Below are 56,821 nucleotides of genomic sequence, written 5' to 3'. Positions count from 1 at the left end.
CCATTCGGCCTGGCTAGGCAGCAACAGGCCGCCCTTGACGCTGCTCAGCGGCAAGGTGGCGGGCGGCAGGAAGTGGCGTTCGGTCAGCAACGACAGGGCCAGCTCTTCGGCGGCGCTGTCGCGCTGGATGATTTCGGTGACTTCGCCCTTCTGGCGCACCACGCGCTGCGACGGGTCGAAAGAAACGCGTTCGCCGTCGTAGTCGAAGGACAGCACGGCGAAGTCGTGCCAGCGTTGCAGCGAGCCGTCGGCCAGCATGGCGGCGTCCAGGGTCAGCACCGGACGCGGCTTGACGTCGTCGCGCACGCGCTGCGGCAGCGGTTGCGGCAGCGGCATCAGCTGTTGCAGGCCGTGGGCCAGCAGCAACTGCGACACGCGCATCTTGTCGTTATTGGTCAGCAGCGGGGCTTGCGCCACCAGCGCCTGCAAATCGGCCAGCGGGATGGCCGCGCCGCCCTGGTTCAGCTGCAGCACGCCGCAGGAAAGATTGTCGATATACCACGGCGGATCGGTCGGCAGCATATAGTCGACCTGGTCGGCGCCGACATGCTTGGCGTTCGGCGGCGCCTGCACCTGCCAGCCGAGGCGCAGGCCCTTGCCTTCTTCGCGCCAGGCCAGGTTGGCTTCGCGCATCACGCCGCCCTTGAGCGGGTAGACCAGGCCGTTGCCGACGTCGGCCCAGGAATTTGCCCAAAGCAACTTATCCTGTTCGGCCAGCATATTCAGCAGGGCCGCGCCGATCTTGCCGCGCGGCTCGGTGGCGGAGCCGGTCTGGGAATTCTGTCCGCTGCGCATGGCAACGAAGAAACGGATCAAGTCCTCGTCGCCGGCCGCGAGGAAGCTCGGCGGCGCCGACAGCAGCGAAAACACTTCGCTCACCGGGCTGGCCGCGGCGACGTCGCCGTTCGAGCGCAGGCGCGCCTTGTACAGGCACAGCGCCACATGGCGGCCGCCGCTGGTGGGCGCCATCACGTAGATCAGCTTGTATTGGGTTTGTTGCTTCGGATCAGTATCGACCGGCGGCGCGTTCAGTTTGGCTTTGGGATGCGCTGCCGCATCCACACGCTGCAGCCAGGTGGCTACGGCGTACGACAATTGATTCGCGGGCGGCGCAGGGCGGGCGGGAGATGCTGGGGCGGCCGGAGCAGCTGGCTTGGCGGGAACATCGTCGGTGGCGTCGTCGCGGGTAAAATCCATAGGTCGCATTGTTGGTCAAAGATGGTTCAAAAACGGCAACAGGCGATATTATCCGCCATACACGCGTTCGTGTTTGCGGATTCTTCATAAAACCCGCATGTAAACGTGTTACTTGCGTGTTCCTTAGGTCGTGCACAGTCCTTTTGGACTGTCAAGACTGGCACATTCGCGCCGATTGCGTATGATTCCGGGCTTGACTGCTTAGGAATCGCCCACATGTTGCCTTCAATCGAACAACGTCTTGCCCTGGAACTGACTTGCAAACCGGTACAGGTTGCCGCCGCCATCGCCCTGTTGGACGAAGGCGCCACGGTGCCCTTCATCGCCCGCTACCGGAAAGAAGCCACCGGCGGCCTGGACGACATTCAACTGCGCCTGCTCGAAGAACGCCTGCGCTACCTGCGCGAGCTGGAAGACCGCCGCGCCGCGATTGTTGCATCGATCACCGAGCAGAATAAGATGACGCCGGAACTGTTAGATGCTGTCATGCACGCAGAAGACAAGACCCGTCTTGAAGACTTATACCTGCCATACAAGCAAAAACGCCGCACCAAGGCGCAAATCGCCATCGAAGCGGGCCTGGCGCCGCTGGCCGACGGCCTGCTGGACAACCCGGAACTGAACCCGGAGATGGAAGCCAACAAGTTCCTGCGCGAAGCCTTCACCACCGCCGAAGGCAACAATCCGGGCGTGGCCGACACCAAGGCCGCGCTGGACGGCGCCCGCCAGATCCTGATGGAACGCTTTGCCGAAGATGCAACATTGCTGCAATCCTTGCGCGAATACGTACTGGATCATGGCATTGTTGAATCCAAGGTTATTGAAGGTAAGCAAGACGAAGGCGAAAAATTCGCCGATTACTTCGACTATTCCGAGACCATCGGCACCGTGCCGTCGCACCGCGCGCTGGCCTTGTTGCGCGGCCGCCGCGAAGGCATTCTCGATGTCGTGCTGCGCCTGGACACGGAAGCCGAAAAACCGAAGTGGGATGCGCCGCACAATCCGTGCGAAGGCCGCATCGCCGCCCGTTTCGGCATCAAGAACCAGGGCCGTCCGGCCGACAAATGGCTGGGCGACACCGCCCGCTGGACCTGGCGCGTGAAGAGCTTCATGCACCTGGAAACCGAACTGATGGGCGCGCTGCGCGAGCGTTCCGAGCTGGACGCGATCAACGTCTTCGCCACCAACCTGAAGGCGCTGCTGCTGGCCGCGCCGGCCGGCCAGCGCGCCACCATGGGCCTGGACCCTGGCCTGCGCACCGGCGTCAAGGTGGCGGTGGTGGACGCCACCGGCAAGGTGGTCGATACCGCCGTGATCTACCCGCACCAACCGAAAAACGACTGGGACGGCTCGCTGCACACCTTGGGCAAGCTGGCCGCCAAGCACAATGTGTCGCTGATTTCGATCGGCAACGGCACCGCCTCGCGTGAAACCGACAAGCTGGCGCAGGACTTGATCAAGCAATTCCCTGAACAGAAAATGACCAAGATCGTCGTCTCGGAAGCGGGCGCGTCGGTGTACTCGGCGTCGGAATTCGCCTCGCGCGAGCTGCCGGACATGGACGTGTCGCTGCGCGGCGCGGTGTCGATCGCCCGCCGCTTGCAGGATCCGCTGGCCGAGCTGGTCAAGATCGATCCGAAATCGATCGGCGTCGGCCAGTACCAGCACGACGTTTCGCAGACCCAGCTGGCCCGCTCGCTGGACGCGGTGGTCGAGGATTGCGTGAACGCGGTCGGCGTCGATGTCAACACCGCCTCGGCGCCGCTGCTGGCGCGCGTGTCGGGCCTGTCGGCCTCGGTGGCGCAGGCCATCGTGTCCTACCGCGACATCAAGGGCGCGTTCACCTCGCGCGCCGGCCTGAAAGCGGTGCCGCGCCTGGGCGACAAGACCTTCGAACAGGCGGCCGGCTTCCTGCGCGTGATGGGCGGCGAGAACCCGCTGGACGCGTCGGCGGTGCACCCGGAATCGTATCCGCTGGTGGAAAAAATCCTCGGCGACATCAAGAAGGACATCAAGGCCGTCATCGGCGAGACCGCGCTGATCAAGACGCTGAATCCGGCCAAGTACGCCGACGACAAGTTCGGCGTGCCGACCATCAGCGACATCCTGAAGGAGCTGGAGAAGCCGGGCCGCGATCCGCGTCCCGAGTTCACCACCGCCACCTTCAAGGACGGCGTGGAAGAAATCCGCGACCTGCGTCCGGACATGATCCTCGAAGGCGTGGTCACCAACGTGGCGGCGTTCGGCGCGTTTGTCGACATCGGCGTGCACCAGGACGGCCTGGTGCACATCTCGGCCTTGTCGAACACCTTCGTCAAGGATCCGCACACGGTGGTCAAGGCCGGCCAGGTGGTCAAGGTCAAGGTGCTGGAAGTGGACGAGAAGCGCAAGCGCATCGCCCTGACCATGCGCCTGAGCGACAGCGCGCCGCAAGCCGGTTCGCAGCCGCAGCAGCGCGGCGACCGCAACGACCGCAAGAGCATGGGCCAGCACCAGAAGCAGGCCGCCAAGTCCGAGCCGGTCGGCGGCAGCATGGCGGCGGCGTTCGCCAAGCTGCGCGGCTGACCCAACGGCCATAAAAATACCGGTGCCGTCGTTTTCTTATAAAATGACGGCATCTATTTACATCTTTTCACTGAGGCAGCTATGAGCGACGTACAAACCTGGATCAAAGAAACCGTGACCGGCACCCCTGTGGTGCTGTTCATGAAGGGCACCGCCCAGTTCCCGCAATGCGGCTTTTCCGGCCGCGCCATCCAGATCCTGAAGGCCTGCGGCGTTGAGAACATTGCAACCGTGAACGTGCTGGAAGATCCTGAAGTCCGCCAGGGCATCAAGGACTACTCGAACTGGCCGACCATTCCCCAGCTCTACGTCAAGGGCGAGTTCATCGGCGGTTCGGACATCATGAACGAGATGTTCGAGTCCGGCGAGCTGAAGGCCCTGCTGGATGCCTGATCGGCGGCAGCGGATCATCATCGCCATCACCGGCGCCACCGGCGCGGTGTATGGCGTGCGTCTGCTGCAACAGTTGCAACATACCGCAGGCATAGAGACGCACCTGATCGTCTCCGATGCCGCGGTCCTCACGCTGCACCAGGAAACCGGCCTGCAGCGGCGCGAAGTCGAAGCGCTGGCCCACGTGGTGCACAAGGTGCGCGACGTCGGCGCCTCGATCGCCAGCGGTTCTTTCCAGTCGGATGGGATGATCGTCGCGCCTTGCTCGATGAAGACGCTGGCGTCCGTGGCACACGGCCTGTCGGACAACCTGATCGCGCGCGCGGCCGACGTGGTGCTCAAGGAGCGCCGCCGGCTGGTGCTGATGGTGAGGGAAACGCCGTTCAACCTGGCGCATTTGCGCAATATGACGGCGGTGACGGAAATGGGCGGGATCATCTTCCCGCCGCTGCCCAGCTTTTATCACAACCCGCAAAGCATTGCAGAGATGGTTGACCACACGGTCGGCCGGGTCATCGATTTGTTCGGCATTGAGCACACGATGGCCCCGCGCTGGAACGGCATGAAGCCGACCAGCGAGTCCAACTAAGACCTGCACTACCCTCCAGCCTAGCGTTTATCGAACTGCGATCCGCTGGCTTTCTTCAGATCCCGTGCTTCCTCGACCATGCGGCGGTGGGCAATGCGCTTGCGCATTACTTCCGCGTGCTGGGCGGCGGTCATCGGGGGGACGGTCATCAAATCTTTTAGCTGCGCGACGTTGCTGTAGTTACTTTTCATAAGACGGCTCAAAAGCTTGGCTCCCGAAGTAAATGCTGCGGCTCAGCGATGGCTGATTACCTATTGTGCCTCAAATCCGTGTCGAAACTATGACAATTCGTAAAGCCCCCGAAAATAAAAAGGGCGCCCCCTGAGGGACGCCCTATCCGAACAAAAACCGGCCAAACTGTGAAACTAGTTTCACACGGAAACACTTTCGGCTTTAGCCACAAACGGTCAAAATAACTCCGTAGTAGTACTTAAAATGACTACTTTTGGTAATTAACCCGCACCAGCATGCGAATAAATTCGCGTGCAATCTGGCGGTGATGTTCGTCCAGGCGTTGCAAATCCGCGATCAGCTTGACGTCGGCCGACTCGAAGCGCGACAGGCCGTTGCCGCCTTCACCGGTGGGCGCGTCCGCTTCGGCGCCGCCAAAGCGCAGCCATTCCGCCGGCACGCCCAGCCACTGGGCGATCATGCGCAGCTTTTCCTGGGTCGGAATCGCCTCGCCTACCAGCCACTTGCGGGCGGCATGGACGGTGATGGGACGGCCATCGAATCGGATATTGAATTCCCGCGCCAATCGAGTTGGGCTGTCGGGGGAGTAGTGGGCGTTTTTGAGAGCCTGTTGCAAGCGCTGGCTAAAGCTTTCGCGTTCATTAGAAGAATTCATAATTGCACTATTTCACGTTGCGTCATGAAAGTCAGTCTCTTGTTTTTAAGATCTGATTGTGACGTGATGGGATTTTATAATTAACACTTTATCCTCTGTAAGTGCAAGTACAGGGAGGAACCTGTACCGAACTTTATTCGGTTCCCCACTGCCAAACGGACCGAAGGCTTGGCGCCGTTTTCAGTGGAAATAGTGAGGTTATTACAATAACACCACTACTAGTTTACGACCACTCTTTCAACGCTACGCGACGCGGAAACGTATGATGCCGTCCGCTCCTGTTTCACGGCGCACGATACCGTCGTGCCACAATTTGTGCAGATGCGCCAGCGCTTCGCCCAGCGCAAAGCCAAGCTGGTGGGCGTCTAGCGGCCGTTTGAACATCATCGGCACGATGTCGGCCGCCGACTGCCAGTCGCGGCAAGCGTCGACCACTTCGGCCAGCCGCTCGACGTGGTGCTGGCGCAACTGGGCGATGCGGGTATGCAGCCCCCGGAACGGTTTGCCGTGCGAGGGCAGCACCAATACATCATTCGGCAAGTCAACAAACTTGCCCAACGAGTCAAGATACAGCGTCAGCGAGTTGGCCTCCGGCTCCACCGCGAAAACCGACACATTGGTGGAGATGCGCGGCAGCACCATATCGCCGGCGATCAGCACGTTCAACGCCTCGCAATACAGCGAAGCATGCTCGGGGGCATGGCCGAAGCCGGTGATCACCCGCCAGCGATGGTCGCCGATAGCGACCAACTGTCCATCCTGGAGGCGGGTGTAGGCGGCCGGCACCGACGGCACCAGGGTCGGATAGTAGTTTTTCCGGCTTGCCATTTTTTCCAGCATTTCCGGGTCGCGCAGGCCGTGGCGCTGGAAATGCGGCAGCGCCGCCGAGCCGTCCACGCCCGGCAGGGCGGCCGACATCATGCGCGCGAAGGCGTATTCGCCGGTGGTGGTCCACAGCGGCGCATCCCAGCGGCGGCACAGCCAGTCGGCCAGGCCGATGTGGTCGGGATGGCAATGGGTGGCGAACACGCGCCGCACCGGCAGGCCGTCCAGGCCATCGACAAAGATGGCCTCCCAGGCGGCGCGGGTGGCGTCGCCGGCCACGCCGCTGTCGACCGCGCTCCAGCCGTCGCCGTCGCGCAGCAGCCACAGGTTGATATGATCCAGCGCAAACGGCAGCGGCATGCGCAGCCAGCGCAGGCCGGGGACGATCTCGTGCACGGCGCCGGTGGCCGGGATGGTGTCGCCCAGCGGGTAGTCCAGTTGCGATTCGAGCAGGTTCATTTTTCTTCTTTCGGGAAGTCAGGCGCGCTACAATGTGCTTGACGTTGACGTAAACGGAAATTGTACGACTTTACCGCAAACCCAGAGATGCCCACCACTTACACCATCACCGAACTGGCCCGTGAATTCGACATCACGGCGCGCGCCATCCGCTTTTACGAAGACCAAGGCTTGCTGAGCCCGTCCCGCGAAGGCGCGGGCGGCCGCAACCGAGTCTACACGCCGCGCGACCGTACCCGCCTCAAGCTGACCCTGCGCGGCAAGCGCCTGGGGCTGTCGCTGTCGGAGATCAAGAGCCTGGTCGACATGTACGAATCGCCGAAGGACACCAGCGCCCAGATGAACCGCTTCCTGGGCGTGCTGGCGCAGCACCGCGAAACGCTGGAACAGCAGCGCGAGGACATCGAAATGTCGCTGGCAGAAATCACCGCCCACGAGGACGAATGCAAGCGCCTGCTGGCCGCCATCGGCGAACCCAGCTCCACCGCTGCCTGATACCGTCATTTCCCCCACTGGGGGAAATGACTTCCCGCGCAGGCGGGAATCCATAGAACGCCGGCTTAGCCGGCTCAGCATGGATTCCCGCCTGCGCGGGAATGACAACTCTGCTTTACGTTTACGTTAACGTCACACCGGCGTATTATTGACGCTTCCAACAAAACACAAGAATGAGGACGACATGCTCCATCTCCCAGGCCTGACCTTTGACCACGGCGAAGACATCGCCGCCCTGCGCGAAGCCGTGCAACAGTTCGCCGCCGCCGAAATCGCGCCGCGCGCCGCTGAAATCGACCGCAGCGACCAGTTCCCGATGGACCTGTGGCGCAAGATGGGCGATCTGGGCGTGCTCGGCATCACCGTCGGCGAAGAATACGGCGGCGCCAACATGGGCTACCTGGCCCACATCGTCGCGATGGAAGAAATCTCGCGCGCGTCGGCCTCGGTCGGCCTGTCGTACGGCGCCCACTCGAATCTGTGCGTCAACCAGATCAAGCGCAACGGCACCGAAGAGCAAAAACAAAAATACCTGCCGAAGCTGATCTCCGGCGAACACGTCGGCGCACTGGCGATGTCCGAGCCGAACGCCGGTTCCGACGTGGTCAGCATGAAGCTGCGCGCCGACTTCAAGGGCGACCGCTGGGTGCTGAACGGCACCAAGATGTGGATCACCAACGGCCCCGACGCCGACGTGCTGGTGGTCTACGCCAAGAGCGACCTGGAAGCCGGCCCGAAAGGCATGACCGCCTTCCTGATCGAGAAAGACTTCAAGGGCTTCTCCGTGGCCCAGAAGCTCGACAAGCTGGGCATGCGCGGCTCGCACACCGGCGAGCTGGTGTTCGACAACTGCGAAGTGCCGGCCGAGAACGTGCTGGGCGGCCTGGGCAAGGGCGTCAACGTGCTGATGTCCGGCCTGGACTTCGAGCGCACCGTGCTGTCCGGCGGTCCGCTGGGCATCATGCAGGCTTGCATGGACGCGGTGGTGCCCTACATCCACGACCGCAAGCAATTCGGCCAGCCGATCGGCGAATTCCAGCTGATGCAGGGTAAGATTGCGGACATGTACTCGACCATGATGGCGTGCAAGGCATATGTGTACGCCGTCGGTCAGGCCTGCGACCGGGCCAAAACCCCGGAAGCGGTCCGCCAGTTGCGCAAGGATGCAGCGGGAGCCATTTTGTATAGCGCAGAAAAAGCGACCTGGATGGCCGGCGAGGCGATCCAGACGCTGGGCGGCAACGGCTACATCAACGAGTATCCGGTCGGCCGCCTGTGGCGCGACGCCAAATTGTATGAAATTGGCGCCGGCACCAGCGAAATCCGCCGCATGCTGATCGGCCGCGAACTGTTCGCGGAAACCAAGTAAGCATCGATGTCAGCGTCGTCGTTCCCGCGCAAGCGGGAACCCATGCTGAGCTGATTTAGCCGGCGTTCTATGGATTCCCGCTTTCGCGGGAACGACGCTCACTAACGGAACTGACATGATCCAGGCTGCTTTCCCCAAACTGCTGCGCTCGCAGATCGCGTTCGACATCGCCCGCACCATCCGCGACGGTTTCGACAAGCACTACCGCTTGTTCCGGCTCACCAGCCAGCAGGCCAAGCAGCATTTCGAGCAGGGCGCCTGGCGCACCGCGCAGCAGGCCGCGCGCGAACGCATCGACTTCTACGACCGCCGCGTGCAGGAATGCGTGCAGATGCTGGAAGACGAGTACGATCCGGCCGAGCTGACCGACGAAGTATGGCGCGAACTCAAGCTGCACTTCATTGGCATGCTGTCCGACCACAAGCAGCCGGAGCTGGCCGAGACCTTCTTCAACTCGGTCTGCTGCAACATCCTGCACCGCCGCTACTTCCACAACGAATTCATCTTCGTGCGCCCGGTGGTCTCCACCGAGTACATCGAAACCGAGGAAATCGCGCCGACCTACCGCGTCTACTACCCCGGCACCGACGGCCTGCACTACACGCTCAAGCGCATCATCACCAACTTCCAGCTGGCCACCAAATTCGCCAACCTGACGCGCGACGTGGCGCAGATCGAAGCCCGGCTGCGCACGCTGTTCGGCGGCATCAAGCTGGAGCCGAACCACCAGATCCATGTGCTGTCGAGCCTGTTCTTCCGCAACAAGGGCGCCTACATCGTCGGCAAGGGCATCAACGGCAACAAGGAATATCCCTTCGTCGTGCCCATCCTGCACAACAAGCACGGCGAGCTGATACTCGACACCGTGCTGTTCGACCAGGAACAGATCACGATCTTGTTCTCGTTCACGCGCGCCTACTTCCTGGTCGACATGGAAGTGCCGTCGGCCTATGTGCAGTTCCTGCGCACGCTGCTGCCGCGCAAGCCGCGCAGCGAGATCTACACCATCCTCGGCCTGCAAAAGCAGGGCAAGACGCTGTTCTACCGCGACTACCTGCAGCACCTGAAGCATTCGTCCGACCTGTTCGACATCGCGCCCGGCATCCGCGGCCTGGTGATGCTGGTGTTCGCGCTGCCGTCGTTCCCGTATGTGTTCAAGGTCATCAAGGATTTCTTCCCGGCGCCCAAGGAAGCCACGCGCGCGCTGATCAAGGAAAAATACCTGCTGGTGAAACACCACGACCGCGTCGGCCGCATGGCCGACACGCTGGAATATTCCAACGTCGCCTTCCCGCGCCACCGCTTCAGCGAAGAGCTGATCGCCGAGCTCAAGCATTTCGTGCCGTCGCTGCTGGAAGAGGAAGGCGACCAGCTCGTCATCCGGCACCTGTACATCGAGCGCCGCATGGTGCCGCTGAACATGTGGCTGACCAACGCCGAGAAGGACAACGACGACCTGCAGATCGAGCACGGCGTGCTGGAGTACGGCAACGCCATCAAGGAACTGGTGGCCGCCAACATCTTCCCCGGCGATATGCTGTACAAGAACTTCGGCGTCACGCGCCACCAGCGCGTGGTGTTTTACGATTACGACGAAATCGAATACATCACCGACTGCAATTTCCGCGTGATCCCGGAAGCCCGCACGGAGGAAGAGGAAATGGCCTCCGAGCCGTGGTACCCGATCGGCAAGTACGACGTCTTCCCCGAGCAGTTCGGCCGCTTCCTGCTGGGGAACGCCAAGATCCGAAAATATTTTATGAAGCACCACAGCGACCTGTTGACGCAAGCCTGGTGGCAGGCGCGCAAGCAGCGCATCCTTGAGGGCCACGTGGAAGACGTGTTCCCGTATCCGCAGCACATCCGATTTTGCAATCAACACACCACCCCACCGGCGGCCATCCAGCCGCCATTTATGGAGACTCTAGAAAATGAATGATCCTATCGTAATCGTCGGTGCAGCCCGCACCCCCATGGGCGCCTTCCAGGGCGACTTCTCCAGCAAGGTCGCGCATGACTTGGGCGCGGTCGCGATCCAGGCCGCCGTCGAACGCTCCGGCATCGACGGCAAGCTGGTCGAGCACGTCTACTTCGGCAACTGCCTGATGGCGGGCCAGGGCCAGGCGCCTGCGCGCCAGGCTTTGTTGAAAGCCGGCCTGCCGACTTCGACCGGCGCGGTCACCTTGTCCAAGATGTGCGGCTCGGCCATGCAGGCCGCGATCTTCGCGCACGACCAGCTGGTGGCAGGCAGCGCCGACGTGGTGATCGCCGGCGGCATGGAATCGATGACCAACGCGCCTTACCTGGTGCCGAAGGCGCGCGGCGGTTACCGCATCGGCCACGGCATGCTGTTCGACCACATGATGTACGACGGCCTGGAAGACGCCTACTCGCGCAACGAGAAAACCGGCGAAGGCCGCTCGATGGGCACCTTCGCCGAAGAGTGCTCGGCCAAGTACGAATTCACCCGCGAAGCGCAGGACAACTTCGCCATCGAATCGGTCAAGCGCGCGCAAGTCGCCACCAATGAAGGCTGGTTCAAGTGGGAAATCGCGCCGGTCACCGTGACCAGCCGCGCCGGCGACACCGTCATCGACAAGGATGAAGGCCCGCTCAAGGCCAAGGTCGAGAAAATCCCGACCCTGCGCGCCGCGTTCAAGAAAGACGGCACCATCACCGCCGCCTCGTCGTCGTCGATCAACGACGGCGCCGCCGCGCTGGTGATGATGCGCGAATCTACCGCCAAGAAACTGGGCCTGACCGTGATCGCCAAGATCCACGGCCATGCCACCTTCGCGCAGGAGCCGAACCTGTTCACCACCGCACCGATCGGCGCGGTTGAAAAACTGTACAAGAAAATCGGCTGGGGCACCAAGGACGTCGACCTGTTCGAGATCAACGAAGCGTTTGCCGCCGTGCCGATGGCCGCCATGCGCGACCTCGACATCCCGCACGACAAGGTCAACATCCACGGCGGCGCCTGCGCGCTGGGCCACCCGATCGGCGCATCCGGCGCGCGCATCATCGTCACCCTGATCGGCGCGTTGAAGCGCACCGGCGGCAAGAAGGGCGTGGCGGCGCTGTGCATCGGCGGCGGCGAAGCGACCGCCATGGCCATCGAACTGGCGTAAGCGGATGGCGACGGCACTGATCATCGGCGCCTCGCGCGGCATCGGCCTGGAACTGGTGCGCCAGTACCTGGCCGACGGCTGGCGCGTGATCGCCACCGCGCGCAAGGCGGAAGACATCGATGCGCTGGCCGACATGGGCGCCGAAGCCCATGGGCTGGACGTGACCAACGTCGAAGCCGTCGCTGGCCTGGGCTGGAAGCTGGACGGCGAGGAGCTCAACGTGGCCATCCTCAACGCCGGCGTGTACGGCCCGCGCCACGACGGCTTCCCGCTGCAATCGGACTTCGACACGGTGATGCACACCAACGTGCTGGCGGCGATGCGGCTGCTGCCCGTCATCGCGCCGATGGTGTGCGCGACGCGCGGCAAGCTGGCGGTGCTGTCGTCGAAGATGGGCTCGCTCAGCGAGCGCGGCAATCCCACCGGCTCGCTGTACCGGGCCAGCAAGGCGGCGCTGAATTCGGTGCTGATCGATACCGCGCTGACGTTCGGCAAGCAGGGCGCCACCTGCGTCGCCCTGCATCCGGGCTGGGTGCGCACCGACATGGGAGGCGGCGATGCCGATCTGCCGGTGGAGGAGAGCGCTGCAGGCATACGCGCAACGATCAGCGGCTTGGCCGCATCCGAAGTCGCCGTCTACCGCAACTACGACGGCGCTGAAATCGGCTGGTAAACCCCGCACAGCCAAGCGGGGTCTGCCCCCATACGGGGTCAGACCCTTGCGACGGTTTGCGGGTTAACAATAAAACGAGACAATATGATACTGAGCGAAGAACACGAAATGATACGCGACGCCCTGCGCACGTTTGCGCGGGAGCGCCTGGCGCCCAACGCCGCCCGCTGGGACAAGGAGCACCACTTCCCGAAAGAGGAGCTGAAGGAACTGGCCGCGCTGGGCGCGTTCGGCGTCGCGGTGCCGGAGGCGCTGGGTGGCGCCGGCATGGACTACGTGTCCCTCGCGCTGGTATTGGAAGAGATCGCGGCCGGCGATGGCGGCACCTCCACCATCATCTCGGTCAACAACTGCCCGGTGTGCAGCATCGCCATGATGTACGCCAACGACAAGCAGAAGCAGCAGTGGCTGCGTCCGCTGGCGCAGGGCGAGATGCTGGGCGCCTTCTGCCTGACCGAGCCGCACACCGGCAGCGACGCCGCCGCGCTGCGCACCACCGCCACGCGCGATGGCGACGAGTACGTGATCAACGGCGTCAAGCAGTTCATCACCAGCGGCAAGTACGCGGACGTGGCGATCGTCATGGCCGTCACCGACAAGGCGGCCGGCAAGAAGGGCATCAGCGCGTTCTGGGTGCCGACCTCGGCTCCGGGCTACATCGTGGCGGGGCTGGAGCAGAAGATGGGCCAGCACTCGTCGGATACGGCGCAGATCTTGTTCGAGAACTGCCGCATCCCGGCGGAGAATCTGATCGGCGAGGAAGGCCAGGGCTACAAGATCGCCTTGTCCGGCCTGGAAGGCGGCCGCATCGGCATCGCCTCGCAGGCGGTGGGCATGGCGCGCGCCGCGTATGAAGCGGCGCTGGCGTATGCAAGGGATCGTGAGAGCTTCGGCAAGCCGATCTTCGAGCACCAGGCGGTGCAGTTCCGTCTGTCGGACATGGCGACGCAGATCGAAGCGGCGCGCCAGCTGATCCGCCACGCGGCCTCGATGAAGGATGCGGGCCTGCCGTGCCTGAAGGAAGCGGCGATGGCCAAGCTGTTCGCGTCCGAGATGGCGGAGAAGGTCTGCTCCGACGCCATCCAGGTGCACGGCGGCTACGGCTACGTGTCCGACTTCCCGGTGGAGCGCATCTACCGCGACGTACGCGTCTGCCAGATCTACGAAGGCACCAGCGACATCCAGAAACTGCTGATCGCCCGCGCGCTGTAACAACCCGGGGTCAGGTCCCCCATTTGAGCATGAGCTCGGCTAGTCAAGCCGAGCTCATGCTCAAATGGGGGACCTGACCCCGGATTAAATCTTCCCTAGTTGTCGATTGATCGCCTTCACTGAGCGCTCGTTGCGTTCGCTGTAGCGGTCGGTCAGGTAATCGGTGCGGCCGCGCAAGAGCAAGGTCATCTTGAACAGCTCCTCCATCACATCGACTACCCGCTCGTAGTAGCCGGAAGGACGCATGCGGCCGGCGTCGTCGAATTCCTTGTAGGCCATCGGCACCGACGACTGGTTGGGGATCGTGAACATGCGCATCCAGCGCCCCAGCAAGCGCAGCGTGTTGACCACGTTGAACGATTGTGATCCGCCGCATACCTGCATCACCGCCAGCGTGCGTCCCTGGCTCGGACGCAACGCGCCTTGCTCCAGCGGTATCCAGTCGATCTGGTTCTTCATCACCGCCGTGATGGCGCCGTGCCGCTCCGGGCTGCACCACACCTGGCCTTCGGACCACAGCGACAAGGCACGCAGCTCCTGCACCTTGGGATGGTCTTCCGATACGCTGCCCGCCATCGGCAACTCGGTCGGATCGAAGATTTTCACCTCGGCGCCGAAGTGCTCAAGGATGCGCGCCGCCTCTTCGGTCAGGAAGCGGCTGAACGAGCGCTCGCGCAGCGAGCCATACAGCATCAGGATGCGCGGCGGATGATCGAGGTCGCCAACCGGCGCCAGCTTGTCCAGCGTCGGCGTTTCCAGCAGTGATGAATTGATGTTGGGCAGGTCCATATTGTCCTCTCAGCTCAAACGTACAGCCAGCGCCGCCAGCGTCACCAGCAGCACAGGCAAGGTCAGGCAGACGCCGGCGCGGAAGTAGTATCCCCACGAAATCCGCACGCCCTTGTTCGCCAGCACGTGCAGCCACAGCAGCGTGGCCAGGCTGCCGATCGGCGTGATCTTCGGTCCCAGGTCGCTGCCGATGACGTTGGCGTAGACCATGGCCTCGCGCACCACGCCCTGCGCGGAGCTGGCATCGATCGACAGCGCACCGATCAGCACCGTCGGCAGGTTGTTCATGATCGACGACAGGATCGCCGTGATGAAACCGGTGCCCAGCGCCGCACCCCACACGCCATGCCGCGCGCAGGCGTTGAGCGCCGCCGTCAGGTAGTCGGTCAATCCGGCGTTGCGCAGGCCGTACACCACCAGGTACATGCCCAGCGAGAACACCACGATCTGCCACGGCGCATTGCCGATCACCTCGCGCGTCGAGATGCGATGACCACGCGCCGCCACCACCAACAGCATGGCCGCGCCGACGGCGGAGGTGGCGCTGATCGGCACGCCCAAATCCTCCAGCCAGAAGAAGCCGATCAGCAGCAAACCCAGCACCCACCAGCCGGTCACGAAGGTCGCGCGGTCATGGATCGCGTCTTCAGGCAGCTTGACCTGCGCCATATCGTAGTCCGCCGGAATATCGCGGCGGAAGAACCACAGCAGCACCGCCAGCGTGGCCGCCACGGCGACAAAGTTCACCGGCACCATCACCGCCGCATAGCGCGCGAAGCTGACGTTGAAATAATCCGCCGAAACGATGTTGACCAGGTTGGACACCACCAGCGGCAAGCTGGCCGTGTCGGCGACGAAGCCGGCCGCCATCACAAACGCCAGCGTGGCCTTGCCCGAAAATTTCAACTCGCGCAGCATGGCGATGACGATGGGAGTGAGGATCAGCGCCGCGCCATCATTGGCGAACAACGCCGACACCGCAGCGCCAAGCAGCACGAACATCGCGAACAGCAGCTTGCCGCTGCCGCGTCCCCAGCGCGCCACGTGCAACGCGGCCCACTCGAAGAAGCCGGCCTTGTCCAGCAACAGGCTGATGATGATGATCGCCACGAAGGTGCCGGTGGCGTTCCACACGATGTGCCACACCACAGGGATATCGCCGACATGAATCACGCCGGCCAGCAGCGCCACGCAGGCGCCGGCCACCGCGCTCCAGCCTATGCCCAAGCCGCGCGGCTGCCAGATGACGAGGGTCAGCGTCGCCAGGAAGATCAGGAAAGCGGTCAGCATCAGGCCACGCTCAGGCCGCCGATGCGGTCCAGCTCCAGCTTGAATGCCGCCCTGTCGGCCGCCAGCTGTGCAAGCGGCAAGGCCAGGAAGGCCTCGATGCGCGCGCGGATGATGCGGTAAGCCAGTTCGAACGCCGTCTCGATTTCTTCTTCTGTGCCGACCACATGGCTGGGATCGTCCACGCCCCAATGCGCGCGCAGCACCTGGCCCAGATAGGCAGGGCAAGTCTCGCCGGCCGCGCTGCCGCAGACGGTGATGACGATGTCCGGTGTTGCCGGTAAATCGTTCCACGACTTGCTGTAGTAACCCTCGGTGGAAATCCCCTTGCGGGTGAGCAGCGCCACCGCGCGCGGATGCAGTGCGCCCGCCGGCTGGCTGCCCGCGCTCAGCGCGCGCCAGCCCTGCGGCGCCAGATGGTTGAAGACACCTTCGCTCAACACCGAGCGGCAGGAATTACCGGTACAGAGAAACAGAACATTCATGGGGAGCATTCAGAGACGCCGCAGGGCAGGCCGCCGCAGCAGTTTTCGGTAAGGAATCCGATCAGGCCATTCATGGCGCCCACATCGGCCGTGTAGATGACGAAGCGGCCATCCTGGCGCGAGCCGACCATGCCAGCATGGCTCAACTCCTTCAAATGGAAAGACAGCGACGACGGCGAAATATCGAGCCGTTCGGCGATTTTGCTGGCCGCCATGCCATCCGGCCCCACCTGCACCAGCAGGCGGAACACGGCCAGCCGGCTATCCTGGGCCAGCGACGACAGAGCCGCCAGAGCTTGTTTAGTATCCATGCACCCATGCTAGCGCAAACGATTCGATATTTCAAATAATATTGAAATGAATCGGCAATAAAAAAAAGCCCGCATCTCAGCGGGCTTCGTTCCAATGTATTACCAATGCTTTAATCGTATGCCGGTGTCCAGTGCTATCTGCAAAGTGACTCCAGAGTCTCGGGCGCCCATGCTATCTGCGTGGTGCCCCCAACGTGTAAATCGACCATCGTATCCGGAATTACAACTCCAGGGTTCGCGTCAACTGCGGTTCGGTCTTACACATATCGAACTGCGGCGCTCCTCTTGGACGTGGGACTGTTTTCCGGGATTCCTCCCGTACAACCTCAACCACGGACGTAGTGTAACACAGATATTTGTGCGACGCACAAATTATTTTACTTCTGTAGCTTGGGTGGTCATCGGCGTCGGTTCGCGCAACGCGCCATGGCGGCCGACCCGCTCGAACTCGGAAATGACCTGGGCGCCGAACAGCAGCAAGGTGGCGCCGATTTCCAGGCTGAACATGACGATGATGGCGGTGGTCATCGAGCCGTACACCACGTTCACCTGCGACAGGGTTGAAAAATACCAAACCAGAATGCGGCGCGCCAGTTCCCACAGCAGCGCCGCCGTCACCCCGCCGATCAGCGCGTGCGACAACGACAGCCGGCCCACCGGCATCACGAGGTAGATCGAGGTCAGCACCAGCACCTCGCCGCCCAGGCCCAACAGGTACAGCAAGATGCCGGAAACGCCGTGCAGCGACCAGCTGTAGCCGAGGAATTGCACGCTTTCCTCGCCCAGCACCTGCAAGCTGCCCGCCACCAGCGTCACCAGCAGCATGCCGACGCCCAGCGACAGGATGTAGCAGTAGGGCATGATCGCCGAGATCATGAAATGCCGGCGCCGTATCTCGACCCGGTGCTTGAAGATGACGCACATGGCGTTTTCCAGCACCGTGAACGCCAACGAGCTGAAGAAAATCATGCTGACCACCAGCACGCCGCCGATCAGGTCGCGGTGTTCGAGGAAATGGCCGACCTCGGTCACGAGGGGTTGAGCCTGTCCCGGCACCAGCCAGTTCAGGTAGCGGCCCAAGGTCGCCAGCAATTCGTCCTGCGCGATGAAATGCGACAGCGCGACCACCACCAGCATCACCAGCGGCACGATCGACAGCAGCGAGTAATAGGCGACCGCGCCCGCCAGCAGCAAGCCTTGGTTGGCGCGGAAGCCCTTCAGGCATTGCACCAGGAAATTCATTGGATGCGCGCTGACATGCAGCAGCGCCGTGCGGGTAAATAGTTTCATCCGTCCATTGTACGCATTGCTCAGCGCGGGGTATGTGCGTCTACGTCCAGATAGCGCCAGTTGGTCAGTTCCACCGGATGGCGCTGGTAATGCTTCAGCCACGGCTGTTGCAGGTCGGCGGAAATCGGATGGGTCAGCAGCACCCACGGCGTGTAGGCGTGGATCAGCTGCGCCATTTCATCGTACAGCGCGGTGCGCTGCGGCGAGTCACCCATGCTGCGGCTCTGCTCGTAGCGCTGGTTGTAGGCGGGCAGGTTGAAGCGGGCATAGTTGGCGCGGCCGCTGTTGGGGCCATACAGCAGCTGGTAGAAGTTCTCGCCGTCGGGGAAGTCGGCCACCCAGTTGGTTTCAAACATCATCACCGAGCCCAGGCGCGAAGCTTTGATGATCTCGGTTTTTTTGTCGCTCTTGAAAGTCACTTTCAAGCCGATGGCGTTCAGGTTCTTGCGCCACAGCTCGTCGCGCAGGCGGCCGACGGTGGACGATTCGCTGTGCATCACCAAGGTCAGCGGCTTGCCGTCGGGCTGGGTGCGGAAACCGTCGGCGGCCTTGCGGTAGCCGTAGCGTTCCAGCAGCGCGTTGGCCAGCGCGGGATCGTAGGCGACCGGGCTGCGGTAGGCCGGATCGTAGCCCAGCACGTTAGGCGGCAGCGGCGTGGCGGCCGGCAGCGCCAGGCCCTTCTTCATCAAGGCCACATCCTCGCCGCTGTTGTAGCCCAGCGCGATGGCGCGCCGCAAGGCCAGCTTCTCCTTGCTGTAGCCGCCGATCAGCGGGTCGTCCATGTTCATCCACATGTAGTAGGTCTGCAGCACGGGGAAGGGCGACAGCACCATGCCTTGCCTGGCCAGCGCCGGTTTCAGGGTCGGCTTGGCGTCGGCGGTCAGCACCATGTCCTTCATCGATTCAGGCAGTTGCTCGAGGAAATCGAATTCGCCGTTCAGGAAACCGAGTACGCGCGATTGGTATTCCTCGACGACCTTGATGTCGACCTGGTCCAGCAGCGGCAGGCGCCGGCCCTGGAACATCGTCGGCCGGAAGTCGCGGTTGGCCAGCAGCGTGATCTGGTCGCTGTGCTTCCAGCGGCCCATCATGAAGGGACCGGTGCCGATCGGGTGATTGCCGGCTTGCGCGCCGTAAGCCTCCATCACCTCGCGCGCGACCACGCCGGTTGAGGGCGTCGCCAGGTAGAACAGGAAGTTGGGGTCGGCGGTGTTGAGCTTGATGCGCAGGGTGAACTTGTCCAGCGCTTGCAGGCCGGCGATGTTGCTGTCGTAGCTGAATTTGGTCTTCAGCGCCTCGTCGCCGGCGATCTTGCCCTCCAACAGAAACAACCACGGCGATTTCAGCGTCGGATCGTACAGGCGCTTCAGGCTGTAGACGTAGTCTTGGGCTGTCACCTGGCGATGCGCGCCCTTGAAGGCTGGATCGGGCGTGAAGTAGATGTCCTGGCGCAGCTGGAAGGTGTAGCTCAGGCCGTTGTCTTCCACGGTCGGCATGGCGCTCAGCGTATTGGCTTGCAGTTTGACGGGGCGGGCCAGGTAATCGTAGCGCAGCAGCGGATCGAACAGGTTTTCCAGCAGGCTGAGGCTGGCGATGTCGGATGCCACGGCCGGATCGAGGCCGGTCTCGCCGGTGCTGAGGAAGGCGTGCAGGACTTTGGGCGCGGCGGCGGCGGCCGGGACGGCGCTGAGCACCAGCGCCAACAGGACTGCGGCATAACTTTTGGGCATCAGGTCCATTCCACATCGCATACGTAAAGCGGCAGCTTATAACTTTTTTCACAGGCTTACCCGCTATACTTCGAAAATCGCCCACTGCTTTCAGGAAAATTTCTAGATATGTCGCTCAATTACATCTGGTCCGGCTTCTTCCTGGTTGGCTTTGCGGCGGCGCTGGCCCAGTTCCTCCTGACGGGCGACACCGAAATCTTCAAGCGCATCATCGACGGCACCTTCGACTCCGCCAAGGCCGCCGTGATGGACATAGCGCTACCGCTGGCCGGCGTGATGACGCTGTGGCTGGGCATCATGAACATCGGCGAGAAAGCCGGCGCCATCGACCTGCTGGCGCGGCTGATCCAGCCGTTCTTCTCGCGCATCTTCCCCGGCGTGCCGAAGAACCACCCGGCCACCGGCCACATGGTGATGAACTTCTCGGCCAACCTGCTGGGCCTGGACAACGCCGCCACGCCGTTCGGCCTGAAGGCCATGGAAAGCCTGCAAACGCTGAACCCCAGCAAGGACGAGCCGACCGACGCCCAGATCATGTTCCTGGTGCTGCACACCTCCGGCCTGACCTTGATCCCGCTGGCCATCATGGCGCAGCGCTCGATCCTGGGCGCGGCCGATGCGTCCGACATCTTCATTCCCTGCATGATCGCGACCTACGTGGCGACCGTGACCGGCATCATCGCCGTCGCCATCCGCCAGCGCATCAACCTGTTCAACGGCGTGGTGCTGAGCTGGCTGGGGGGCATGACGGCCGCCATCGCCGGCATGGTCTTCTACTTCACCCACTACCTGACCAAGCTCGAGATCGAACTGTTCTCCAAGGTCTTCAGCAACCTGGTGCTGATGGTGGTGATCGCCGGCTTCATCATCGGTGCGCTGCGGCGCAAGGTCAACGTCTACGAGGCGTTTATCGAAGGTGCCAAGGGCGGCATCCAGACCTCGATCACCGTGATTCCCTACCTGGTCGGCATGCTGGTGGCGATCAGCGTGATCCGCAACGCCGGCGTGTTCGGCTATGTGATGGAGTGCTTCAGCTGGCTGTTCGCCCACCTCGGCGTCAACACCGATTTCGTGCCGTCGCTGCCGACCGCGCTGATGAAGCCGCTCAGCGGCAGCGCCGCCAAGGCCATGATGATCGACACCATGCGCACCTACGGCGTGGATTCGTTCGTCGGCCGCCTGGCCTGCGTGTTCAACGGCTCGGCCGACACCACCTTCTACATCGTCGCGCTGTACTTCGGCTCGGTGGGGATACGCAAGACGCGCTACGCGATTTCCTGCGGCCTGATCGCCGACCTGGCCGGCGTCATCGCCGCCATCTTCGTCTCCTACATCTTCTTCCATTGAACAAGGTCGCCATGTTCCGTCGCCTCATCCTCGCCGCGCTGATTTCCACCGGCACCGCCCACGCCGCCGACCTGCCGGAGCCGATCAGCGCCCTGCTGCAGGCGGCGCATATTCCGCTGGAAGGAGCCGGCATCGTCGTGCTGCGCGGCGACACCACACTGGTCTCGCACAACGCGCAGCAGAGCATGCAGCCGGCGTCCACCATGAAGCTGTTCACCACCATGACGGCGCTGGAGCAGCTGGGCCCGGCCTTCCGCGGCCGCACCGAATTCCGCAGCAGCGCCGATGTCGTCAACGGCGTGCTGCAAGGCGACCTGATCCTGCGCGGCGGCGGCGATGTCGACCTCAACGAGGACGTGCTGCTGCATATGCTGCAAGCGCTGCGCAACCAGGGCATCCGCAAGATCAAGGGCGATGTGATCCTGGACCGTCAACTGTTCCAGCCGGCGCGGCCGGATGTGGGCCAGCCGCCGTTCGACGAATTCCCGTGGGCCTACTACAACGTAATCCCCGATGCGCTGTTGACCAACACCAATCTGCTGAAAGTGGAAATGCGCTCGACCGGCAACAAGGTCGGCCTGGTGATGATGCCGGAGATGGACAAGGTCAGCATCCGCTCGGACATGAAGCTCAGCGATGCGCCGTGCGCGTCATGGGAGCAAGGCTGGCGTTCGCCGGATATCTCGCGCAGCGGCGACAAGATCGAAGTGGTGCTGCATGGCAGCTACCCCAAGAACTGCATCAAATCGACCAGCGTCGATGTGCTGGACCACCACGACTATCTGGAACGCTTGCTGCGCGCCACCTGGCGCAAGCTGGGCGGCAGCATAGTCGGCGACGTGCGCGAGGCCGGCGTGCCAGCGGCCACGGCCACGCCAACCGCCACCGTGACCACCTCGGCCACCGCGAGCGATGCCGCTACGGCTCCTGAGTCCGCCCCCGCCGACGCGCAGACACCGACGCCAACACCGGCCCCAGCCACCCGCCTGCTGGCCGAACACGTCTCCCGCCCGCTGCCGGAAATGCTCCGCGACATCAACAAATTCTCGGACAACACCCTGGCCCGCACCGTCTTCCTGATGCTGGGCAGCCTGCAAGCCGACCCAGTGCTGGGCAGCCGCCCGATCGCGCCCGACGGCAGCCAGGCCAGCACGCCAATGCGCGCCGAAACCGCGATCCGCAGCTGGCTGCAAAACCAGCGCATCGACGCCAACGGCCTGGTCTTCGACAACGGCTCCGGCCTGTCCCGCACCGAACGCGCCACGCCGGCGCAACTGGCGGGCGTGCTGCAAGCCGGCCTGAAAAGCCTGTGGATGCCCGAGTTCCTGTCCAGCCTGCCGATCGCCGCCACAGACGGCACCATGCGCAAGCGCCTCAAGGACAGCCCGGCCGCGCTGCGCGCCCGCATCAAGACCGGCAGCCTGAAAAGCGTGATCGCCATCGCCGGCTACGTCACCGACGCCAACAACCAACCCTGCATCGTGGTCGCCATCCTGAACGACGAACACGTCGCCAACGGCGCCGGCCGCACCGTGCTGGACGGCGTAATCGACTGGGTAGCCCGCTCCAAGTAAGCTGTAATTTTCCAAACTGAAATTCGCGTAGAATGATTTGAACATAACGCAGCGGGGAACATTGCAAGATGTCCTTAACCGTCACCGAAATATTGGGCCGTTCTCAAGAAGGACAAAGTCGCCCTTACATCTGTCGGTGCGATGACGGCGACGTCTACTTCGTCAAGGGACGATCGACAACCCGATATCAACTTATCGCCGAGTGGATATGTGCCGAGTTATGCACCGCTTTGGAATTGCCCATTGCCCACTATGCGTTGGCGACAGTCCCCGTCGAAATAATCGAAGCTGACTTAACTAACGCTTATCAGGATTTGGGATCGGGAGCGGTGTTCGCTTCCCGGCGCGTGAACGCAAAGAACCTGATGCACAGCCATATCAAACGGGTTCCGCAAAGTATGCGGCGCGACATTATCTTGTTTGACTGGTGGGTGCATGTCGGGCACAACTTCGCGAACAAGGAGTATCAGGAAAAGCTACTGGAACGCGATGTCAGCGGGTGGCTGCGCGACGCTGGGCTCCAAAACAAGTTCCATGCGGCACGCATAGGCAACGAGGAATATCACGCGCATTTTCCTTTCGTGGCAGGTCCGGAAGAACATCCCGAAAAAATCATCAAGCCACTCAACCTCAACTACACTGACGCCGCGAAAATCATCGACCATGGCGGTCAATGGCTCTACCGCATCGATTCGCTTAAGAAGCGCGGCCTACTGCCTCCTCAAGTCCTGTTCGCCGTCAAAGGGCCGGAGTCAAATGAGCCTACCCCCCGTGGTCGCGCCCAAAGCGAGATTGTCGCTGAGTTGAAAGCGAAAAACGTGATCGTAGTGAACCACGACAGCGTTGCGCCGATTCTGGAATTTGCACGCGCCGGCGTCCCGTAGTCACGCCCCCGGCAACCCTTCCTCCACCAGATAGTCAATGAACGCCCGTACCTTCAGCGCCAGGTGCGGGCCGGGCATGTAGACCGCGTGCACGGTGCCGGCATACGGTTCGTCGAAAATCCACTCCGGCAGCACCTGCCGCACCCGCTGCTGCGCCAGCGCGGGGCGGGCCGTGAAATCCGGCACCAGCCCAATGCCGCCGCCCGCCTCCACCACCGCCATCAAGGCCGCGCTGTTGTTGATCGTCAGCCGCGACGGCACGTTGATGCTGGCCGTCTCGCTGCCGCGCCGCAAGCTCCACGCGTCGCCGAAGCGCGCGTAGCCCAGGTAGCTGCACTGGTGCGCCGGCAGTTCGTGAGGCGACTGCGGCTCGCCATGCGCGTCCAGATACTGCTGCGACGCCACCAGCACATAGCTCACCGGTCCCAGCGTGCGCGCTGCCAGCCCAGGCGCCAGCTCGGTCGCGATGCGGATCGCCAGGTCCATGCCTTCCTCGATCAGATCGATCTTGCGGTCCATCAGCTGCAGCTCGACATTGACCTCCGGATAGCGCGCCAGGAAGCCGGGCAGCTTGGGCGCCAGCCACACCTGCCCCAGCACGATGGGCGCGCTGACGCGGATGGTGCCGTTCGGCCGCGCGCTGTAGCTGCCGGCCAGCGCATGCACCTCGCGCGCCGTGCTCACCATGCGCGAACAAGCCGCATGCACTTGCTGCCCCAGCTCGGTCAGCGACAGCGAACGCGTGGTCCGGTGCAGCAGCCGTCCGCCCATGTGCGCCTCCAGCCGCGACACGTGGCGGCTGACCGCCGACGTGGTCAACTCCAGCTGCCGCGCAGCCGCCGAGAAACCACCGCTATCGACCACCTGTGCAAAGATGGCCATTTCCTTCAACATTTCCATCGCATCGCCCCACCGTTGCAGCTGCATCAACAATGCTTTGCATTGTAAGCGGATTGTGTATTTTTTGTGCAGCGCTGATACTAAAAGCACCACAACACGCAGGGAGTCACCATGAAACAACGCACTTTAGGCAGCCAGGGTCTGACGGTATCGGCGCAAGGTTTGGGCTGCATGGGCATGAGCAACACCTACGGACCGGCCGACCAGACCGAGGCGGTCGCCACGCTGCACCGCGCGCTGGAACTGGGCGTCAACTTCTTCGACACGGCCGAGCAATACGGCCCCTACGACAATGAAGCGCTGTTGGGACGCGCCTTCACCGGCCGCCGCAGCGAGGTCATCCTCGCCACCAAGTTCGGCTTCGACATCCGCGACGGCAAGACGGTCGGCGTGACCAGCGACCCGGCCCACATCCGCGAAAGAGTCGAGGGCTCGCTGCGCCGCCTGAACACCGACTACATCGATCTGCTGTACCAGCACCGCATCGATCCGCTGGTGCCGATCGAGGAGGTGGTGGGCGTGATGGCCGACCTGGTCCGCGAAGGCAAGGTGCGCTACCTCGGCCTGTCCGAAGCGGGCGTGGCCAATATCCGCCGCGCCCATGGGGTGCACCCGATCAGCGTGCTGCAAAGCGAGTACTCGCTGTGGGAGCGCAACCTGGAAGCCGACGTGCTGCCGGCGCTGCGCGAACTGGGCATCGGCCTGGTGGCGTTCAGCCCGCTGGGACGGGGCTTCCTGGCCGGCACCGCCAAGCGCGCGGAAGAGTATCCGCCGAACGATTTCCGTCATCTGGATCCGCGTCTGCAGGGCGAGAACTTCGACCGCAACATGGAAGCGGCCGCCATCGTGCGCGAGCTGGCCGATCATCGCCTGGTCACGCCGGGGCAGATCGCGCTGGCCTGGGCCATGCACAGGGGCGACGATATCGTGACCATCCCCGGCACGCGCCGTCGCACTTTCCTGGAGCAGAACGTGGCGGCGGCGGAGATCACGCTGGATGCAACCGAGATGGCGGTGCTGGATAACGCGCTGACGCAGGTGTCCGGCCTGCGCTACAGCAAAGAGCGCATGGCGATGGTGGACCGTTAAAGTTTACCCCGCACGCCTATGTGAGACGCACGCCGCGCCGCTTAGGGGTCAGACCCCGCATGGGGTCTGACCCCGCCTGGCCGTGCGGGGTAAACGCTACAGCACGCGGATGTAGTCGCGGCGCACCAGCAAACGGTCGCCGCAATCGAAGTGCCACCATTCGCTGTTGATGCCGACCCAGCCGGCCTGGAACATGGCGTCGCGCAGCAGCTGGCGGTTGGCGATCTGCTGCGCGGTCAACTCGCCGCGCGCCAGCAGTTCAGCCTCCAGCGCGGGATGCGAGCGTTCGGACAAATCATCGAAACCGGTGCCCATGTCCAGCTCGCGGCCTTGCGCATCGAGCAAAGTCAGGTCCAGCGCCATGCCGAAGGAGTGAATCGAGCCGCGCGCCGGATCGGCGATGTAGCCCAGCAGCTCCGTGCCTTGCAGCGCCAGCCACAGCTGCTCCTGCACGCGCTGCGGCCGCAAGGCGTCCAGCACCAGCACCTTGCAATCGGGCCGCCGTTCGGCCAGCCACGCCACCACCTTCTCCAGCGCCGCCGCCGCATTGTTGTGCAACCAGGCGCAGTCGAGCGGCGAATACAAATCGCGGCCGACAAAATTATCCGGCGTAGCGTAGCGCAGCTCGACGGCGATGCCGTCTATGCTGTCGAGACGCCGGAAATCGGGATGGCCGGCAATTTCTTCACAGGTGATGGTGAAAGCCATGTTGATACTGCGCTCCCAACGGATTATTCAGTCGGCACGGTGCCTGGCGCCGGTTGCGGCGGCGGCATCACCGTCGGCGGGATCGCCATCTGCATGACCGGCAGCGGGCTGGTCAGCACGTCGAGGATGGCGGCCGATTCCGCATCCGGCACGCCGTCATACAGCGACTGCCGATACTTGGACTGGAACACCACCATCACATTGCGGGTGGCCTGGTCCAGCTCGCCCGTCTGCGGCACCGCGTAGCCGTGCTGGGCCAGCTTGCGCTGGAACCATGCCACGTCCGGCAACTGCTCCTGGAAGCCCGGCAGGCGCGCCGCCACGCGGCTCGCTTCCGGCCACGCGACCAGGCCGGCATCGGCCAGCTGCTTCCACGGGAACCTCGGACCAGGGTCCTGCTTGCGCTGCGGCGCGATATCGTTGTGGCCGAGGATGTTTTCCGGCTTGATGTCGTGGCGCGCGACGATCTGCTTCAACAGCAAAATCAGCTGGTCGATCTGCGCCTGCGGGAACGGCGCGTACACGCGGCCCTGCGGCGTTTCGACAAAGCCCGGATTGACGATCTCGATGCCGATCGACGCCGAATTGAGCTGGTTATAGATCTTCCAGCTGCTCAGGCCGGCGTGGTTGGCCTGGCGCGACTCGTCCACCAGCGTGTAGAAGAACGGCTGCTCCGTATCGGTCAGCAGGTAGTGCGCGCTGACTTCCTGCTGGGTCAGGATCTTGATCGAACGCGGCAGGTCGCTGACCGTATAGTGGATGATGATGTACTTGATGCGGTCGCTCTGGCTGCGCGCGCTCAGCGTGGTGTCGAGGCGCGGACCGGCGGGCGGCGGCGGCACGGTGGCGCAACCGGCCAGCAGGGCGACGGCGGTGGACAGGGCGGTCAGCGGAAGGATCTTCATCATTGGCGTTCTCGGCAGCGGTTCAATTCCGTGAGTGTAGAGCAATGCGGGCGGCAGCGTGGTGCGACTGCGCTTCTTTTTGCCGCAGCGACAGTTCCGGCGGCAGCGCCGCACGCATCGCCTGCGCGATCAGTGGATGCAGCATGGCGGCCCGTCCGCTCAGCACCAGCGGACGCGGACCGTAGCGGCCCACCAGCGCCAGCGCGATGCGCGCCAGCTCCTGGCCGGCCTGTTCGAGGATGGCGCGCGCCACCGGATCGGCGTCGGCACTGGCGGCCACGGCCAAGGCGAGGCGGCCGATGGCGCCCCGGTCCTGGCCGTAGATGAACTGGCGCGACAAGGCCCAGTCGCTGCCGCCGACCTGCTCGAACACCGCGCGCGCCATCGTCGATTGCTGCCAGACGCCGGGCTGCTCGTCCTCCAGCCGCCAGATGTGGCGCATCGCTTCGCGCGCGATCCAGAAGCCGCCGCCGCCATCGTCCAGCGTGACGCCGCGGCCGCCGGCGCGGTGGAACACACCGTCCTCGGCGATCCAGGCGGCGATCGAGCCGGTGCCTGCGTAGACCAGGTAGCCTTCGCCGGGCGCGAAGCTGTCGAGATAGGCGATTTCCACGTCGTTGCGCAGTGTGACCGCTGGTGGCGCCACTTGCAGCAGTTCCGCCAGCCATTGCGCGGGCAGCGTGGCCACGCCGTCAAAGCCGGTCAGGCCGGCGCACACGCCCAGCGGCTTGCCCACCGCCAGCACCTGCGTCGCCAGCATCGAGAAGATGCCGCGCACCGCGTCGCGGCCGGCGGTGTTGCCCATCTGCGTGGCGGACATGCCGGCCACCGCGCCCTCGGCCACGATCGCTCCTGCCGCGTCGGCCAGCGCCCAGCGGGTTTGCGTGCCGCCCGCGTCGATGCCCAGTCCCAGCTCGCTCATATGTCGCTCCGTGATAGTCAGCGCATGACGCTGATACGTTCGCTTTCATTGCCCAACCGGTCGATGGCGCTGACCACCACCGCCTGCGCCGCGCCTGCCGTCGCATCGTCCGGCAACAACAGCACCGCGCGCGAGGCGGGCGCCACCGCGAAGCGCCATTCCGAACCGTAGCGCGACCAGATCGCATAGTGCGCGACCGGCTTGCCGGCGCCGGCGGACAGCCTCAGCCCCACGCCATTGCCTTCGCGCCGCACGGCGACGCTCGGCGCCAGCGGCAGGTCCGAACCCAGCCACGGACTGGCCGGGGCCAGCGCGGCCGTCTGGTAGGACTGCGCCTTCAGCTGATCGGCGATGCCCTTGCGGTTGTCCATCAACGCCGCGATGCTGAAGTGCAGGTGGCCCTGCACACCGGCGCGGCTGCGCGTGACGCCGATCTGCTTGACGATCTCTTCCGGTGCGAACGCCTTGGCGCTGTTGTCGATGCGGCTGGTGCACAAGCCAGGCCAGACGTGGCGCGCGCGGGTGTTCTGCGCCAGCCAGTAGTCAAGCAGCACGTCGAACGCTTGCGGCGCCTGCGCCACCGGCCAGTACAGCTGCGGCGCAAGATAGTCGAGCCAGCCGTTGGCCAGCCACAGTTCGGCGTCCGCATACAGCTTGTCGTACTGGCTGAAGCCGACGATGCCGGCCGGGCGCCGGTCCGGGCGGCCGATGCCGAACGGACTGATGCCGAAGCGCACCCAGCTCTTTTCCCGGTGGATGCCGAGGTACATCGCTTCAATCAGGGAATTGACGTTCTGGCGGCGCCAGCCGGCGCGGTCCAGCGTGCCACCACCCAGCAGATAGTGCTGCCATGACTGCTGGTCCGGGAACTCCAGCTCCTGCTTCTGGCCGACGCCGGCGTCCAGCGCCACGCCTTCCGGGCCCGCCGTGCTGGCGGCCGTGTCGATCGGGTAGGGATAGAAATAATCGTCGATGTGGACGCCGTCGATATCGTAGCGGCGCACCACGTCCAGCACCACATCCAACGTGTGCTGCGCGGCGGCGGCTTCGCCCGGATCCATCCACAGGTAGCGGCCGTAGGATTTGACCACCTCGGGATTGGTGCTGCCGATGTGGTTGCGCGCCAGCGGCGACTTGGCCGTGGCGTGGCGGGCGCGGTAGGGATTGAACCAGGCATGCAGCTCCAGCCCGCGCGCGTGCGCCTGCTCGATCCAGAATTGCAGCGGATCCCAGGCGGTGGCGGGCGCGCGGCCCTGCTGGCCGGTCAGGAACTCGGACCATGGCTCCAGCTCGGACGGATAGATCGCATCCGCGCTCGGCCGCACCTGCAGCACGATGGCGTTCAGGTTCAGCGCCTGCGCGCGGTCGAGGATGGCGAGCGCTTCGGCCTGCTGCTTGGCCATGGTCAGGTTGCTGCGGCTGGGCCAATCGATATTGGCCACGGTCGACACCCACGCTGCGCGGAACTCGCGCGGCGCCGGCGGCGGCATATTCATATCGAAAGGCGCCGCTGGCGCAGGGACGCCGGCCGCCGGTGGGCGCGGCGTGGATCCGGTTGGCGGGACCGGCGCTATCGGTGTGCTGGAACAACCGTCCAGCAGCACGGCCAGGGCGCCGGCCATGCCGGCGGTCAGCGTCAGCCGCTTCTTTGCATTAAAAACCAAAACCATTCCCCGAATCTGTTGAGCACCGTATTGTAATGCGCTGGGCGTTTATTTTTTGCCGAACTCTGAATCGATCCGTACCAGCGCCGTCATCGCGAACGCGGGCAGGGTCGAAATGCAGGCCCAGATGAAGAAATGTTGATAACCCAGGTGCTGCTGTATCCAGCCGCTGACCATGCCCGGCAACATCATGCCGAGGGCCATGAAGCCGGTGCAGATGGCGTAGTGCGCGGTCTTGTGCTCGCCGTCCGCCACCAGCACCATGTACAGCATGAAGGCCGAGAAGCCGAAACCGTAGCCGAACTGCTCCACCGCCAGGCAGGCGGAAATCAGCACGGTGTTGGTCGGCAGCGCGGTGGCCAGGTAGACGAACACCAGGTCCGGCACGTGCATGATGAACACCATCGGCCACAGGCTGCGCTTGAGGCCGAAGCGGGAAATCACCAGGCCGCCGGTCAGCCCGCCCAGCACCAGCGCGCACACGCCGACGGTGCCGTAGACCACGCCGAAGGTCTCGGTGCTCAGGCCGAGGCCGCCTTGCGCGCGCGGATCGAGCAGGAAGGGCGCCGCCATCTTCAGCAGCTGCGCCTCGCCGAGGCGGTACAACAGCAGGAAGCCCAGCGTGGCCTTGATGCCCGGCTTCTGGAAGAAACTGTGGAAGGTGTGCAGAAAATCCTTCCATAACGCGCCGCCGCCGGCGTGGCTGCGGTCGGAATCGGGACGCGGCAGGATCAGCTGGTGATACGCGCTCAAGGCCAGCATCAGGGCCGCCATCAGGCAGAACACCACCGACCAGGCCCAGGCCGGATCGCCGCTGGACGTGGCCAGCTTGCCGGCGAGGTAGACCAGGCCGCCCTGTCCGGCGATCATCGCCAGCTTGTAGAACGCGCTGCGCACGCCGACGAACGCGGCCTGCTGGTGCTGGGTCGGCAGGCCGAGCATGTAGTAGCCGTCGGACGCGATATCGTGCGTGGCCGAGCTGAACGCCATCAACCACAGCAAGGCCAGGCTCATGCGGAAGAAATCAGGCAGGTGCAAGGTCAGCGCCACGGAGGCCAGCGCCGAGCCGGTCAGCAATTGCAGCAGGACGATCCAGCGCCGCTTGGTGCCGAACAGCTCCACGATGGGCGACCACAGCGGCTTGATCACCCACGGCAAGTACAGCCACGCGGTATAAAACGCCAGGTCGGTATTGGACACGCCGAGATTCTTGTACATCACGGACGACAACATCATCACCGCGACGTAAGGCACAGCCTGGCTAAATGAAATACTAGGCACCCAGGCCCAGGCACTGCGTTGTTGCTTCATACCGCCTTTCGCAACCCGGGGTCAGGTCCCCCATTTGGTCACGGCCTCGGCTGTAACATCCGGACTCATGAATAAATGGGGGACCTGACCCCGGGTTTTATTTCAGGGCTCGGCGGACGTTGCCGTCCGATGCGTCGAGCAGGTTTTGTGCTTCTTCGATGGAGGTGTTTTTCAGCAGCGCGACGATGGCGACTTTGACGTGGAAGTGGCATCGCTCCAGCACGCCGCGCGCGATGTCGGCTTCGACGCCGGTTGCGTGCATGGTCAGCCGCACCGCGCGCTCGACCAGCTTGACGTTGGTGGCGTGCATGTCCACCATCAGATTGCCGTAGACTTTGTTCAACCTCACCATCAGCGCGCTCGACAAGGTGTTCAACACGATCTTCTGCGCCGTGCCCGCCTTCAGCCGCGTGCTGCCGGAGATCACTTCCGGCCCGGTGTCGATGGTGATGCCGATGTCGGCGCCCGCCGTCAGCGGCGTGCCGACGTTGTTGGCGATGCCTACCGTCAAAGCGCCCACCGTGCGCGCCGCCTGCAAGGCGCCCAGCACATACGGCGTGGTGCCCGACGCCGCCACCAGCAACACCACGTCGTTATAGACCGGATAAAGCAGCCGCAGATCGGAAGCGCCCTTGGCGCGATCATCCTCCGCCCCCTCCACCGCCTCGAACATGGCGCCGAGGCCGCCGGCCAGCAGGGCAACGGCGCGCTCATGCGGCCAGGAGAAAGTAGGGAACAGCTCCACGCTGTCGAGGATGCCCAGCCGCCCCGACGTGCCGGCGCCGACATAGATCAGCCGTCCGCCAGCGGCGATGCGCGGCGCCATCGACTGCACGGCGGCGGTGATGCTGGGCTCGGCGGCTTGCACCGCCCGCAGCGCGTGGGTCTGGTCCTCGACCAGCGCCGCCACCAATGCCTCAACCGAATATTGATCCAGCTGCGCGTGCTGCGTACTCGGCGTTTCGGTTTTTAGCATAGGTCGTTGTGTTACGTTGCGCGACGCATCTCCGCGACGAAGTCATAGTGATCGCTGTGGCAGTAGGAATGCGTCAGCTCCATCGCCTCGCCCGATTCCAGATAGGCAATACGAGTAATGTACAACACCGCCTGCCCCTCGGGTACACCCAATTGCTTGGCCAGCTCGGCCGAGGCGTTCATCGCGCGGATGTGCTGCAAGGCGCGCGCCGGCGCCTGGCCTATGCTTTCCAGGTACTGGTACAGCGAGGCGCCGACCGCGTTCGGGTCGTTGAGCACGGTCTGCGGCAGCACCGACACTTCATACGCCATCACCACGTCGTCGGCCAGGCGCAGGCGCTCCAGCCGCGCCACCTTGGAATACGGCGACAGGCCCAGGCTCAGCTGCTCTTCCGGCGTCGGCGTCACCACCGCCCGCTTGAGCCAGCGCGAACCCGGGATGTGGCCGCGCTGCTGCAATTGTTCGGAAAAACTGGTCAGGTTGGACAGCGGCTGCTCGATGCGCGGAGCAATATAATTGCCCGATCCGCGACGGCGCACCACCAATCCCTGGTCCACCAGCTGGTCGATGGCCTTGCGCGCGGTCACCCGCGACACGTTCAGCAACTCCGACAAGGTCCGTTCGGACGGCAGCGCCTGGTCCACCTGGTAGCGGCCGTTATGCACATCATCGCTTAATTTGCGGGCAATTTGCATGTACAGCGGCGTACTGTCATTGGCATCCGCCTTGAATTCAAAACTGGTCTGGCTCATTCAAATCTCCTCACGCCTCTAGTGTAATAGCGTTACAGAAAACATGTACGCATCAGGACGTTGAAAATAACAATATTTGTACACATAGCATAACGGCAAGCCCGGCGGAATGCGGCTATTTGGCGGATAATGCTGGATCGCCACACCAGCCCGACCACCTGAATTCATGTCCAAGAAGTCCACCGCCCCCGCGGCCTGCCCCTGCGGCGGCCCCTCCCTGACAAGCTGCTGCGGCCCGTATATCGACGGCGCGGCCATCCCGCCGAGCGCCGAAACGCTGATGCGTTCGCGCTATACCGCCTATGTCCAGCGCAACGAGCCCTACCTGATGGCCACCTGGCACGCCAGCACCCGTCCGGCCGAGCCGATTATGAGCAAAGAAGAAAAATTGCAGTGGCTGGGACTTGAGGTAAAATCTGCTTTACGTTTACGTCAACGTAAAGCAGAAGAGACCGACCTGACCAAGGATACGGTCGAGTTTGTCGCCCGGTTCAAGACCAATGGCCGGGCCCAGCGTCTGCACGAGATCAGTAATTTTGTACGCGAGCCGGCCGAAGGCGGGCTGCGCTGGTTTTACGTTGACGGTAGTTTTCCAGAATAAATCATCAGGACGCGGCGGAGACACCGCGCAGAAAAAGGAAAAGCAATGCCGCAGATCGAAAGCAAACTCAATCCCCGCAGCGAGGATTTCAAAGCCAACGTGGCCGCCATGCAGGCCGTCGTCGATGACCTGCGCGACAAGGTCGCCAAGATCGCCCTCGGCGGCGGCGAGGCGGCATCGGCCAAGCACGTCGCCCGCGGCAAACTGCTGCCGCGCGACCGCGTGCAGATGCTGCTCGATCCCGGCACGCCCTTCCTCGAACTGTCGCAGATGGCGGCCTACGGCATGTACCAGGACGCCAACGGCGCCGACGCCGCGCCGGCGGCCGGCATCATCACCGGCATCGGCCGCGTGGCCGGCCAGGAGTGCGTGATCGTCTGTAACGACGCCACCGTCAAGGGCGGCACCTACTACCCGATCACGGTCAAGAAGCACCTGCGCGCGCAGGAGATCGCCGACCAGAACAACCTGCCGTGCATCTACCTGGTCGACTCGGGCGGCGCCAACCTGCCCAACCAGGACGACGTCTTCCCGGACCGCGACCACTTCGGCCGCATCTTCTACAACCAGGCCAACCTGTCGGCCAAGGGCATCCCGCAGATCGCCGTGGTGATGGGCTCCTGCACCGCCGGCGGCGCCTACGTGCCGGCGATGAGCGACGAGTCGATCATCGTCAAGGAACAGGGCACCATCTTCCTCGGCGGCCCGCCGCTGGTGAAAGCCGCCACCGGCGAAGTGGTCACCGCTGAAGACCTGGGCGGCGGCGACGTCCACACCCGTTTGTCCGGCGTGGCCGACCACCTGGCGCAGAACGATCTGCATGCGCTGTCGCTGGCGCGCACCATCGTGTCGAATCTGAACCGCACCAAGCCCCAGCAGGGCGCGTTGCGCGAGGCGGCGCAGCCGAAGTACGCCACCGAAGAACTGTACGGCGTGATTCCGGTCGATACCCGCAAGCCGTTCGATGTGAGAGAGGTCATCGCGCGCATCGTCGACGGCAGCGAATTCGATGAATTCAAGGCCCGCTACGGCACCACCCTGATCTGCGGCTTCGCCCATATCTTCGGCATGAAGGTCGGCATCATCGCCAACAACGGCATCCTGTTCTCCGAATCCGCGCTGAAGGGCGCGCACTTCATCGAGCTGTGCGCGCAGCGCAAGATCCCGCTGGTGTTCCTGCAAAATATCACCGGCTTCATGGTCGGCCGAAAATACGAAAACGAAGGCATCGCCCGCAACGGCGCCAAGATGGTCACCGCAGTGGCGACGGCCGCCGTGCCGAAGTTCACCGTCATCATCGGCGGCAGCTTCGGCGCCGGCAACTACGGCATGTGCGGCCGCGCCTTCTCGCCGCGCTTCATGTGGATGTGGCCTAACGCCCGCATCTCCGTCATGGGCGGCGACCAGGCGGCGTCGGTGCTGGCCACGGTCAAGCGCGACGGCATCGAAGGCAAGGGCGGCTCGTGGACGGCGGAAGAAGAAGCCGCGTTCAAGCAGCCGATCAAGGATCAATACGAACACCAGGGCCACCCGTACTACGCCACCGCGCGCCTGTGGGACGACGGCGTGATCGACCCGGCCGACACCCGCATGGTGCTGGGCCTGGGCCTGTCGGCCGCGCTCAATGCCGAAATCCCGGACACCAAGTTCGGCGTCTTCAGGATGTAAGCAGACGATGACCATGCAGACCCGATACCGTCACGGACTGGCAGCGCTGCTGCTGGCGGCGGCTTGCGCCCCGGCGCAGGCCGGCCCGTTGCCGGTGGTCGACGCGAGCATGGGCGAGCAGGTCATCGCCATCCCCGCCAAGATAGCCGGCGCCGAGATCGGCCTGCAAACCACCATCTACAAACCGCCGGGCGACGGTCCGTTCCCGGTGCTGTTCATGAACCACGGCAAAGCCGCCGGCGACGCGCACCAGCAGGAACGGGCGCGCTACCCGGTCATCAGCCGCGAGTTCGTCAAGCGCGGCTACGCGGTGGTGATCCCGATGCGGCTCGGTTTTGCCGGCTCGGGCGGCACCTACGTCAACTCGCACTGCCGCGCCAAAGAGAACGGCGAGGACCAGGCGTCGTCGCTGTACGCGGCGATGGCGTATGTGATGAAACAGCCGTGGGCGGACCAGCAGCACGTGATCCTGGCCGGCCAGTCGCACGGCGGCCTGACGGCGATCGCCGCCGGCAGCCATAACATCAGCGGCGTACAGGGCATCATCAACTTCGCCGGTGGCGTCAACAGCCGCTCGCACTGCGACTGGAAGGCCGCGCTGGTCGATGCCTTCAAGGCCTACGGCGCGGTCGGCACCACGCCGAGCATCTGGTTCTACGGCGCCAACGACCAGCACTTCGGTCCCAAACTGGCGGCCGATATGTATGCGGCCTACACCGCCGGCGGCGGCAAGGCGCAGCTGGTGGCCTACGGACCGTTCAAGCGCGACGCGCACGGCATGAGCTCCAGCCCGGACGGCGTCGCCATCTGGCTGCCGGAAACCACGCGCTTCCTGCAAAGCGTCGGCATGCCGACCGAAATCAAATACACGATCAAGGACTAGAGATGAGTTTTACTACGCTGACCATCAGCCGCGAAGGCAAGGTCGCCACCGTCACGCTGAACCGCCCGGACGTGCGCAACGCCTTCAACGAAACCACCATCGCCGAGATCACGCAAGCCTTCGGCGAGCTCGGTGCGGAAGAAGACCTGCGCGCGATCGTGCTGGCGGCGAACGGCCCGGCCTTCTGCGCCGGCGCCGACTTGAACTGGATGAAAAAAATGGCGGGCTACACGCACGCCGAAAACCATGCCGACGCTCTGCAACTGGCGGAGATGCTGCGCACGATCTACCTGTGTCCCAAGCCCGTGGTGGCCAAGGTGCAGGGCGATTGCTACGCCGGCGGCATGGGGCTGGTCTCCGCGTGCGACATCATCGTCGCGGTCGACCAGGCCAATTTCTGCCTGAGCGAAGTGAAACTGGGACTGATCCCCGCCACCATTTCGCCCTACGTGATCAAGGCCATGGGCGAGAACGCGTCGCGCCGCTACTTCCTGACCGCCGAGCGATTCGGCGCGCAGGAAGCGCTGCGCATCGGCTTCGCGCACGAAGTGGTGACCGCCGACGCGCTCGACGCCAAAGTGGCGGAGATCGTCAAGGCGCTGGTCAACAACAGCCCGAACGCCGTGCAGCAAGCCAAGGTGCTGGTGCGCGACGTGGTCGGGCAAACCGTCAACGATGCGCTGCTGGCCGATACCGCCGAGCGCATCGCCCATATCCGCGCCTCGGAACAGGGCCGCGAAGGCGTGGCCTCGTTCCTGGAGAAGCGCAAGCCGTCATGGCTGGTTTAGTTACCCCCGTCATCCTCGCGCACGCGGGGATGACGCAGGGATAGGAGTATTTTTTGGAATTGAATAAACAAAGCGACTGGGTAGCACGCAGCCTGCGCAGCGTATGGCATCCGTGCACCCAGATGCAGCACCACGAAACTGTGCCCCTGATTCCGGTCAAGAGCGGCAAAGGCGCGTGGCTGTACGACCATGAAGGCCGCCGCTACCTCGATGCGATCAGCTCCTGGTGGGTGAACCTGTTCGGCCACGCCAACCCGCGCATCAACGCCGCGCTGAAGGACCAGCTGGACACGCTGGAACACGCGATGCTGGCCGGCTTCACGCACGAACCGGTGATCGAACTGTCGGAAAAACTGTCGGCGCTGACCGGCCATGTGCTAGGCCACAGCTTCTACGCCAGCGACGGCGCATCGGCCGTGGAAATCGCACTGAAAATGAGCTTCCACTCCTGGCGCAACAACGGCAAGAGCGGCAAGCAGGAATTCGTCTGCCTCAAGGGCAGCTACCACGGCGAGACCATCGGCGCCCTGGCCGTCACCGACGTTGCCCTGTTCAAGGACGCCTACGGCCCGCTGCTGCGCGCCTCGCAAACGGTGATGTCGCCGGACGCCCGCAACGCCAATGCCGCTGAAGGCGAAACCGCCGAAGACATGGCCCGCAAAGCCGCCGCCGACGTCGAGCGCCTGTTCATCGAACGCGCCGACCAGATCGCCGCCATCATCATCGAGCCGCTGGTGCAATGCGCCACCGGCATGGCGATGCACGACCCGCTGTACCTGAAGCTGGTGCGCGAACTGTGCGACCGCCACTCGGTGCACCTTATCCTCGACGAAATCGCCGTCGGCTGCGGCCGCACCGGCACCTTCTTCGCCTGCGAGCAGGCCGGCGTGTGGCCGGACTTCCTGTGCCTGTCGAAGGGCATCAGCGGCGGCTACCTGCCGTTGTCGCTGGTGATGACGCGCGACGAGATCTACCAGTCCTTCTACAGCAACGACGTCACGCGCGGCTTCCTGCACTCGCACTCGTACACCGGCAATCCGCTGGCCTGCCGCGCCGCGCTGGCGACGCTGCAGATCTTCGAGGAAGACGATGTGCTGGCCGCCAACCGCGTGAAAGCCGCGCGCCTGACCGCAGCGCTGCAACCACTGGCCCAGCACAAGCAGGTGCGCAACTTCCGCCAGCGCGGCATGATCTGGGCCTTCGACGCCATAGCCGCCACGCCGGACTTCTCGCGCCGCTTCTTCGCCACGGCGGTGGAGCACGAGCTGCTGATGCGCCCCATCGGCTCCACCGTCTACATGATGCCGCCGTATATCCTCAACGACGAGGAAATCGACGGCCTCGCCGCCAACACGCTGGCCGTGTTCGACAAAGTGATGGCGGGCTGACCATGGAAATGCTGAATCAACTCAAGCAGCAGCTGCAAACGCTGGAAGAACAGGACCTGATCCGCACCCGCCGCACGGTCGACACGCCCTGCGGTCCGCGCGTGTCGGTCGGTGGCCGCGAGCTGCTGGCCTTCTGCACCAACGACTACCTCGGCCTGGCCAACCACCGCAAGATCAAACTCGCGCTGCAGGAAGGCGCGGCGATGTATGGCGTCGGCAGCGGCGCCTCGCACCTGATCAGCGGCCACGGACGCGCCCACGCCATGCTGGAAGAGCGGCTGGTGGAATTCGTCGGCGCCCATCTGGTGTCGCCGCGCGCGCTCACCTTCTGCACCGGCTACATGGCCAACCTGGCCATCGTCACCGGCCTGACCGCCGGCGACCGCAATGCCGACATCTTCTCCGAATCGCTGAACCACGCCTCGCTGATCGACGGCGCCCGCCTGTCGCGCGCCAACGTCAAGGTCTACCCGCATGCCGACCTGGAAGCGCTGGCCCAGCTGCTGGCCGCATCCAAGGCCGCTACCAAGCTGGTAGTGACGGACAGCGTCTTCAGCATGGACGGCGACCTGGCGCCGCTGCCGCAGCTGCTGGCTTTGTGCGAACAATATGGCGCCTGGCTGGTGGTGGACGACGCCCACGGCTTCGGCACCTTGGGCGACAACGGCCACGGCGCGCTGGAACACTTCGACCTGCGTTCGCCCAACCTGGTCTATATGGGCACGCTGGGCAAGGCGGCCGGCGTCAGCGGCGCCTTCGTCGCCGCGCACGAGACGGTGATCGAAACGCTGATCCAGAAAGCCCGTCCCTATATCTTCACCACCGCCACGCCGCCGGCGCTGGCGCACGCGCTGCTGACCAGCCTTGAACTGCTGGAAGGCGACGAAGGCCGCAACCGCCGCGCACAGCTGCAAGCTTTGGTGGCACAATTAGACGATGGCCTGCGCTTGAAGCGCTGGCAGCGCCTGCCCTCGATGACTGCGATCCAGCCCATCCTGATCGGCGATAATGCCGAGACCATGCGCGCCGGCGCGGCCCTGTACGAGCAGGGCCTGTGGGTCGGCACCATCCGTCCGCCGACCGTGGCGCCAGGCACCTCGCGCCTGCGCGTGACGCTGTCCGCAGGGCATAGCAGCATGGAAGTCGCGAAGCTGATAGCCGCGATCAATGCATTGGAAAGGACTTGATATGAGTCTCGACGATCCCGTCATAGCCGTCGAGGCGCCGCGCACGCAAGTGCAACCGGCGCCCGCCGCCACCGGCATGCCGCCGCGTTTCAGCTGTTTTGTCACCGGCACCGACACCGAAATCGGCAAGACGCTGATCTCATCGGCGATGCTGCATGCGCTGGTGCAGGCCGGCGTGCGCGCCTGCGGCATGAAGCCGGTGGCCGCCGGCACCGAACTGCGCGACGGCGCCTGGCACAACGACGACTGCGACCAACTGGCCGCCGCCGGCAATGTCCACCTGCCGCAATCGATCACCACGCCGTTCCTGCTGAAGGAGCCGGCCGCGCCGCACATCGCCGCCGCGCTGGAAGGCATCACCATTTCGCAGGTGCCGATTTTGGCGGCCTACGTCGAAATCAACGCCGCCTCCGACGCCACTGTGGTGGAAGGGGTGGGCGGCTTCCGCGTGCCGCTGAACGACGACTTCGACACCGCCGACCTGGCCGAACAGCTCGACCTGCCGGTGGTGCTGGTGGTCGGCCTGCGGCTGGGCTGCATCAGCCACGCGCTGCTGACGGTGGAAGCGATCGAAGCGCGCGGCCTGCGGCTGGCCGGCTGGGTCGCCAACGAAACGCAGGACGACATGGCCTTCGCCGACGAAAACGTCGCCGCGCTGGAACAACGCATCAGCGCACCGCTGCTGGGCCGCGTGCCGCGCCTGGCCGAACCCGGCGCGCAAGCCGCCGCCGCACATATCGATTTTACGCAGCTGCCAAATTGGCCAGCTCAGAACAAACTTTGAACGAAGAAGGAATCACGATGTCCCAGAACACCCTCCAAGAACCGAAAATCGTAGCTATGCACCGTCCGACGGCCGCCATCACCTTGCCGCCTGCCGCGACGTGGCCACTGGATGACGTGATGGCCTTGTTCGACCTGCCGTTCAATGACCTGATGTTCCGCGCACAGCAAACCCACCGCACCAACTTCCCGGACGGCGACGTCGAACTGGCCACGCTGCTGTCGATCAAGACCGGCGGCTGCGAGGAAGACTGCGGCTACTGCCCGCAGGCGGCCCGCTACGACACCGGCGTCGAAGCCAAGAAGATCCTCGACATCGACACCGTGCTGGACGCGGCCCGCCAGGCCAAGGACAACGGCGCCACCCGCTTCTGCATGGGCGCCGCATGGCGCAGCCCTAAAGACCGCGACATGGACAAGGTCGAAGAGATGGTGCGCGAAGTGAAGGCGCTGGGCCTGGAGACTTGCGCCACGCTGGGCATGCTGGAAGAAAAACAGGCCGAGCGCCTGAAGGCCGCCGGCCTCGATTACTACAACCACAACCTGGACACCGCGCCTGAGTTCTACGACAACGTGATCTCGACCCGCGAATACCAGGACCGCCTGGACACGCTGGGCCGCATCCGCGAAGCCGGCCTGAAGGTCTGCTGCGGCGGCATCGTCGGCATGGGCGAGTCGCGCCTGCAACGCGCCGGTTTGATCGCGCAGCTGGCCAACCTGAATCCGTATCCTGAATCGGTGCCGGTCAACCACCTGGTGCAGGTGGAAGGCACGCCGCTGTACGGCATGGACCCGCTGGACCCGTTCGAATTCGTACGCACCATCGCCGTCGCCCGCATCACGATGCCCAAGGCGCGCGTGCGTCTGTCGGCAGGCCGCCGCCAGATGGGCGAAGCGGTGCAAGCCATGTGCTTCCTGGCCGGCGCCAATTCGATCTTCTACGGCGACAAGCTGCTGACCACCGATAACCCGGAAGCGGAAGACGACCGCGCGCTGTTGAACAAATTGGGCCTGAAAACCCGCGGCGCCGTGCTGGACTCGGCACCGAAGGAGAAGTGCGGCTGCTAACCCCGCAAGCCGGGGGTCGGACCCCGTACGGGGTCCGACCCCAAATCGAAGCCTCGGGTTGATAAAAAAACTTCCAGCCACAAGCTGCAAAGAGAGAGACCATGTTTACAAAAATACTGATCGCCAACCGTGGTGAAATCGCCTGCCGTGTAGCCGCTACCGCGCGCCGCATGGGCATCAAGACCGTCGCCGTGTACTCGGAAGCTGACGCCAATGCCAAGCACGTCGCAGTGTGCGACGAAGCGGTGCTGATCGGCCCTGCAGCCGCCAAGGAAAGCTATCTGCGCGGCGAGAAAATCATCGCCGTCGCCAAGGCCACCGGCGCGCAAGCGATCCATCCCGGCTATGGCTTCCTGTCCGAGAACGCCGAATTCGCCGACGCCTGCGCCGAAGCGGGCCTGGTGTTCATTGGCCCGCCAGCATCGGCGATGCGCGCGATGGGCTCCAAGTCCGCCGCCAAGCAGCTGATGGAGAAGGCCAACGTGCCACTGGTGCCCGGCTACCACGGCGAACAGCAGGACGCCGACTTCCTGCACGCGCAGGCCGACAAGATCGGCTACCCGGTACTGCTGAAGGCTTCGGCCGGCGGCGGCGGCAAGGGCATGCGCGTGATCGAGAACTCGGCGCAGTTCAAGGACGCGCTGGCATCGTGCAAGCGCGAGGCGATCAGTTCCTTCGGCGACGACAAGGTGCTGGCGGAGAAATACCTCCAGCGTCCGCGCCATATTGAAATCCAGGTGTTTGCCGATACCCTCGGCAATTGCATCTACCTGTTCGAGCGCGACTGCTCGGTGCAGCGCCGCCACCAGAAAGTGCTGGAAGAAGCGCCTGCGCCGAACATGCCGGCCGAACGCCGCGCAGCAATGGGCGAAGCGGCAGTCGCCGCCGCCAAGGCTGTCGGCTATGTCGGCGCCGGCACGGTGGAGTTCATCGCCAACCAGGACGGCTCGTTCTACTTCATGGAGATGAACACCCGCCTGCAAGTGGAACACCCGGTCACCGAAATGATCACCGGGACCGACCTGGTGGAATGGCAGCTGCGCGTGGCCGCCGGCGAGCCGCTGCCGAAGCAGCAGCACGAACTGACCATCAACGGCCACTCGATCGAAGCCCGTATCTACGCCGAGAATCCGGAAAAAGGCTTCCTGCCGTCGATCGGCACGCTGCGCCACATGGAGACGCCGGGCGCGGTCGCCTTTGAGCTGGGCGGCGCCGTCAACCTGCCGGCCGGCGTGCGTATCGATTCCGGCGTGCGCGCCGGCGACGCCATCTCGCCGTTCTACGATCCGATGATCGCCAAACTGATCGTCTGGGGCGCGGACCGCAAGCAGGCCTTGGCCCGCATGGCGCAGGCGCTGTCGCAATACCAGATCGTCGGTCTGGCCACCAACATCGCCTTCCTGAAACGCCTGGTCGAAGGCCAGGCCTTCTCGACGGCCGACCTGGACACGGGCCTGATCGAGCGCAATCACGACGCACTGTTCCCGGCCGCACAAGCCGCGCCGGATGCGGCGCTGGCGCTGGCCGCAGTATCGCTGATCGAATCCGAAAAGGACCTCTCCGCCGCGCAATCCGGCGCCAACGCCGCCGACCCTTGGGGCCAGGCGCTGGGCTGGCGCATGAACCATCCTTACCTGCGGGTGCTGTCCTTCGGCGACGAATTCGCTGCGGCCAAGCCGTATGGGGTCAACATCAGCTACCGCGCTACCGATTGGCTGTTCAGCGTCGGCACGGCGCAACCGCAGGTACTGAGCCTGATGTCGCAAGAGGGTAACGATTTCAGCATCAAGCTGGGCGAACGCGCCGTGCACGGCACCGTGCGCCGCGACGGCGACATGCTGCACGTGTTCACCAATGGTGCGCACTATCCGCTGGCCTACAACGATCCGATGGCGCACGCCGGCGAAACCGAGGCCGAAGGCGGCCGCCTGACCGCGCCTATGCCGGGCAAGGTGGTGGCGGTGCTGGCCGCCAAAGGACAGGAAGTGAAGAAGGGCGACGCCCTGGTCATCATGGAAGCCATGAAAATGGAACACACCATCGCCGCGCCGCACGATGGCGTGGTCGATGAAATCCTGTACAGCGTGGGCGACCAGGTGGCCGACGGGGCGCCGCTGCTGGCGTTCAAGACGGCGTAAAGGAGGACATCATGCGTATTCTTTTACATCGGTCGGACGGCAAGACCGAGCCTTGGATCAAAGACTTTTCCAAGTACCTGCCGGAAGCCGAAGTCGAAATCTGGCATGCCGGCGAAAAGTGCCAGGCATGCGACTACGCGGTAGTGTGGTCGCCGCCGGAAGCGATGCTGGCGGACCTGGCGCAGGTCAAGGCGATCTTCGTCACCGGCGCCGGCGTCGACGCGCTGCTCAAGTTCAGCGACGCGCTGCCGCCGCACATTCCCATCATCCGGCTGGAAGACGCCGGCATGGCGCTGCAAATGGCGGAGTATGTGACCTACTCGGTGCTGCGTTATTTCCGCCGCTTCGACGAGTACGAAACCCAGGCGCGCGCCGGCCAGTGGCTGCCGCTGCCGCAGCATCCGAAAGAAGATTTCGCGGTCGGCGTATTGGGCATGGGCGTGCTGGGCACGCGCGTGCTGGAGGCGCTGGCGCCGTTCGGTTTCCCGCTGCGCGGCTGGAGCCGCACCGAGAAGAGCATGCCGGGCGTACAGTGCTATCACGGTCCCGATGGACTGGACACCTTCCTGCGCGGCAGCCGCGTGCTGGTCTGCATGCTGCCGCTGACGCCGGACACCAACAACCTGCTCAACCGCACCAACATGGGCAAGCTGCCGCAAGGCTCGTACCTGATCAACGTCGCGCGCGGAGCGCACGTGGCCGAGCCGGACCTGCTCGCGCTGATCAAGTCCAACCACATCGCCGCCGCCACGCTGGACGTGTTCCGCAACGAGCCGCTGCCGGCGCAGCATCCGTTCTGGCAGGAGCCGCGCATCACGATCACGCCGCACATCTCGGCGCTGACCTTGCGCCGCGAGAGCGTGCAGCAGATCGCCGAAAAAATCCGCAAGACGGCGCAGGGCGAAACAGTCGCCGGCGTAGTCGACCGCAATAGAGGATATTGATATGAACAGTTTGCCGAAACAGGTAAAGATCGTCGAAGTCGGCCCGCGCGACGGCCTGCAGAATGAAAAAGAAAGCGTGCCGGCCGAAGTGAAGATCGAGCTGGTGAACCGCCTGACCAGCGCCGGTTTCCAGAACATCGAAGCGGCATCGTTCGTGTCGCCGAAGTGGGTGCCGCAGATGGCCACCAGCAAAGAGGTGATGGCGGCGATCACGCGCAAGCCGGGTGTGATCTATTCCGCGCTGACGCCGAACATGCAGGGCTTCGAAGCGGCGCTGGCGGCCAAGGCGGACGAGGTGGTGATCTTCGGTTCGGCCTCGGAAGCGTTCTCGCAAAAGAACATCAACTGCTCGATCGCCGAATCGATCGCGCGCTTTGAAGGCGTGGCGAAAGCGGCCAAGGATAACGGCCTGCGCCTGCGCGGCAGCATCAGCTGCTCGTTCGGTTGTCCGTATCAGGGCGAAGTGCCGCTGGACGCGGTGGCCGACGTGGTGGGCCGCATGCGCGACCTGGGCTGCGACGAGATCGATATCGCCGACACCATCGGCGTCGCCACGCCACGCAAGACGCAGGCGGTGATGGAGACGGCGATCCGCGCCTTCCGCCTCGACGGCTTGTCCGGCCACTTCCACGACACGTATGGACAGGCGCTGGCCAATATCTACGCCAGCCTGGAGCTGGGCATCACGATTTATCACTCGTCGGTGTCGGGCCTGGGCGGCTGCCCGTATGCCAAGGGCGCCACCGGCAACGTGGCCACCGAGGACGTGCTGTACATGATGCAGGGATTGGGAATTGAAACCGGCATCGACCTCGATATCGTGGTCGACGCCGGCCAGTTCATTTCGCAGTTCCTGGGCCGCAAAGGCGCCAGCCGCGCCGGCAACGCCATCGCCGCCAAACGCGCAGCCTAACGTCATTCCCGCGCAGGCGGGAATCCATAGGCCGCATGGTCAGAGGCGATGTATGGATTCCCGCCTGCGCGGGAATGACGGCTATTCGCGAACCAGCTTGTCCGCGACGTACATGCGATACTGCCTGATACGCCCGGTGACGGTGTCGGGCCCCTGGCGCGGCATGTAGCGCACGCCCGCCACCTCCACCTGCTGACCCAGATCGATGATCAGCTGGTGCGGGTGGCCGCTGCCGCCGGCAAACGCGGTGTGCCAGTGGTCCGACGCCTGGCCGTTGATGGCGTTGAGCGCCGAACCATCCTCCTTCTTCAACTCCTCGCTGCTGGCGTAGGCGATCGTCCACGATTGCTGATTGATGGTCTTGCCGTCCTTGCCCAGCAGTGAAATCTCGGCCACCGCCGCGTACTGCTTGCCGTCGAAGGCGCTCAGCGATTCGAGACAGAACTGGCGGCCTTTCACCGGCGCGGCAAACAGCACATCCTGGGTCGCGCCGCCGGCGGCAAACTCGCCCGCCTGCGCCGGCGTGACGCCTTCCAGCGCCGGCTTGACCGTGCTGGGTGGCCGCGCCAGGTCCAGCTCCGGATTGAGCTGGTCGAGTATCGGTTCCGTCAAACCGGCGATGCGGGCGCTGCGTGGGCCGGTCAGGTCGAGCACCACGATTTCATTGCGGCCCTTCCTGATCCACGGGCCGGGCAGGTACATGGTCTGCGTCGGCCCGATGCTCCAGTAGCGGCCCAGGCAACGGCCGTTGATCCACACGATGCCCTGTCCCCAGCTGGACATGTCGAGGAAGGTATCGGCCTGCCGGCCGGCCTCGAAGCCGCCGCGCCAGAAGGCCGGTCCCTTGGCGCGTCCGCGCTTGAACGACAGCGGCGGCAGCACGCCGTCGGCATCGAAATCGATGGCGCGGATTTCCCAGTTCTCCAGCGTCTGCGCCGCGCCGTCCTTGGTGGTGAACGTCACCGGACCGTGCAGGCCCTTGCGGTCGTGGACCTCCAGCCCGAAGTTAACCCGCGCGATGGTGTACAGCAGGATCTCCACCGTCACGGCCTTGCTGCGCGCCGGCACGGCAACCGAGAAACGGCGATGGCGCGTATCCAGCGTCCCCACCTGCTTGCCGTCGATGTAGACCCAGGCCAGGTCGCGCACCTTGGCGGCGGCCAGCAGCCCCGCCGGACCGGCCGGCAGCTGCACGCGATAGGCCACCAGGCCGCGGCTGATGTCGTACTGCTCGATCGGTTCCGGCGACACGGCCTTGATCGTGCGCGCCGGCAGATTGGCCAGCACTGGTGCCGACTCGCTCAGCGCAAACGCGTCGATGCGCATGACGGGGTTGCGCGCCGGCGGCTCGGGCAGCACTTCGCCCGCCGCCAGGAACGGCCGCATGCCTTCGCGATAGGCGTTGAACTTGGCGCCCATCCATCCCGCTTCGCTGATCGGCGCATCGTAGTCATAGCTGGTGGTGTCCGGCCGGAAGGGACGGTCGCAGCCGCCCCACAGGCCGAAGGTGGTGCCGCCGTGCGCCATATAGAGGCTGAACGAACCGTTCGCCTTCAGCATGGCCTGGATGTCGATGACGGCGCTGGTGTTGTCGCCACGGCGGTGCGGATTGCCCCAGGTGTCGAACCAGCCGGAGTAGTATTCGCCGCACATCAGCGGCGCCTGCTGCACCGCCGCCAGCGCCTTGAAGCCGCTGGCCGGATCGCTGCCGAAGTTGGCCACCGAGAGCATGCCGGCGAGATGGGTCTTGGCAACCGCGTTGGTCGGATTACACTGGAACAGCGGCACGTCGAACCTGGCGTCGAGCAGCGCCTGGCGCAGCACGCGCATGTAGTCCAGGTCTTCGCCGAAGAAGCCGTACTCGTTCTCCACCTGGACCATCAATATCGGGCCGCCCCGGGTCACCTGCATAGGCCCGAGCACGCGGCCGACTTCATTCAGGTAGCGCCGTGCCGGGTCGATAAAGGCCGGATCGCGCGTGCGCAAAAAGGCGTCGCCCGGATTCTTCTTCAACAGCCACCATGGCAGGCCGCCCATCTCCCACTCGGCGCAGGCGTAGGGACCGGGACGCAGGATCACCCACAGCCCTTCCTGCTGCGCGAGCCGGCAAAATTCCACCGCGTCGCGCTGGCCGCTCCAGTCGAACTTCCCTTCGCGCCACTCGTGGTAGTTCCAGAACAGATAAGCGCACACCGTGTTCAAGCCCATCGCCTTGATGGCTTTCAGCCGGTGCGTCCAGTACTCGCGCGGCACGCGGGCGAAGTGCATTTCGCCGCAGCGGATCTGGAACGGTTTGCCGTCGATGAGAAAATCGCTGGCGCCGACCGCAAAGCGCGGCGCGGCTTGCGCGCCGGCGTGGATCGGCAGCAGGGCGCCGCCGGCGACGGCAGCGGCGCCTTGCAGCAGGCGGCGGCGGGGCAGGTTCGCTCGCATCATTTAGAACGCCACTCGCAGGCCGACGTTGGCGCGGCGGCCGACATCTTCCAGCGTAAGGAACTGCGATTCGTTGTTGGCATATTCGTGCATCCGGGCGTTGTTCAGGTTGATGAAGTCCGCGTACAGGGCCATCTTCGGCGTCAGGTTGTAGCGCAGGCTGGCGTCGCTCTGGCCGTAGGCGGCGCGGGTGCGCGGCAGGGTGCTGCCGCCGCCGCAATCGACGGAGAAGTGGTTACGCCAGTTGTAGCTGATCCGCGCCATGAATTTATCGTTCTCGTAGAACACCGAGCCATTGTACGACTGCGGCGACAGGCCAGGATAGCCGCAGGCCGGCGCTCCGCTGTCGGTGTCGCGGGTCGCGCTTGCGTCCACGTAGGTGTAGTTGGCGGCGACGCCAAATCCCTTCAGCCAGGAGATGTTGTTATCGAAGGCGTACTGGCCGGCCAGTTCCACGCCCTTGATCTTGCCTTCCTGTCCGTTGCGCACGCGGGTGTCATGCACCACTTCGGTGTACTGCGGGATTTTCATGTCCACCATCTTGGTCTCCAGGAAGTTGGAGACGTCCTTGCGGAAGACGGCGAGGCTGACGTAGTTGGTCTTCGACAGATACCATTCATACGACAGGTCGTAGTTCTTCGACTGCATCGGCTTCAGGTAGGGATTGCCGCCGCCGGTTTGCACGTCGCCGTAACGACCGCCGTAGGAATTACTCACGCCCATCTGGTTCAGCGTAGGACGGGTCTCGGTCTTCGATGCGGCCAAGCGCAGCAGCATGTCGGCCGTCAGGTCGAACTTCAGATTGGCGGACGGCAGGAAGCTGTTGTAGCTGTTGGTGACGGTGTTGACGGCGGTCGGGCCCCAGTTCAGGATGTAGGTCGTGTCGTTCGGGCTCTTGGTTGCCGACAGCAGGACGCGGCTGATGCCGGTCGACGCCGAGTTCACGTGCACCACGCGCATGCCGGCATTGGCCGACCAGCCGGCGCCTTCCCATTTGGAGTCCAGGAAGAAGCTCGATACCTTCTCCTTCACGCCCCACATGTCCGGCTTGGTGTAGTCGATCGCCATCGGGCCGTTCGGGTACTTGCTCTTGTCCTGGTACAGCGCCGGATCGTTGGATTGCGCCAGCAGCGACGGCTGGTTCAGATAGTTCATGTACTCGTACGGATTGAAGCTGAGATAGGCGCTTGGAATCTGCGCGCCATTGCCCATGAAGTTATTCATCGGCGTCACCGTGAACAGCGACGATGGCAGCGCGACGTGATAGCCGCTGAAGGCATTCCAGGCGTCGTTGTTCCACTGGGTCCGCTCGACGTTGCGCTGCGAGTAGGCCATGCCGGTATCGATGCCCTTGAAATAACCCATCTCGTGATTCCATGCCAGGCTAAAACGTCCTTCCTGCAGATCGTCGAGGTTGCGGATGTCGCCGTACGATACGGCGTGCGCGCGCACCGCGGTCGGATCGGCGATGCCGTCGCCGAACACCAGGCCGGGCGTGGCGCCGAAGGTCAGCACGTCGCCATTCTTGGGCACCATGCCGGCCACGATCCACATATTCGGCGACTTGGAGGTGGTGCGCGAGTCGGAGATATCGCCTTCCAGTTTCAGCTCCGGCGCCAGCGCCCATTTCGAGTTCAGGCCGAACGCCTGCGTGGTGGACAGCCGATCGCCGCCCTTGACGATCATGTCGTTCGAATTGGCTTCGCCCAGCAGCTTGCCGCTGCCGGCCAGCTCCGGATTGTTGGCGTAGAAGATGGAGCCGGGCCGCAGGAAGCTGGTGACCTGGTTGCTGGAGTCATACTTGACGCCGAGCTGCTGGGGATTATTCCAATCGGAGAACGCGATCACGTCGTTCTTTTGATCGAGGCGCGAGTACAAGGCGTCCGCCGTCAGTTTCCAGGTCGGCGACGGGTTGTATTGCACCGTCAGATTGCCGACCAGGCGCTTGCGGCTTTCGTTCTCCTGCTGGAAGCCATAGCTCTGTGGCATGTAGAGCTTCTTGGTGGTCACGTCGGCCATGGTCAACCCTTTGGAGTTGAGGTCGCCGTTGATCATGGAGACGTCGCGGTAGTTCCAGGCGTCGTTGACGGCCTTGTTTTGCTTGGAGGCGCGGTCGGTGTAGGAGAGCGAGCCGGTCACGCCGAAGCTGCGGTCCGCATTGGCGAACGAGTACATGCCGCTGACATTGGGCGTGTTCTTCTTGGAGTTGGTATCGTAGGAGTCCGACACATTGACCACCGAACTGTGGCCCAGCTTGCCCGACAGCGGGCGCGCGGTCTGGATGTCCACCGTCGAACCGATGCCGCCCTCCGGCAGGAAGGCTTGCGAGGTTTTGTAGACCAGCGCTTTCGAGATCAGGTCGGAGGACAGCAGGTCGAAGGAGAACTCGCGGCCGCCGGTGTCGCTGGTCATGGTGCGGCCGTTGACCAGCACATTGTTGAACTCAGGGCCCAGGCCGCGCACGGAGATGTAACGGCCTTCGCCGTTGTTGCGCTGGATCTGCACGCCGGTAACGCGCTGCAGGGACTCGGCGATATTCGTGTCCGGGAATTTGCCGGCATCCTCGGCCGACACCGCATCGACCACGCCGTCCTGGATGCGCTTGGTCGTCAGCGACGACGACAGCGAGGCGCGGATGCCGCTGACGACGACAACGGGACCGGTATCGGGCGGCTTGGCCTCGCTCGACGTTTGCGCGGACGCACCCATCATCATCAACATTTCAGCTACGACGGCGGCGATGATTGTCTTCGAAGTATTCAATTTCATTGTGTCTCCAGTGTTTTATTTTTAGGAACGAATGAATGTGCGAATGCCTGCCTGGGACGGCGCTAAGCTCTAATAGTTGGAAACAGGCGCTCGCGGGATGCGGCGAGCTAGCAGGCGATGGGCCAGTTGAGCGTAGTCGGTTGCATGATCTCTCCGTAATTTTTGACTGCGCGTTTTCCCCGCGCTCATTTCATATTACGCAAGAGCTTGTTAGGCAACCAATTGCATATTCAACGGAATCTATGAACTATTCGTATAGCTCGTTTGCGGCTCAGCGCGTCGCGGCCGGCACGAAATCGAATTCCAGCAGGGCGTCGTCCGGCCAGTCCTGGTCATGGACCGGAGCCAGATAGACCTTGCCGCCATCCTCGAGCTGGCTGGCGGGCAGCTGGCTGCGGCGGCCATTCCAGGAGAGATACATCGCGGCGACCGGACGCGGCGCGATATTGTCGACCTTGATCCGCGAGGTCAGGCAAGGCTGGCCCGCCGCGTTCAACATCTTGCGGATCAGGTAAGGGAGTTCGTATTGCTCGACCGCCCAGCGCACCGCGCACTCCAGCCGCAGATCGCCCAGGCGGCGCGCGTTGGGCGGTACGCCCGGCGTGTGCACGTCCGGACGCCAGCGGAACGTGCCCGGCTTCCGGTTCAGCAGCAGCTCGGCGTCCTCCTTGCTGGCGGCCTCGCTGCGCGGCACGCTAAAGGTGCCGTCTTCGGCGACCGCAAGCGGCAGGCTCATGTCATCGCCCGCGATGCGCAGCTTGATATCCTTGAGCGAGGCGTTGGCTGCCTTGGGCAACAGCACAAAGCGCAGCGGCGCGCCGGGCGCCATCTGGTGCTGCTGCTCGAAGATGTCCAGTCCGGCGCTGAAGGCGCGGTAGGTTTTCCAGTCCGGATCCTTGGCGCCGCTGACGACCACCGCTTCGGGAACGTCCGGGCCGCCGAATGCAGGATTCAGCGCCAGGCACTGCAACAATAGGAGGGAAGGTGTCAGTCGTTTCATGCAACGATGGTAACACTGTTTATATAAGCGCTTATGTAATTTTGAAATAAAAAAAAGACCCAAGAGCCGAAACTCTTGAGTCTTTTTTCTTGAATCTTGGTCGGAGTACAAGGATTCGAACCTTGGACCCCCTGGTCCCAAACCAGGTGCGCTACCGGACTGCGCCACACTCCGAAGAAGCAAGATAATACAAGCTGCCTCACTATCCGTCAAGTACCACTATGAAATCAGTATGTACCATGGCGATTTTTTTTCAATGTGAGATTATGGCGGTGTGCATAAATTATCTAAAAAGCCATGAGCGCGACTTTCACCCAATTCCAGCCCGCCCCGATGCGGCGGCCGGGGATAGGCGCGGGCATCGCCGTCTCGCTGGCGCTGCATCTGGCGCTGATCTTCGGCTACCGGCTGGCGGCACCGACCGCGCCTGACGAGCAGCGGCCGGCCAAGACCATGACCGTCTGGCTGCGAACACCCGAGCCGCCCAAGCCCGTCGTGGCCAGGGTGGAGCCGCCGCCCCAGCCGAAACCGGAGCCGGTCCGAGCGCGCAAGCGCGAACGGCCGCAGCTGGCCAACCGCGCCAGCCCGCCAGCGCCAGCAGCCGAGCCAGCCCCGGTCACCGCGCAGGCGATCACGCTGCCGGCGCCGGCCAGCACCGCGCCCGATCCACTGCATCCGGAACTGCAACCGAAAAAATTCGACATGAACGCGGCGCTGAAAACCGCCCGCAAAGAGGCCAACGCCAAGGACCCGGCCCGCGCCGGCTTGCCGGTGGCGCAGCTGGACGACCATCCGCTGTATCCCGAAGAGCGGGAATCCAAGCTGGGACGTGACATCCAGGGCGCCACCCGGCCCGACTGCCGGAAGGGCGGTGGCGGCCTGCTGGCTCCGCTTATCTGGCTGCTGGACAAGAAGGACAGCGGCTGCAAATTCTGATGATTACTCGTCGCCCTTGAGCTGCAAGGCGCGGTCGTACAGCGCGTTTTTCTTGCGGCCGGTGATCAGCGCCGCCAGGTTGGCCGCCTGCTTGACCGAGCATTCGGTCAGCAGAATCTTGAGGATGCGCTCGGCCTCCACGTCCTGCTCGTCCTCGGCCGCCGGCGCGCCGGCCAGCAGCACGACGAACTCGCCTTTCTCGCGATGCGCATCGGCCTTGATCCACGCCTCCGCCTCGGACAGCGGGCAACGATGGATTTCCTCGAACATCTTGGTCAGCTCGCGCGCGAACACCACCTGGCGCTCCGGCTCGAACACCGCCGCCAGCGCCGTGGCGCAATCGAGGATGCGGTGCGGCGCCTCGTAGAACACCATGGTGGCGGTCACCGCGCGCAGCGTGCCGAGGAAGTTCTCGCGCTGCTTGGCCTTGGCCGGCAAAAAGCCGACAAAGTAAAACTGGTCGTTCACCAGCCCGCTGGCCGACAAGGCCGTCACCGCCGCCGAGGCGCCCGGCAGCGGCAGCACACGCAAACCGGCCGCCCGCACCGCGTCGACGATGCGCGCGCCCGGATCGGACACGGCCGGCGTGCCGGCGTCCGACACCAGCGCGATGCGCTCGCCGGCCTGCAGGCGGGCGATCAGCGTTTCTGCCACTTCGCGCTCGTTGTGCTGGTGGGCGGCGATCAGCGGCTTGTGCAGGCCGAAACGGGTCATCAACTGGGCGGTGTTGCGGGTGTCCTCGCAGGCCACGGCGTTGACCAGGCTCAAGACATGCAGCGCCCGCAGGCTTATATCCGTCACATTGCCGATCGGGGTCGCCACGACGTACAAGGTTGCGCTAGGATAGGTCTGGTGCGCCATTTCGCCCATCACGGGCAGGGTGGCGATGGAGCTGGATTCTTGTGCGGTCATTGGGGGTAGGATGAATAGTGTGAGGTTGTCGCTGCTGTGTGCGATTGCGGCCCTGGTCAGTGCGTGCAGCACGCCGTTCTGCAATGCGCCCGGAGGATTGTGCGCGCCCGGCTCATCAAATACAAGTGCCGCGCCCGCCGTACTGCCGCCTGCGCGCCCGGCGCCGCTGCCCAAGCCGCCGCCGGAACCGACGCCGCCGCCCGCCGAAACCTTCGCCGTCACGTTGCCCGGCATGGCCCCGCCGGCCCGCACAGCCCCGACCGGCGCCGGCCTGACCGTCATGCCGGACGCCGCTCCCGGCCCGGCGCGCGTCGCCGACGAGGCGGCGCAACCGTCCAACGCGCCCATCCGCATGACCTTGCTGCTGCCGCTGCGCTCCGAAACGCTGGGCCTGGCCGCGTCGTCGGTGCGGGCCGGCTTCCTGGCGGCCTGGGAGCGCGACCGCGACAACATCACCGTCACCGTGGTGGAAACCGGCGACGTGCCGCAGGACGTGCTGGCCAGCTACGCCCGCGCCCAGCAGCAGGACGACATCATCATCGGCCCGCTGGCGCGCTCCGCGGTGGCGGCCATCGCCGCCAGCCCGCTGCTGCAAAAGCCGACCATCGCGCTGAACTATCCGGAAGGCTACGGCATGGCCGGCGCCGCGCCGCTGCCGCCGCTGATGCTGGCCATGGGCCTGTCCATCGAAGAGGAAGCGCGCCAGGCCGCCCAGTGGGCCGCCGCCGACCTGCCCGGCAGCACTGCCACAATTTTAAGCACCAGCACGCCCTGGCAGCGCCGCGTGGCGGCCGCTTTTGCCGCCCAGTGGCAGCGCCACGGCCTGCCGGTCAAGATGGTGGAGCTGAGCGCGCCCGACGGCTACCTCAGCGATCCGGAGCTGGTGCAGCTGCGCGCCCGTCTGCGCGACGACCCGCCCGGCCTGCTGTTTTCCGCCATGAGCGCCGACCAGACCCGCCAGCTGCGCGGCGCCTTGGGCGACGCCTTCAACAGCGAGCCGAGCAACCCCACCTTCAGCACCGCCGATGCGCTGCCGCCGCCGCCCGTGCAAGCCCCGGCGCCGCAATTGCGGTCGTTGCCGATCTACGGCACCTCGGCGCTGAACCCCGGCAGCGGCAACAACAGCCCGACCCAGGAGCTGGACGGCGTGCGCCTGCTGGACTTGCCGTGGCAAATCCAGCGCGACCATCCGGCGGTGATGGTCTACCCGCATCCGCTGCAATCGAACAGCGCCGACATCGAGCGCCTGTACGCGCTGGGCATCGACGCCTACCGCGTGGCGCGCGAGATAGTCCGCCACCGCTCCGGCCGCTTCCACCTGGACGGCGTGACCGGCCGGCTGACCATCGACTTCGGCCAGGGTACGGCCAGTTTCGAGCGCATCGAGCAGCCGGCGGTGTACAAGAACGGCGTGCCGCTGCCGGTCACGCCCTGATGCCGGTGCAGCCATGCCGCAAACCAAGCAGCAGCGCCTGGGCCGGCTCGGCGAAGACCGGGCGCTGGCCCACCTGAACGCGGCCGGCCTGGTGCTGGTCGAACGTAATTTCCTGTGCAAGGCCGGCGAGATCGACCTGATCATGCAGCACGGCGCCCACCTGGTGTTTGTCGAAGTGCGGCGCCGGGCCCTGAGCCGGTTCGGCGGCGCGGCCGCCAGCGTCACTCCGGCCAAGCAGCGGCGGCTGATCCACGCCGCCCAGTTCTACCTGCTGCGCTATCGCAGCGTGCCGCCGTGCCGCTTCGACCTGGTCGCCATCGACGGCGAAAAGTTGTCATGGATACAAAACGCGCTGGAAATGTAAGCATTTTTAACAGCGCTTGTCCGGACCGCTGTGCGGCTGCACTATAATCAGCACACTATGAATAATCAACGCATACTCTCGCACTTCCACGAAAGTGCCGAAATCAAGATCCAGTCCGCCACCGTCCTCGCTCCGCACATCGCGCAAGCGATCGAGCTGATGTTCTCGGCGTTGTCCAACGGCAATAAGATTCTGGTGTGCGGCAACGGCGGTTCGGCCGCCGACGCCCAGCACTTCGCGGCCGAGCTGGTGGGGCGCTTCGAACGCGAACGCTTCCCGCTGCCGGCCATGGCGCTGACCACCGACACCTCGATCCTGACGGCGGTGGCCAACGACTACAGCTACCGCGAGATCTTCTCCAAGCAGGTGCAGGCGTTCGGCCAGGCCGGCGACATCCTGCTGGCGTTCTCCACCTCGGGCAACTCGGCCAACGTGATGGCGGCGATCGAAGCGGCGCTGGAGCGCGAAATGCGCGTGGTGGCCATGACCGGCAAGGGCGGCGGCGCCATCGGCAAAATGTTGACCGACGCCGACGTGCACATCTGCGTGCCGGCCGACCGTACTGCCCGTATCCAGGAAGTCCATCTGGTGACCATACACTGCATTTGCGACGGCATCGACGTCGCGCTATTCGGAGGAGATGTGAATGACTAATCCCGGCGCTATCTGGAAAAAAGTACAACGGCCGCTGGCCATGAGCGTGCTGTGCGGCGCTATGCTGGCTTCGTTGTCGGGCTGCGTCGCGCTGGTCGCGGGCGGCGCCATTTCCGGGACGCTGGCCGCAACCGACCGTCGCACCCTGGGTGCGCAGACGGAAGACCGGGCGATCGAAGTCAAGGGCAGCATCAAGCTCAACAACGTCGTCGGCGATGCGGGTCATACCAACATCAACAGTTTCAACCGCCGGGCGCTGCTGACCGGCGAAGTGCGCGACGAGGCCATGAAGGCCGCCGCCGAGCGCGAGCTGCGCGGCATCGAAGGCGTGGTGGCGGTGATCAACGAGCTGGAAATCGCCGGCCCGTCGAGCTACACCTCGCGCTCCAACGATGCGCTGATCACCACCAAGGTCAAGGCCAGCCTGGTCGACATGAAGGATATCTCGGCCAATTCCTACCAGGTGGTGACCGAGCGCGGCGTGGTGTTCCTGATGGGTCGCGTGACCCAGCGCGAAGGCCAGATCGGCGCCGACGTGGCGCGTGGCGTCAGCGGCGTCAACAAGGTGGTCAAGGTGTTCGAATACATCACCGAGGACGAGTGGAAGAGCTTGCAGCCGAACAAGTCGGCGTCCAACTCGTAATCCGGAGGAGGTCTATAATGGCCTTCTCTCCCTAGTCGCCTGGATTCATCATGCAAAAGACGCAATCGCCCGGCTGGATCAAGCCAGTGCTGGCCGCCGTGCTGATCGGCGCGATCGGCTTTGGCGGCTACCTGTCGCTGAACAAGCGCCAGAGCGCGCCGGAAATCACCTTCCTCAGCATCAAGGGCGAGAAGATCGCGCCGGAGAGCTTGCGCGGCAAGGTGGTGATGGTCAATTTCTGGGCCACCTCGTGCACCACCTGCGTGGCCGAGATGCCGAAGATGGTCGACACCTACAACAAGTTCAAGGGCCAGGGCCTGGAGTTCGTCGCCGTGGCGATGAGCTACGACCCGCCGAACTACGTGCTGAACTACGCCGAAACCCGCCAGCTGCCATTCAAGGTGGCGCTCGACACCGACGGCTCGGCCGCCAAAGCCTACGGCAACGTGGCGATGACGCCGACCACCTTCGTCATCGGCAAGGATGGCAAGATCCTCAAGCGCTACCTGGGCGAACCGGACTTCGCCGCCCTGCACAAGCTGCTGGAAGAATCACTGCACGGTTAAAAATCCGGGGTCAGGTCCCCCATTTGAGCATGAGCTCGGCTACACAGCCGAGCTCATGCTCAAATGGGG

At 64.2% G+C, this 56,821-nt stretch carries 52 protein-coding genes and 1 tRNA gene (1 of these 53 cut by a window edge); 30 read left to right on the top strand and 23 right to left on the bottom strand.

Going from position 1 to position 56,821, the window contains the following annotated elements; genetic code table 11:
• Positions 1-1,197 carry the 5' portion of a DEAD/DEAH box helicase gene (locus tag V6M89_RS14660; protein ID WP_332853852.1) on the bottom strand. The gene continues 1,953 nt to the left of window position 1, outside the view, so only the first 1,197 of its 3,150 coding nucleotides appear in the window; it begins with the start codon at positions 1,195-1,197; its stop codon lies beyond the left edge, outside the window.
• Positions 1,198-1,413: 216 nt separating this feature from the next.
• On the opposite strand from V6M89_RS14660, the gene V6M89_RS14655 reads away from it, so the two are divergent.
• The 3 genes from V6M89_RS14655 (at position 1,414) to V6M89_RS14645 (ending at position 4,744) form a co-directional block, all read left to right on the top strand.
• Positions 1,414-3,762: a Tex family protein gene (locus tag V6M89_RS14655; protein WP_116991388.1), complete on the top strand. Its 2,349-nt coding sequence runs from the start codon at positions 1,414-1,416 to the stop codon at positions 3,760-3,762.
• 81 nt (positions 3,763-3,843) lie between these two features.
• Positions 3,844-4,155 carry a Grx4 family monothiol glutaredoxin gene (grxD, locus tag V6M89_RS14650; RefSeq protein ID WP_315399911.1) on the top strand — a complete coding sequence of 104 codons (312 nt, stop codon included), beginning with the start codon at positions 3,844-3,846 and terminating at the stop codon, positions 4,153-4,155.
• A complete protein-coding gene (locus tag V6M89_RS14645) occupies positions 4,148-4,744 on the top strand; it encodes a UbiX family flavin prenyltransferase (RefSeq protein ID WP_332853851.1) in 597 nt (198 codons plus the stop codon). The genes grxD and V6M89_RS14645 overlap by 8 nt, the downstream gene beginning before the upstream one ends.
• A 20-nt stretch (positions 4,745-4,764) precedes the next feature.
• On the opposite strand, the gene V6M89_RS14640 is transcribed toward V6M89_RS14645, so the two are convergent.
• The 3 genes from V6M89_RS14640 to V6M89_RS14630 all read right to left on the bottom strand — a co-directional run bounded on the left by V6M89_RS14640 (position 4,765) and on the right by V6M89_RS14630 (position 6,875).
• Entirely contained in the window at positions 4,765-4,935 is a 171-nt protein-coding gene (locus tag V6M89_RS14640) for a hypothetical protein (RefSeq protein WP_020703835.1), read from the bottom strand.
• 248 nt (positions 4,936-5,183) lie between these two features.
• Complete coding sequence (locus tag V6M89_RS14635) at positions 5,184-5,591, bottom strand: hypothetical protein (RefSeq protein ID WP_026334739.1); 408 nt, start codon at positions 5,589-5,591, stop codon at positions 5,184-5,186.
• A gap of 243 nt (positions 5,592-5,834) precedes the next feature.
• Positions 5,835-6,875 (bottom strand): MBL fold metallo-hydrolase, encoded by a 1,041-nt coding sequence (locus V6M89_RS14630; RefSeq protein ID WP_332853850.1) that lies wholly within the window; start codon positions 6,873-6,875, stop codon positions 5,835-5,837.
• An 87-nt stretch (positions 6,876-6,962) separates the two neighbouring features.
• On the opposite strand from V6M89_RS14630, the gene V6M89_RS14625 reads away from it, so the two are divergent.
• From V6M89_RS14625 to V6M89_RS14600, 6 genes are all read left to right on the top strand, one after another.
• Complete coding sequence (locus V6M89_RS14625) at positions 6,963-7,370, top strand: MerR family transcriptional regulator (RefSeq protein WP_332853849.1); 408 nt, start codon at positions 6,963-6,965, stop codon at positions 7,368-7,370.
• Positions 7,371-7,554: 184 nt separating this feature from the next.
• Positions 7,555-8,739, top strand: coding sequence for an isovaleryl-CoA dehydrogenase (locus V6M89_RS14620; RefSeq protein WP_116991384.1), 1,185 nt, complete (start codon positions 7,555-7,557; stop codon positions 8,737-8,739).
• 115 nt (positions 8,740-8,854) lie between these two features.
• The gene (gene aceK, locus V6M89_RS14615; protein ID WP_332853848.1) at positions 8,855-10,678 is read left to right on the top strand and encodes a bifunctional isocitrate dehydrogenase kinase/phosphatase; all 1,824 of its coding nucleotides are present in this window, start codon (positions 8,855-8,857) and stop codon (positions 10,676-10,678) included.
• Positions 10,671-11,870, top strand: coding sequence for an acetyl-CoA C-acyltransferase (locus tag V6M89_RS14610; protein WP_332853847.1), 1,200 nt, complete (start codon positions 10,671-10,673; stop codon positions 11,868-11,870). Before aceK ends, V6M89_RS14610 begins: the two co-directional genes overlap by 8 nt.
• Before the next feature lie 4 nt (positions 11,871-11,874).
• Positions 11,875-12,543, top strand: a complete 669-nt coding sequence (locus V6M89_RS14605; protein ID WP_332853846.1) for an SDR family oxidoreductase — start codon at positions 11,875-11,877, stop codon at positions 12,541-12,543.
• An 84-nt stretch (positions 12,544-12,627) separates the two neighbouring features.
• The gene (locus V6M89_RS14600) at positions 12,628-13,755 is read left to right on the top strand and encodes an acyl-CoA dehydrogenase family protein (protein ID WP_152808146.1); all 1,128 of its coding nucleotides are present in this window, start codon (positions 12,628-12,630) and stop codon (positions 13,753-13,755) included.
• A gap of 84 nt (positions 13,756-13,839) precedes the next feature.
• On the opposite strand, the gene arsH is transcribed toward V6M89_RS14600, so the two are convergent.
• The 6 genes from arsH to V6M89_RS14570 all read right to left on the bottom strand — a co-directional run bounded on the left by arsH (position 13,840) and on the right by V6M89_RS14570 (position 19,647).
• Entirely contained in the window at positions 13,840-14,544 is a 705-nt protein-coding gene (arsH, locus tag V6M89_RS14595) for an arsenical resistance protein ArsH (protein WP_332853845.1), read from the bottom strand.
• Between the two features lie 9 nt (positions 14,545-14,553).
• The gene (locus tag V6M89_RS14590) at positions 14,554-15,834 is read right to left on the bottom strand and encodes an arsenic transporter (RefSeq protein ID WP_332853844.1); all 1,281 of its coding nucleotides are present in this window, start codon (positions 15,832-15,834) and stop codon (positions 14,554-14,556) included.
• Positions 15,834-16,316, bottom strand: coding sequence for an arsenate reductase ArsC (locus V6M89_RS14585; RefSeq protein ID WP_332853843.1), 483 nt, complete (start codon positions 16,314-16,316; stop codon positions 15,834-15,836). The genes V6M89_RS14590 and V6M89_RS14585 overlap by 1 nt, the downstream gene beginning before the upstream one ends.
• A complete protein-coding gene (locus V6M89_RS14580; protein ID WP_332853842.1) occupies positions 16,313-16,627 on the bottom strand; it encodes an ArsR/SmtB family transcription factor in 315 nt (104 codons plus the stop codon). Before V6M89_RS14580 ends, V6M89_RS14585 begins: the two co-directional genes overlap by 4 nt.
• 372 nt (positions 16,628-16,999) lie before the next feature.
• Complete coding sequence (locus tag V6M89_RS14575) at positions 17,000-17,917, bottom strand: YihY/virulence factor BrkB family protein (RefSeq protein WP_332853841.1); 918 nt, start codon at positions 17,915-17,917, stop codon at positions 17,000-17,002.
• Positions 17,918-17,937: 20 nt separating this feature from the next.
• Positions 17,938-19,647, bottom strand: coding sequence for an ABC transporter substrate-binding protein (locus V6M89_RS14570; RefSeq protein ID WP_332853840.1), 1,710 nt, complete (start codon positions 19,645-19,647; stop codon positions 17,938-17,940).
• A gap of 108 nt (positions 19,648-19,755) precedes the next feature.
• Between V6M89_RS14570 and V6M89_RS14565 the strand changes: the two genes are divergently transcribed.
• From V6M89_RS14565 to V6M89_RS14555, 3 genes are all read left to right on the top strand, one after another.
• Positions 19,756-20,994: a nucleoside recognition domain-containing protein gene (locus V6M89_RS14565; RefSeq protein ID WP_332853839.1), complete on the top strand. Its 1,239-nt coding sequence runs from the start codon at positions 19,756-19,758 to the stop codon at positions 20,992-20,994.
• 11 nt (positions 20,995-21,005) lie between these two features.
• Entirely contained in the window at positions 21,006-22,568 is a 1,563-nt protein-coding gene (locus V6M89_RS14560; protein WP_332853838.1) for a D-alanyl-D-alanine carboxypeptidase/D-alanyl-D-alanine-endopeptidase, read from the top strand.
• 68 nt (positions 22,569-22,636) lie between these two features.
• Positions 22,637-23,452 (top strand): HipA family kinase, encoded by an 816-nt coding sequence (locus tag V6M89_RS14555; protein WP_332853837.1) that lies wholly within the window; start codon positions 22,637-22,639, stop codon positions 23,450-23,452.
• On the opposite strand, the gene V6M89_RS14550 is transcribed toward V6M89_RS14555, so the two are convergent.
• Positions 23,453-24,379: a LysR family transcriptional regulator gene (locus V6M89_RS14550; protein ID WP_332853836.1), complete on the bottom strand. Its 927-nt coding sequence runs from the start codon at positions 24,377-24,379 to the stop codon at positions 23,453-23,455.
• 84 nt (positions 24,380-24,463) lie between these two features.
• On the opposite strand from V6M89_RS14550, the gene V6M89_RS14545 reads away from it, so the two are divergent.
• Positions 24,464-25,441, top strand: coding sequence for an aldo/keto reductase (locus tag V6M89_RS14545; protein WP_332853835.1), 978 nt, complete (start codon positions 24,464-24,466; stop codon positions 25,439-25,441).
• Positions 25,442-25,537: 96 nt separating this feature from the next.
• Here V6M89_RS14545 and V6M89_RS14540 read toward each other — a convergent pair whose 3' ends face one another.
• The 7 genes from V6M89_RS14540 to V6M89_RS14510 all read right to left on the bottom strand — a co-directional run bounded on the left by V6M89_RS14540 (position 25,538) and on the right by V6M89_RS14510 (position 32,679).
• A complete protein-coding gene (locus V6M89_RS14540; protein WP_332853834.1) occupies positions 25,538-26,149 on the bottom strand; it encodes a M15 family metallopeptidase in 612 nt (203 codons plus the stop codon).
• 23 nt (positions 26,150-26,172) lie between these two features.
• Positions 26,173-27,054, bottom strand: a complete 882-nt coding sequence (locus tag V6M89_RS14535) for an N-acetylmuramoyl-L-alanine amidase (protein ID WP_332853948.1) — start codon at positions 27,052-27,054, stop codon at positions 26,173-26,175.
• 22 nt (positions 27,055-27,076) lie between these two features.
• A complete protein-coding gene (locus V6M89_RS14530; protein ID WP_332853833.1) occupies positions 27,077-27,976 on the bottom strand; it encodes an N-acetylglucosamine kinase in 900 nt (299 codons plus the stop codon).
• 17 nt (positions 27,977-27,993) lie between these two features.
• Positions 27,994-29,646, bottom strand: a complete 1,653-nt coding sequence (locus V6M89_RS14525; protein ID WP_332853832.1) for a glycoside hydrolase family 10 protein — start codon at positions 29,644-29,646, stop codon at positions 27,994-27,996.
• 42 nt (positions 29,647-29,688) lie between these two features.
• Positions 29,689-30,951 (bottom strand): MFS transporter, encoded by a 1,263-nt coding sequence (locus tag V6M89_RS14520; protein WP_332853831.1) that lies wholly within the window; start codon positions 30,949-30,951, stop codon positions 29,689-29,691.
• A 97-nt stretch (positions 30,952-31,048) separates the two neighbouring features.
• Positions 31,049-31,927, bottom strand: coding sequence for an N-acetylmuramic acid 6-phosphate etherase (gene murQ / locus V6M89_RS14515; protein ID WP_332853830.1), 879 nt, complete (start codon positions 31,925-31,927; stop codon positions 31,049-31,051).
• Positions 31,928-31,938: 11 nt separating this feature from the next.
• A complete protein-coding gene (locus V6M89_RS14510; protein WP_008443158.1) occupies positions 31,939-32,679 on the bottom strand; it encodes a GntR family transcriptional regulator in 741 nt (246 codons plus the stop codon).
• Positions 32,680-32,845: 166 nt separating this feature from the next.
• Between V6M89_RS14510 and V6M89_RS14505 the strand changes: the two genes are divergently transcribed.
• The 11 genes from V6M89_RS14505 to V6M89_RS14455 all read left to right on the top strand — a co-directional run bounded on the left by V6M89_RS14505 (position 32,846) and on the right by V6M89_RS14455 (position 45,040).
• A complete protein-coding gene (locus tag V6M89_RS14505) occupies positions 32,846-33,280 on the top strand; it encodes a YchJ family protein (protein WP_332853829.1) in 435 nt (144 codons plus the stop codon).
• Positions 33,281-33,325: 45 nt separating this feature from the next.
• Entirely contained in the window at positions 33,326-34,948 is a 1,623-nt protein-coding gene (locus V6M89_RS14500; protein ID WP_332853828.1) for a carboxyl transferase domain-containing protein, read from the top strand.
• Between the two features lie 13 nt (positions 34,949-34,961).
• Positions 34,962-35,831: a dienelactone hydrolase family protein gene (locus tag V6M89_RS14495; protein ID WP_332853827.1), complete on the top strand. Its 870-nt coding sequence runs from the start codon at positions 34,962-34,964 to the stop codon at positions 35,829-35,831.
• A gap of 2 nt (positions 35,832-35,833) precedes the next feature.
• Positions 35,834-36,619 (top strand): enoyl-CoA hydratase/isomerase family protein, encoded by a 786-nt coding sequence (locus tag V6M89_RS14490; RefSeq protein WP_332853826.1) that lies wholly within the window; start codon positions 35,834-35,836, stop codon positions 36,617-36,619.
• A 53-nt stretch (positions 36,620-36,672) separates the two neighbouring features.
• Complete coding sequence (gene bioA, locus V6M89_RS14485; RefSeq protein WP_332853825.1) at positions 36,673-38,007, top strand: adenosylmethionine--8-amino-7-oxononanoate transaminase; 1,335 nt, start codon at positions 36,673-36,675, stop codon at positions 38,005-38,007.
• A gap of 2 nt (positions 38,008-38,009) precedes the next feature.
• Positions 38,010-39,194, top strand: a complete 1,185-nt coding sequence (gene bioF / locus V6M89_RS14480; RefSeq protein ID WP_332853824.1) for an 8-amino-7-oxononanoate synthase — start codon at positions 38,010-38,012, stop codon at positions 39,192-39,194.
• Between the two features lies 1 nt (position 39,195).
• Entirely contained in the window at positions 39,196-39,978 is a 783-nt protein-coding gene (gene bioD, locus V6M89_RS14475; protein ID WP_332853823.1) for a dethiobiotin synthase, read from the top strand.
• Positions 39,979-40,034: 56 nt separating this feature from the next.
• Positions 40,035-41,045 (top strand): biotin synthase BioB, encoded by a 1,011-nt coding sequence (gene bioB, locus V6M89_RS14470; RefSeq protein WP_332853947.1) that lies wholly within the window; start codon positions 40,035-40,037, stop codon positions 41,043-41,045.
• Positions 41,046-41,146: 101 nt separating this feature from the next.
• A complete protein-coding gene (locus tag V6M89_RS14465; RefSeq protein WP_332853822.1) occupies positions 41,147-43,183 on the top strand; it encodes an acetyl/propionyl/methylcrotonyl-CoA carboxylase subunit alpha in 2,037 nt (678 codons plus the stop codon).
• Between the two features lie 11 nt (positions 43,184-43,194).
• The gene (locus tag V6M89_RS14460) at positions 43,195-44,127 is read left to right on the top strand and encodes a 2-hydroxyacid dehydrogenase (protein WP_332853821.1); all 933 of its coding nucleotides are present in this window, start codon (positions 43,195-43,197) and stop codon (positions 44,125-44,127) included.
• 1 nt (position 44,128) lies between these two features.
• The gene (locus V6M89_RS14455) at positions 44,129-45,040 is read left to right on the top strand and encodes a hydroxymethylglutaryl-CoA lyase (RefSeq protein ID WP_332853820.1); all 912 of its coding nucleotides are present in this window, start codon (positions 44,129-44,131) and stop codon (positions 45,038-45,040) included.
• An 81-nt stretch (positions 45,041-45,121) separates the two neighbouring features.
• Here V6M89_RS14455 and V6M89_RS14450 read toward each other — a convergent pair whose 3' ends face one another.
• The 4 genes from V6M89_RS14450 to V6M89_RS14435 all read right to left on the bottom strand — a co-directional run bounded on the left by V6M89_RS14450 (position 45,122) and on the right by V6M89_RS14435 (position 51,416).
• Positions 45,122-47,476, bottom strand: a complete 2,355-nt coding sequence (locus tag V6M89_RS14450; protein WP_332853819.1) for a beta-galactosidase — start codon at positions 47,474-47,476, stop codon at positions 45,122-45,124.
• Positions 47,477-50,242: a TonB-dependent receptor gene (locus V6M89_RS14445; protein ID WP_332853818.1), complete on the bottom strand. Its 2,766-nt coding sequence runs from the start codon at positions 50,240-50,242 to the stop codon at positions 47,477-47,479. It lies immediately after the preceding gene.
• A gap of 271 nt (positions 50,243-50,513) precedes the next feature.
• On the bottom strand, positions 50,514-51,242 hold the full coding sequence (locus tag V6M89_RS14440) for a hypothetical protein (protein WP_332853817.1): 729 nt from the start codon (positions 51,240-51,242) through the stop codon (positions 50,514-50,516).
• Positions 51,243-51,339: 97 nt separating this feature from the next.
• Positions 51,340-51,416: transfer RNA gene (locus V6M89_RS14435), tRNA-Pro, on the bottom strand.
• A gap of 123 nt (positions 51,417-51,539) precedes the next feature.
• On the opposite strand from V6M89_RS14435, the gene V6M89_RS14430 reads away from it, so the two are divergent.
• The gene (locus tag V6M89_RS14430; RefSeq protein ID WP_332853816.1) at positions 51,540-52,178 is read left to right on the top strand and encodes a hypothetical protein; all 639 of its coding nucleotides are present in this window, start codon (positions 51,540-51,542) and stop codon (positions 52,176-52,178) included.
• 3 nt (positions 52,179-52,181) lie between these two features.
• On the opposite strand, the gene rsmI is transcribed toward V6M89_RS14430, so the two are convergent.
• Positions 52,182-53,090, bottom strand: coding sequence for a 16S rRNA (cytidine(1402)-2'-O)-methyltransferase (gene rsmI / locus V6M89_RS14425; RefSeq protein ID WP_116991346.1), 909 nt, complete (start codon positions 53,088-53,090; stop codon positions 52,182-52,184).
• Between the two features lie 10 nt (positions 53,091-53,100).
• Here rsmI and V6M89_RS14420 point away from each other — a divergent pair, with 10 nt between their 5' ends.
• Genes V6M89_RS14420 through V6M89_RS14400 form a run of 5 tightly spaced genes read left to right on the top strand, consistent with a single transcriptional unit; the run spans position 53,101 to position 56,752 of the window.
• Positions 53,101-54,525 (top strand): penicillin-binding protein activator, encoded by a 1,425-nt coding sequence (locus tag V6M89_RS14420; protein WP_332853815.1) that lies wholly within the window; start codon positions 53,101-53,103, stop codon positions 54,523-54,525.
• 13 nt (positions 54,526-54,538) lie between these two features.
• Positions 54,539-54,889: a YraN family protein gene (locus tag V6M89_RS14415; protein WP_332853814.1), complete on the top strand. Its 351-nt coding sequence runs from the start codon at positions 54,539-54,541 to the stop codon at positions 54,887-54,889.
• A gap of 57 nt (positions 54,890-54,946) precedes the next feature.
• On the top strand, positions 54,947-55,543 hold the full coding sequence (locus V6M89_RS14410) for a phosphoheptose isomerase (protein WP_116991343.1): 597 nt from the start codon (positions 54,947-54,949) through the stop codon (positions 55,541-55,543).
• Positions 55,536-56,186 carry a BON domain-containing protein gene (locus tag V6M89_RS14405; protein WP_332853813.1) on the top strand — a complete coding sequence of 217 codons (651 nt, stop codon included), beginning with the start codon at positions 55,536-55,538 and terminating at the stop codon, positions 56,184-56,186. The genes V6M89_RS14410 and V6M89_RS14405 overlap by 8 nt, the downstream gene beginning before the upstream one ends.
• 50 nt (positions 56,187-56,236) lie before the next feature.
• Positions 56,237-56,752, top strand: coding sequence for a peroxiredoxin family protein (locus V6M89_RS14400; RefSeq protein WP_332853812.1), 516 nt, complete (start codon positions 56,237-56,239; stop codon positions 56,750-56,752).
• The last annotated feature ends 69 nt before the right edge of the window (positions 56,753-56,821 follow it).

The organism is Duganella sp. S19_KUP01_CR8 (assembly GCF_036688705.1).
In the GTDB taxonomy this organism is placed as follows: Bacteria; Pseudomonadota; Gammaproteobacteria; order Burkholderiales; family Burkholderiaceae_D; genus Rugamonas.
Note: the sequence above shows the minus strand (reverse complement) of the source record. Positions and strands in the feature narration are given on the sequence as shown.

Bases quoted from the DNA above. Each gene is read 5' to 3' on its own strand.
- V6M89_RS14655 (WP_116991388.1), top strand. From the start codon at position 1,414: ATGTTGCCTTCAATCGAACAACGTCTTGCCCTGGAACTGACTTGCAAA.
- grxD (WP_315399911.1), top strand. From the start codon at position 3,844: ATGAGCGACGTACAAACCTGGATCAAAGAAACCGTGACCGGCACCCCT.
- V6M89_RS14645 (WP_332853851.1), top strand. From the start codon at position 4,148: ATGCCTGATCGGCGGCAGCGGATCATCATCGCCATCACCGGCGCCACC.
- V6M89_RS14640 (WP_020703835.1), bottom strand. From the start codon at position 4,935: ATGAAAAGTAACTACAGCAACGTCGCGCAGCTAAAAGATTTGATGACC.
- V6M89_RS14635 (WP_026334739.1), bottom strand. From the start codon at position 5,591: ATGAATTCTTCTAATGAACGCGAAAGCTTTAGCCAGCGCTTGCAACAG.
- V6M89_RS14630 (WP_332853850.1), bottom strand. From the start codon at position 6,875: ATGAACCTGCTCGAATCGCAACTGGACTACCCGCTGGGCGACACCATC.
- V6M89_RS14625 (WP_332853849.1), top strand. From the start codon at position 6,963: ATGCCCACCACTTACACCATCACCGAACTGGCCCGTGAATTCGACATC.
- V6M89_RS14620 (WP_116991384.1), top strand. From the start codon at position 7,555: ATGCTCCATCTCCCAGGCCTGACCTTTGACCACGGCGAAGACATCGCC.
- aceK (WP_332853848.1), top strand. From the start codon at position 8,855: ATGATCCAGGCTGCTTTCCCCAAACTGCTGCGCTCGCAGATCGCGTTC.
- V6M89_RS14610 (WP_332853847.1), top strand. From the start codon at position 10,671: ATGAATGATCCTATCGTAATCGTCGGTGCAGCCCGCACCCCCATGGGC.
- V6M89_RS14605 (WP_332853846.1), top strand. From the start codon at position 11,875: ATGGCGACGGCACTGATCATCGGCGCCTCGCGCGGCATCGGCCTGGAA.
- V6M89_RS14600 (WP_152808146.1), top strand. From the start codon at position 12,628: ATGATACTGAGCGAAGAACACGAAATGATACGCGACGCCCTGCGCACG.
- arsH (WP_332853845.1), bottom strand. From the start codon at position 14,544: ATGGACCTGCCCAACATCAATTCATCACTGCTGGAAACGCCGACGCTG.
- V6M89_RS14590 (WP_332853844.1), bottom strand. From the start codon at position 15,834: ATGCTGACCGCTTTCCTGATCTTCCTGGCGACGCTGACCCTCGTCATC.
- V6M89_RS14585 (WP_332853843.1), bottom strand. From the start codon at position 16,316: ATGAATGTTCTGTTTCTCTGTACCGGTAATTCCTGCCGCTCGGTGTTG.
- V6M89_RS14580 (WP_332853842.1), bottom strand. From the start codon at position 16,627: ATGGATACTAAACAAGCTCTGGCGGCTCTGTCGTCGCTGGCCCAGGAT.
- V6M89_RS14575 (WP_332853841.1), bottom strand. From the start codon at position 17,917: ATGAAACTATTTACCCGCACGGCGCTGCTGCATGTCAGCGCGCATCCA.
- V6M89_RS14570 (WP_332853840.1), bottom strand. From the start codon at position 19,647: ATGCCCAAAAGTTATGCCGCAGTCCTGTTGGCGCTGGTGCTCAGCGCC.
- V6M89_RS14565 (WP_332853839.1), top strand. From the start codon at position 19,756: ATGTCGCTCAATTACATCTGGTCCGGCTTCTTCCTGGTTGGCTTTGCG.
- V6M89_RS14560 (WP_332853838.1), top strand. From the start codon at position 21,006: ATGTTCCGTCGCCTCATCCTCGCCGCGCTGATTTCCACCGGCACCGCC.
- V6M89_RS14555 (WP_332853837.1), top strand. From the start codon at position 22,637: ATGTCCTTAACCGTCACCGAAATATTGGGCCGTTCTCAAGAAGGACAA.
- V6M89_RS14550 (WP_332853836.1), bottom strand. From the start codon at position 24,379: ATGCAGCTGCAACGGTGGGGCGATGCGATGGAAATGTTGAAGGAAATG.
- V6M89_RS14545 (WP_332853835.1), top strand. From the start codon at position 24,464: ATGAAACAACGCACTTTAGGCAGCCAGGGTCTGACGGTATCGGCGCAA.
- V6M89_RS14540 (WP_332853834.1), bottom strand. From the start codon at position 26,149: ATGGCTTTCACCATCACCTGTGAAGAAATTGCCGGCCATCCCGATTTC.
- V6M89_RS14535 (WP_332853948.1), bottom strand. From the start codon at position 27,054: ATGAAGATCCTTCCGCTGACCGCCCTGTCCACCGCCGTCGCCCTGCTG.
- V6M89_RS14530 (WP_332853833.1), bottom strand. From the start codon at position 27,976: ATGAGCGAGCTGGGACTGGGCATCGACGCGGGCGGCACGCAAACCCGC.
- V6M89_RS14525 (WP_332853832.1), bottom strand. From the start codon at position 29,646: ATGGTTTTGGTTTTTAATGCAAAGAAGCGGCTGACGCTGACCGCCGGC.
- V6M89_RS14520 (WP_332853831.1), bottom strand. From the start codon at position 30,951: ATGAAGCAACAACGCAGTGCCTGGGCCTGGGTGCCTAGTATTTCATTT.
- murQ (WP_332853830.1), bottom strand. From the start codon at position 31,927: ATGCTAAAAACCGAAACGCCGAGTACGCAGCACGCGCAGCTGGATCAA.
- V6M89_RS14510 (WP_008443158.1), bottom strand. From the start codon at position 32,679: ATGAGCCAGACCAGTTTTGAATTCAAGGCGGATGCCAATGACAGTACG.
- V6M89_RS14505 (WP_332853829.1), top strand. From the start codon at position 32,846: ATGTCCAAGAAGTCCACCGCCCCCGCGGCCTGCCCCTGCGGCGGCCCC.
- V6M89_RS14500 (WP_332853828.1), top strand. From the start codon at position 33,326: ATGCCGCAGATCGAAAGCAAACTCAATCCCCGCAGCGAGGATTTCAAA.
- V6M89_RS14495 (WP_332853827.1), top strand. From the start codon at position 34,962: ATGCAGACCCGATACCGTCACGGACTGGCAGCGCTGCTGCTGGCGGCG.
- V6M89_RS14490 (WP_332853826.1), top strand. From the start codon at position 35,834: ATGAGTTTTACTACGCTGACCATCAGCCGCGAAGGCAAGGTCGCCACC.
- bioF (WP_332853824.1), top strand. From the start codon at position 38,010: ATGGAAATGCTGAATCAACTCAAGCAGCAGCTGCAAACGCTGGAAGAA.
- bioD (WP_332853823.1), top strand. From the start codon at position 39,196: ATGAGTCTCGACGATCCCGTCATAGCCGTCGAGGCGCCGCGCACGCAA.
- bioB (WP_332853947.1), top strand. From the start codon at position 40,035: ATGCACCGTCCGACGGCCGCCATCACCTTGCCGCCTGCCGCGACGTGG.
- V6M89_RS14465 (WP_332853822.1), top strand. From the start codon at position 41,147: ATGTTTACAAAAATACTGATCGCCAACCGTGGTGAAATCGCCTGCCGT.
- V6M89_RS14460 (WP_332853821.1), top strand. From the start codon at position 43,195: ATGCGTATTCTTTTACATCGGTCGGACGGCAAGACCGAGCCTTGGATC.
- V6M89_RS14455 (WP_332853820.1), top strand. From the start codon at position 44,129: ATGAACAGTTTGCCGAAACAGGTAAAGATCGTCGAAGTCGGCCCGCGC.
- V6M89_RS14450 (WP_332853819.1), bottom strand. From the start codon at position 47,476: ATGATGCGAGCGAACCTGCCCCGCCGCCGCCTGCTGCAAGGCGCCGCT.
- V6M89_RS14445 (WP_332853818.1), bottom strand. From the start codon at position 50,242: ATGAAATTGAATACTTCGAAGACAATCATCGCCGCCGTCGTAGCTGAA.
- V6M89_RS14440 (WP_332853817.1), bottom strand. From the start codon at position 51,242: ATGAAACGACTGACACCTTCCCTCCTATTGTTGCAGTGCCTGGCGCTG.
- V6M89_RS14430 (WP_332853816.1), top strand. From the start codon at position 51,540: ATGAGCGCGACTTTCACCCAATTCCAGCCCGCCCCGATGCGGCGGCCG.
- rsmI (WP_116991346.1), bottom strand. From the start codon at position 53,090: ATGACCGCACAAGAATCCAGCTCCATCGCCACCCTGCCCGTGATGGGC.
- V6M89_RS14420 (WP_332853815.1), top strand. From the start codon at position 53,101: ATGAATAGTGTGAGGTTGTCGCTGCTGTGTGCGATTGCGGCCCTGGTC.
- V6M89_RS14415 (WP_332853814.1), top strand. From the start codon at position 54,539: ATGCCGCAAACCAAGCAGCAGCGCCTGGGCCGGCTCGGCGAAGACCGG.
- V6M89_RS14410 (WP_116991343.1), top strand. From the start codon at position 54,947: ATGAATAATCAACGCATACTCTCGCACTTCCACGAAAGTGCCGAAATC.
- V6M89_RS14405 (WP_332853813.1), top strand. From the start codon at position 55,536: ATGACTAATCCCGGCGCTATCTGGAAAAAAGTACAACGGCCGCTGGCC.
- V6M89_RS14400 (WP_332853812.1), top strand. From the start codon at position 56,237: ATGCAAAAGACGCAATCGCCCGGCTGGATCAAGCCAGTGCTGGCCGCC.